Raw genomic sequence first — 57347 nt, 5'->3', positions numbered from 1 at the left:
CGCCAGGCGGAATCGGTCCGCACGTATATCGAAGGAAAAACGATTCGAGAGCTGATGCCTGAAAATTGGAAAGCGGAAGCCGATGTGAAAATTATCCACGGCGTCAAATACGGCATCGACCGGGCAACCGATTATTTTGTGTCGTTCCAAGGCCGTCAGACCATCAAAACGTTCTTTGAAGAATTTCTGGCATCCCGTGGGCGCTTTGGCAATATGCTGCAATCGCTGCTCGGTGAATCGAGGCCGATTGTCGATCGCATCCAGCCCGAGATCGTCAAATTCCTTAACTCTCCAAAAACCTTTGAACTGGTGACTTCGCTGGCTCACGGGGAATGGGAGAAGCTGCAGGATAAAAAAGCCGATGACCTGCTGAAAGAATTCGATTTCAACCCGACACTCGATTCGGTAAAGCAATATGTACGCGAAACAGCCAATATCAATGGGCGTCTAGATGCGACGCTTGCACAGACTTGGCCAACCGGGTTAGAATGGACAGGGAAACACCTCACACCGCTTGTTGCTGAATTTATTTTTCAGCAAGGGGAAGTGAGATTGGAAGAAGCCTTGCGCAAAATCAACATCGAAAGCATGGTGAAAGAGCAAGTCGATTCATTTGAACTCAGTCGGCTGGAAGAGCTTGTACTCGGCATTTCCCGGCGCGAGTTGAAAATGATAACGGTTCTGGGTGCATTCCTTGGTGGACTGATCGGTTTGGTCCAAGGGCTTGTGGCCATAGGGCTGAATATTTAAACAGAGGAGAATGATGATGACAGTCAACATCTATGACGATATCAACAAATTGGAAAGCACTTTCCGCAGCACAGAGGAATACGAAAAATTGAAACAAGCGGTTGAAGCCGTATCTTCAGACAGCGACTCCAACGAATTGTTCAAGAGCTTCCGCGACTTGCAGATCACGCTTCAGCAAAAGCAGGCTCAAGGCGAAGAAATTACAGAGCAGGAAATGATGGATGCACAAGCTACAGCAGTTGCGGCACAGGAAAACCCGAAAATCTTGGCAATGCTTGAAGCAGAAATGGGCCTTAGCCAGATCATCGACGAAGTTAACCGCGTTTTGATCAAACCAGTTCAATCTCTATACGAATCCATGTAATTCCTTCCAAGTGGCGGCAATTTCCATTAACTTCGCCCCCAAAAAAGGGATTTCACAAGAAGACACCGAATACGTAAAGATGAATCACAATTCATTTTTGCGAAAGGGTGTCTTTTTGTATGTTTGAAACAATAGAAATAACGAAACAAGGCCGTACCGGCTATTTAAAGCTGAACCGTCCACAAGCAATGAACGCGATGAACGGAACGATGATGAACGAACTTGCAGAATGCTTTGAATCCCTTCATCACGACTCTACGCTCCAAGTGTTGGTGATCCATGGCGAGGGCAAGGCATTTTCAGCCGGCGGAGATATCAAGGAAATGATGGATCCGGAAAATCCGATGGACATCGACTCAGTCATGGTGGACGTTAGCCGATTGGCGAAAGCGCTTTATACACTGCCGCAAATTACCGTTGCCGCTATCCATGGCGCTTCAGCCGGCCTTGCCTTTAGCATCGCCTTAGCATGCGATCACATCATCGCTGAAGAAAACAGCAAATTGGCAATGAACTTTATCGGCATTGGGCTGGTACCGGACGGCGGCGGGCATTTCTTCATGAAAGAGCGTGTCGGTTCACCAAAAGCTCAGCAAATGATTTGGGCTGGCCAAATCCTGAAAGCGCATGACGCGCTGGCAAAAGGCATCATCGATGAAGTGACGGCTGAAGGCCGCTCGATGGAAAACGCCAATGCTTATGTTGAGCAAACACTGGCTTCGCCCGTCAAAGCGAAACTGGCGACAAAGCATATCCTGCATCAATTGAAGGTCGAGGAACTGGAAAAAGTGCTCCAACTGGAAGCAGCTGCCCAGTCGGCGATGCGCAAGAGCACCGACCATCTCGAAGGCATCCAAGCATTTGTTGAAAAACGGAAACCTGAGTTCCAAGGGAAATAAGCGAAATGAAAAGAATATAGAAAACTTCTCAACAAAAGACAAAAGGTGCAACGGGGAAATCCCCGCTGCACCTTTTGGACTTAAGAATGGAACAATAATAATTTGCCGGCTGGAGAAGCAAGGCGATGCGTTTTTTCTAAAAGTGATTTTTCTTCCAGAAGCGCTTGGCCTTGTTCTTTTGCTTGGCTGTCATTTTCAGCAGTGAAAGTTTCTTCAGTGATCAATTCCCCGTTTTTTTCATAGGCAGTCAATTTATAAGTTCGCATGCATGGACAACTCCTTCTGAATGGTTGTTCATTTTTCAGTATATCGGTTTTGCCGGAAAATGTCCCTGATTTTGAAACATTTCAACGATAGCTTCGTATAGAAAAGAAAAGGGGGAATGGGCGATGGCGTTAAAAGTGGAAAATGCCACAAAGAAATTCGGGGATTTTACAGCAGTGGACAATTTATCGCTGCAAGTTGAAAGAGGCCAGATGTACGGATTTCTGGGCGCGAACGGCGCAGGGAAGACGACCACTTTCCGAATGATTTTAGGGCTACTTAACCAGACACACGGAACGGTGACTTGGAACGGCAAGCCGATTACATACGCGAACAGCCCGGAAATCGGCTATTTGCCGGAAGAACGGGGGCTGTATCCGAAAATGCGGGTGGAAGAACAGCTTGTTTATTTAGCCCAGCTTCGCAAGATGCCCGCCGCGGAAGCAAAACGCGAAGCGCATAAATGGCTTGAGCGCTTTGAAGTGCCGCATTACGCATCAAAAAAAGTGGAAGAGCTGTCAAAAGGGAATCAGCAAAAAATTCAATTGATTGCATCGTTGATACATAGACCATCGCTGCTGATACTGGATGAACCTTTTTCAGGTTTGGACCCGGTCAATGTCGGCATGTTGAAGTCGGCGATTCTGGATTTCCAAAAGCAAGGGGCGACAATCGTTTTTTCCAGCCACCGCATGGACCATGTAGAGGAATTATGCGATGACATGAGCATACTCGATCGCGGAAAAGTTGTTCTTAGCGGGTCGATCCGCGAGGCTAAACGCTCATACGGCAAGCATAATGTCCGCATCAAAATGGATTACGATTTAGCAAGCTTGAAGGACATTGCTGGGGTAGAGGCATTCACAAAGACGCACGACGGGGCAGTATTCAGTATCGGCGACGAAGCAATAGCGCAAACGCTGCTTGCCGCTTCAATGAAGCTTGGAGACTTGCGCCATTTTGCCATAGAGGAACCGACTTTGGAAGAAATTTTCGTTGCGAAAGTAGGGAAAGCAAATGCATAGTTTCTGGATTATCTTCAAGCAGGCTTTTCTGACAAAGGCGAGAACGAAATCGTTCATTGCCACGACAGTAATTGTCGCCGCTTCGTTTTTCCTGTTGGCGAATTTATCGAACATCATCGGCCTTTTGGATGGCAGCAGCGAAGAAGCAGATGTGCTCTATGTTTTAGATGAATCGGGGCAGTTAACGCCTCTGCTGCAGGAGCAATTGGCCGCTGTCAACAGTCCCGTCCAGGCAATGCCGACCGAGATGTCGGAGCCGGAATTGAGGGAAGGCATCTTGGAAGGAACAATTGAAGCGTATATCGAACTCTCGCAAGCGCAAGGGTTGACCGCTCGCTATGTGACCGAATCGGCTAACGGCATGGGCAGCAGTGCGGATGTGGAACAAGCTGTGCAATCGATGCAGATGGTATTGGCTGCTGACAAAATCGGCCTTAGCCAGAGTGAAGTCGGCCAATTATTTTCGCCGGCACCGTTTGAGCGTGAAGCAGTGGCCGTCTCTTCAAAGTCTGAAGAAGAGTTAAACCAAGCACGGGGGCTCGTGTATGTTCTGATTCTGCTCATTTATGTTGCCGTCATCTATTACCCGAACATGATAGCAATGGAAGTGGCGAATGAAAAATCGTCGCGTGTCATGGAAATCCTGATTTCGAGCGTCTCACCGGTAAAGCATATGTTTGCGAAAATCGCGGGGATTGGCATGCTCGGAATATTGCAGATGCTCATTTTCGGGACAGCCGGCTTTTTTGCCATCAAATCCGCCGGCACCGATCTAGCAGGCGGTATTTCCGGAGTATTCGGCTTTTCGGACCTTAAAGTCAGCACATTCTTGTTCGCATTCCTGTTTTTCCTGCTTGGATACTTTCTGTACGCAGTGCTTGCGGCATTGCTCGGATCGATGGTCAGCCGGACGGAAGATGTGCAGCAATTGATGCTGCCGATGATGTTTTTGGTCATTATCGCTTCTTTCATCGCCTTTTCAGGCATCGCGATGCCTGAAGCGACATATGTCACGGTGGCGTCTTATATCCCATTTTTTGCACCGCTTGTCATGTTCCTGCGGGTCGGCATGCTTGATATCCCGTTATGGGAGCCACTGTTGTCAATCGCCATAATGCTTGTGACAATTGGCATATTGGGCACAATCGGCGCGCGTGTCTACAGAGGCGGCGTTCTCATGTACGGCCCGTCGCAATCGTTGAAAGACATCCGCAAAGCGATTCGTTTAGGGGACAATAAATAACTTTGCGCAGTCCGTGCGCCGACCACCAGCCGATCTTTTCGGCTGGTGGTTTTTTTTTATTCGCCAACATGGTAAAATAAGAACAAATATTCGGTTTTCGAAGGAGCTTGATTTATGAAAGGGATTCGTTTCATCCACGCGGCAGATCTGCATCTTGGCAGCCCGTTCACCGGGTTAAAAGGGCTGCAGAAAGAACAATGGCAAAAGCTCAAAGACAGTACGCTAGAGGCGTTTGATCGGCTGATTTCTTATGCACTCGAGCAGCAGCCGGATTTCGTCCTGATTGCGGGTGATATCTATGACGGGGAAGACCGGAGCCTGCGGGCGCAGCACCGTTTCCAGCAAGGCATGGAAGGGCTTGGCAAAGCCGGAATTCCTGTCATCCTGTGCCATGGCAACCACGATCATTTGAGCGGCAGCTGGACGCGTTTCGAACTGCCGGATAATGTCCATTCGTTCGGTGCGGAAGTGTCGCAAATCAAATTGGATATCCGCGGCATTGAAGTCGCTGTTACAGGATTCAGCTATGGTGAACGCCACATTAGAGAGTCAATGGTAAAAGCGTATCCTGCTGCAAGTGGAGAGGATGGGTTTCATATCGGCATGCTTCATGGCAGCTTGGAAGGCGAGAAAGCACATGCCGTCTATGCCCCGTTTACGAAACAGCAGCTCCTTGAGAAAAATTACGATTACTGGGCGCTCGGCCATATCCATCTGCGCCAGCAGCTCCATGACGAACCCCCGATCGTCTATCCAGGAAACATTCAGGGACGGCACCGAGGAGAAGCTGGAGCAAAAGGCTTTTACGATGTCGAGCTGTCGAAAACTTCCGCACAGCTGACATTTGTCCAATCGTCGGTTCTGCAATTTGACGAACTCACAGTGGACTGCAGCGGTGTGATGCACATGAACGAGCTGTTGGATGTCTGTGCTAGCGGTGCCCAGGATTTCGCGGAACGCTTCGGGCCGAGTGCGGTGAAATTGAAATTCATCAACTTGGATGCGGAAGCGCGGGAGCTGGTTCTTGGCATTCCGGAAGAAGAGCTGCTCGAAGCCGTGCGGGAATCGCTGGAAACAATGGATGCATTTATGCTGGTGCAAGGGGTATGGGCTGAAAAAGAAAGTGGGGATGCAGAACTGTCGCCGCTTGCGGAAGAAATAATTTCCATGATGGATTCCTGGCAATTGCAGGACTGGAAGGAAGTACTGAAGGATTTATACCGCCATCCAAAAGGCAGCCGTTATTTGGAGCCGCTTGGAGAAGGGGCAGCCCTTGATATCAAGGCAGCCGCCGCCGAAAAAATTCGCCGCGGCATCGGAATCGGAGGGTGAAGGGATGAAAATCGAAAAATTGATCATCTACGGCTTCGGCAAACACCAGGACCGCGAAATCATCTTGGACCCCGAACTGTCAATCATATACGGCACGAACGAAGCGGGTAAAACCACCATCCAACAATTCATTATCCAGACCTTATTCGGCTATCCATCTAAAAATCAGAACCTGCGGCGCTATGAACCGAAAAATGGCGGGAAATATGGCGGACAATTGCATATAGCGGATCCAGATTTCGGGCGGGTGATTATTGAACGCGTGAAAGGGAAAGCAGCGGGGGACGTAACGCTCTATTTCGAAGATGGCAGCCGCGGTTCGGAAACTGAACTGAAAATGATTTTGCGGGATTACGACAGAACTTCGTTCGAGTCGGTATTCTCGTTTTCCATACATGAGTTGCAAGGGCTTGAAAATATGAACGAAGAAGAATTGAGCCGGACTTTGCTGGCATCCGGAACGACTGGCATGGACGCCATCGCTCGGATGGAGAGCCGCCTGGAAAAAGAAATGGCGGTTGTCTTCAAAAAAAGCGGTCGCAACCCTGAAATCAACTTGAAGGTCGATGAACTCAAAGCGCTTGATAATGAACTGAAAGAGTATCGCCGGCGGATCGAATTATATGAACCTTATGTTGCACGGGTTCGGGAAATCGATCGACAGCTAGATGAGATGAGTGATGAAGAAGCCCAACTTGATGGAGCTTTGAAATCCACTGAACGCTGGCTGCAGGCTATGCCGCTTCTGGAAAAGCGCCAAGCGCTGGAGCTGGAGGCAAGCACATTGTCGGCATCGGTTTTTCCGCCGGATGGCCGCCGTCGAATGGACAGGCTGTCAGACAGGCTGTCGGAAGCAGCAGCCAAAATCGGCTCATTGGAACAACAATACAACCGGACGGCTGATCAGCCCGAAACACCGAAACGAATAGAAGAATTGGAAGGCCTTTTGGCAAAGGAATCCGGATGGCATCGTCTGAGTTCGGAACTTGCCAACAAACAGCAGGAAATAGCCAAAATTGCAGATGAACAAAGCCGCTTGCTTTTACTGGCGGGCGTGGATTTGGAGCAGGCTTTGCAAGCGGATGTTTCGCTTAACAATGAAGAGCGGCTCTTGTTCTTTGTTGAACAAGCTGATCGGGAAGAAGAAGAACAGCGGTTCAACAGCCGGAAAGTAGCGGAAGAGAAAATGAAGCTGGAAGAAGCGGCGAAAGAATTAAAATTCTTTCTGTCCAGCGAACCTTCTGAAGAAGAGCGCAAGAAAGCGGAAGAGTGGCTGGCGGCTGGGCCGAAATTGGCAGAAGCAAAAGCGGTCCGGCAGCTTAAAGGATCCAGCAATCCACAGAATCTCATGTATGTAATAATTGGACTTGGGCTTTTAGGTGCATTGATCGGAATTTTTCAAGAGAATTATCCATTATCCGCTATTTCCATACTGGCGGCTGTTGCAGGGGCTTGGATGGCCTTTAAAGGCAGGAGGACCGAAACACTTCCAGCGGATTATCAACAGGTTCTAGCGGCTTATGGCGGCAAGGAGGCTGAGTTTAATTCGTTAATCGATAAATTAGCGCAATACGACAGGAAATTGGACAGATTACTGGATAATTTGGAGGCAGCGAAGCGCAAAATTGCCACTTTGGCCCAATCACCTCAAGGACAATCAGCAAAAGAGGGGTATCAGGAGTTTCTGCAGGAGATTGGCATCAATCCTGAGACTGGAAGAAAAACAGTCTTGGAATTGTTTGGCGCGTTGCGTGAAATACAAGCGCTGCAAACAGCTTCGGAACGGCTTAGCAGCGACATTGGAAAACATACGGCCGAAGCTGAAGATTGGCTTGCTGAAGCATCTGCTGCCTGCGGCAGAGTCTTAGCGCCGGATGGCCTGTATGAAGCAGTTCGCACGGAATTTTCCACACGCAAAGACCATAACGACAGCGTGGCGAAATCGCTGGCGCAAAATAGAGGGCTGCAGATAGAGCTGGAACAAGCCAAATCTCTCGCTTTACAAATTGAGCAGGAGCAAAGTCTCCTGCTGAGAGAGGCCGGCGCTTTAAACTTGGAGCAATTCTACGGCCTGTGCGACGATTGGGAACGCCTTCAGGAAATTGGCAAGCAACAGGCTTTTCTGGCAGCACAATTGGCAAGCCTTGGTGATTTCAGTGAGATGAATGGCAACAGCACAGCAGATGGCCGCATTGAAAGCTTAGAAGTTAGGCTTGCAGCACTGAAAAAAGAGCGCCATGCATTGCTGGCCGAAAAAGCAGATAAGCTGCAGTCGGCCAAAACGCTGTTGTCAGACGGTGAGTATGAGGACAAACTTCAGCAATTCGAAGAAAAGAAAGTGGAGCTGGCCGAGCTTGCGAAACGCTGGTCAGTAGACAAAGCGATAACCGCCGCAATCCGGCGGACAATGGACGAATTGAAGGATAAAAAACTGCCTGCGGTCATCGGAGCAGCACAAGCCTATTTCAGAAAACTGACTGGCAATGCCTACAGCAGCCTGGAAATGAATCCAGATGGTTTTTTTGAAGCGGTCAGGGAAGACGGTATGCGTTTTCATGTGGCTGAGCTAAGCCAGGCGACAAAAGAGCAGGCATATGTCTCTTTGCGCTTGTCGTTGGCCGTTTCTATGCGCGAAAGCCATGCCTTTCCTGTGATCATGGACGATCCGTTTGTTCATTTTGATCGCCGGCGGCTTCAGCACATGATAAACTTAATAACGGAGTTGCAGCTAAACCATCAATTCATTTATTTTACTTGCCACGAGACGATGAAAGAAAGTTGGCCGAATGCGTCGATCATTGAGGTGGCTGATATTGAAAGGAGTGTCCATTCATGACAAAAGGAATTACACAACGTGCTGTCGGAGAGACGATCGATGAATTTTTACTGATCAAACAATCGGTGAAAGGAGTCACCACTACCGGCAATCCGTTTATGTCGCTCGTCCTGCAGGATAAGAGCGGCGATATAGAAGCAAAGCTTTGGGACACAAAAGACGAACATGAGAAGGTGTTCGCTGCGGAGACGATTGTCCGTGTAGGTGGAGAAATCCATAATTACCGCGGCAAAAATCAATTGCGCATCAAGAGCATCCGGCCTGCAAAGCCTGAAGAGAACCAGTCGATTGCGGATCTTATGCCGTCATCGTCAAAAACAACTGAAGAGCTATTAGAGGAAGTGATGCAGTATCTTTTCAAAATGGAGAATCCGCATATTCAGCGGATCACCCGCCATATCTTGAAGAAATACCAGCAGCAATTCCTGACATTCCCGGCAGCAACTCGGAATCACCACGATTACGTGTCAGGGCTGGCGGATCATGTCGTTTCCATGCTGAAGCTGGGGGAGTCCCTTGTGGGAATCTATCCAAGCTTAAATAAGGATTTGCTGTATTCTGGCATCATCCTCCACGACATCGGAAAAGTCTTCGAATTGTCAGGACCGATTGCAACAACGTATACCCTAAAAGGCAATCTGCTTGGCCACATTTCGATCATGGTGACGGAAATCGAGAAAGCTGCTGAAGAGCTTGATATTGACAGCGAAGAAGTTTTGCTGCTGCAGCATATGGTATTGTCGCATCACGGCAAAGAAGAATGGGGAAGCCCCAAAAAACCGATGATCAAAGAAGCGGAAATGCTCCATTATATCGATAACATTGATGCGAAGATGATGATGCTTGACCGCGCCCTTGAAAAAACGAAGCAGGGTGAATTCACCGAGCGGCTGTTTCCACTGGATAATCGTTCTTTCTACAAGCCGACCATCGACTAGGAGAGAGCAATTCATTTAAATAATCGCATACAAAAAAGACGGCGCTTAAATTCAAAATGAATTTAAGCGCCGTCTTTTTTAATAGTTGTTTCAATTATTGAGCTGGTTGAGCTTCCGCATTGATGATTTCGTCCAAAGCGGATTTCAGGTCTTCATCTTTAATCTCAACTTTTGCGTCTTCAAGCATTTTGCCGATTTTTGGCACTAAAGCGGCTTGGTCGGCTTTTGCAGTTGCCAACTCAGTGCGGATTTGCTCTTTTTGGTCTTCCAGTGCTGGCTGGTCTTTGACTTCACGTTTTTCTGTCACTTGGATGATGTGGAAGCCGTGCTGTGATTGAACCGGTTCGCTGATTTCATCTACTTCCAATGCATAGGCAGCTTCTTCGAATTCTGGCACCATCGCGCCTGTGCCGAACCAATCCAATGATCCGCCATTTGCTGCAGAGCCAGTGTCCGTTGAATATTCTTCAGCAAGTGCAGCGAAATCTCCGCCGCCGTCCAATTCAGCTTTGACTTTACTTGCTGTTTCTTCATCAGCAACCAGGATGTGGCGTGCATTCAATTCTGTTGCTTGGCGGTCGTATTGCTGTTGAATTTCTTCATCAGTAACTTCAACGCCGTCAGTCAAAGCTTTTTCCTGAAGCAGGTTCAAGCGTAAAACTTTTTTATAGCTTTCTTCTGTCTGATTGTTTTGTGTCAGGAATTGCTCGAAGTTTTCGCCCATCTCTTCTTTAGACGATTCGAATTCTGCGTCAACTTCTTCGTCGGTCACTTCGTATTTTTCGGAGAGGACTTTTTCGATCATCAAGATCTGGATTGCCTGTTCGCCGACAGAAGTTTTCATCTCTTCATACAATTCTTCTTTTGAAATGTCACCAACTTCAGATTCAACGATTGTTTCACTGTCAGAACCGTCGCTGCAAGCTGTCAAAGCAAGCACTGATGCCGCTAGGGACAAGGTTAAAAAGGATTTTTTCATAATAGATTCGCTCCCAACTTTCTATCTAGATGCAGTAGTTACTATAACATAAACGTTTAAAAAATCAAAAAGTTTCCTAAAAAAAAGTCTATATGCCCGAGGGCATATAGACTCATGGAGTAAATTCTACGCCTACATACAAAGATACAAGCAAAATTGTAACCAATATATTAATGGTCCGGAAAATCTTCTGGTGATTTTCTTCCGGAATTTCTCTTGAAGTGACGAGTGCCAATGTCATTCGGTTGATCTGGAACAAATAAAGCACAGAGAACATAACTACAAAAGCGATAATCATGAATTTCCTCCCCTCGACTTAGCTTCTAGTATATCAAAGACGGGCGAAAAATACATGATTAGGCTACCGCTTCGGGTACAAGAATCTCAAAACCGTTATCAGTTTCTTCTATCAGTGCATCTTTTGGTGAGTGCGCTAAGTTGCGGATGTATATCAAATCAGTGAGGCATAAGCCGCAATGATAAGCCAAAAGCATCGCAAAATAATGGCTGTAAGCTGGCATCATAATACTTAATGCGATAATCGCTGTATTGATGGCAAGGAATGGTGCAAGCAAGGTCAAGATGAATCGGATCTTTGCAACCGGCTCGATGATATGGAGTGAAATCATCGGAACAACCTTAAGCTGTTTTTTGATGATGACACGGATGCTTCTCCGGCAGCCGATAAGCGGCAGAAAATGGAACAGCTTATGGAGCGGATAGATTGCAAGTATTGCGCCTATAAATAACAAAAAGTTTTTATCGGACAAAGGATTGGTATACAGGATATTCAGCACAATATAGAAAGTCATAAAGACACCAAGAGCGATAAGTGCTGACATCAGATAAAGCCGATCCAGGCCGTATTGTTTTTTAACGTTAATGGATTTCCAGCAATGCATGGATGCATCTCCTAAAATGTGTTTTGTCTTGTGAGTCGATACATACAATACAACGATTCTGGAGGAAATGCAATAGTATCGGACATTAAATTTTAGAGAGCGTTTTCAGTTTTTTCTTTCGACTCGATAACGTGATTTTCTTCACTGAATTTGCTTTCGATGTTCTTGAAAGACGCTTCGAAGATTTCCATAAAGTCGTTTCCGTAGATATTGCGGATAATGGCCATGACGTCCATGAATTCAGGGAATTTGCCGTATAATTCTCTAAGCGGCAGGGAGCCGTCAATTACGGTATGTGGAGTGTCATGGTATTTCTCGATCATTTCTTGCATCAAATCTGAGCCTTTGTCGGTTAATTCCACATATGTATTGCGCTTATCCGTATCTCGCTTTGAAAAAGACAGCAATCCGCGTTCTTCCAGCTTTTTTGAAAAATTGAAAGCGGTGGAGACATGCATAACGCCAAATTTGGCGACATCGGAAATAGATGCGCCTTTTAAGTGGTACGAAATCCAAAGAATATGGTTTTCGTTAATATTCAAATCATAAGGTTTGATCCACAGCTGCCAGTCTTTTTCGACAGCCTTCCACAAAGCTTTTGACAATTGGCCAATCCGCTGGCTGAACATCATGGCTTCTTTCAAAGTGTAATCTCTTTCACTCATTTAAGCACCAACCTTTCCTGTGAAAATGTTTTCTCTTATTATAGCAATAAAACAAACAGGAATGAAGTGTGAATAATAAAAAAATTCAGGAAAACGTAAAATAAATAAGAAAAAAGGACTGCCTATTGGCAGTCCTTTTATTTATTGTCCGAATCGTTATCCGAATCTGCATGACTATCCTTCTTATCTTTGCTGATGGAATTTTGCAATGCCTCTATAGCGTTTTGGATTGCCAATATTTCAAGCTGCAAATGCTCTTTGGCCGGGCCTGTGCTTTCTTTCCACGTTTCCAGTGAAGTCTTCAGGCCATCAGTCGCCTCCGGTACAGCGGTTTTGCTTTGTTCTTTCAAATGATTGACCGATTCTTTTAAGTTATTCACTTTTTCTTTTACATCTGTCAATTTTTCTTTCCAATCGGAAGAGCTTGTCTTCATGGAACTTCTAAGTTCTTGCCCCGATTGTGGTGTTGAAAATAATGTCGCTGCTGCTCCAGCAGCAAGGCCGGTTGCCAGCCCTAAAAAAAATGTCGATGCTTTCATAGATAAAGCGCCCCTTTCATCCTATAAAGTTCTTTTCCTTTATTTCACTTAATTAAAACATAATAATGAATAGCTATTCAACGAAAAAAAGCTTTTCGATGGTTTTGCCATCGAAAAGCTTTAAAATCATGCTGATTGCGTCACCGCTGTTTCAAACTTGGAACGTTTCACAAGTGTGATGATGATCGGGTAGATGAAAGCGAAAGCTATACCGTTCATCAACGCAGCAGGCAAAACAACAGTCAGGAACAACGGGCCGAATGGAATTTCCACGCCGATGATAAAAATCGCGGCGGATAGGAAGATTGCACCCGATAATATTGTGCCCATTGCCGATAGGGCAACAGCAGCAGGAAGTTTCACCATAAATTTCTTTAAAATCAGAACGGCTCCAAGAAACACAAATGCCGTTATGAACTTATCAATGATATTCGGGAAGAAGCCTCCCGGAAAAGTGGAAAACAGGCCAGATATAACGCCCGTAGTCACGGCCAATAAAAATACATTTTTAGACTGTGGGAACAATAGGATTCCGATAAACATCATCGTCAGCATAAAATCAGGCTTCATACCGCCGTTAAACCCTGGGATTATTAGATACAATGCTGCACCTACACTGACCAATAAGGCCATTAACACTAAATTCTTCGTATTCAATTCTCATCTCTCCTCAGCTCAAAGCTATTTTTGCTTTTCCCGGACATGCCCTCATGGCTGCCGGCGAAAAAACATATACTGATTCTATCCTGTCCAAATCATTAAATCAAGCATGCGGCATTTATTTTACCGTTACTTGTCCAGCTAGCTCCTGCAGGCGTTCTGTTGTAAACTCTTTTTCCTTGGTCATCCATTTCGCTCCGAAACCATCGCTGTTGCCGTATCTGGGGATGAAATGCAAATGGAAATGTCCAACGCTCTGGCCGGCTTTTGCGCCGTTATTGTTCAATAGATTCATGCCTTCAGGCTCAAATGCTTCATTGAGCGCAGCTGCGATTTTTGGAGCAGCGCTGAAGAGATTCGCCGCTTCATCGGCTGACAAGTCATAAACGAATTCCCTGTGTGTTTTCGGCACCAGCAGAGTATGGCCTTTCGACAGCGGCATTACATCCATGAAGGCATAGCAATGCTCATCTTCGTAAATCTTGATGCTGGGAATATCGCCAGCAATGATCTTGCAGAAAATACAATTTGTCATCGTCATCTTCCTTTCCATTTTTTCCAGTTTATCATATTTTGATTTTTGGAAAAGCTAGGATAAGAATCAAAAGTGGATTTCTTGAAGCACACCAAAAAAATACGCTGCTGCGGCTCGACCCGGGAAAAGAAATCCCGCCGCGGTTTTGATACAATGGATGGAGAGAAAGAGGTGTTGAAAGTGGCCATTTTAGAAGTACAGTCACTGACAGGGGGATATACGCGAAAACCTGTTTTGCAAGACGTGACATTTTCAATTGAAAAAGGGGAGCTGATCGGCTTAATCGGGCTGAATGGCGCCGGCAAGAGTACAACGATCAAGCACATTATCGGGCTCATGCAGCCGCAATCCGGTGAAATCCGGTTGAATGGCAAGACGTTCGAAGAAGATATGGATGCGTACCGCTCGGCATTTTCTTATATTCCGGAAACGCCTATATTATATGAAGAATTAACGCTGCGCGAACATCTGGAATTGACAGCAATGGCTTATAATATTGAACCATCCGCATTTGAAAAACGCTCGGCGGAATTATTGAAGGAATTTCGGATGGAGAAACGTCTGAAGTGGTTCCCTTCGCAATTCTCCAAAGGGATGCGCCAAAAAGTCATGATCATGAGCGCATTTTTGGTGAAGCCATCGCTTTACATCATCGATGAACCGTTCGTCGGGCTTGATCCGCTCGGCATCAAATCACTGCTGGAGCAGATGGAGTCGCAAAAGAAAAAAGGGGCATCGGTACTGATGTCGACCCATATCCTATCGACAGCGGAACGCTATTGCGACCGCATCATCCTGCTGCATAACGGCCGCGTCCGGGCGATGGGCACGATGGATGACTTGCGCCGAACGTTCGGTATGCCGGATGCTTCACTGGATGATTTATACATCGCGATGACTGAGGATGCTGCAAATGAAGAACTTGCATGAAGTGTGGTCGAAGCGCCTCCAGAAATATACAATAGAAGTCCAGAATTACATGAAATACATTGTTACAGGGCATATCGCGGTGGTGATGCTGTTCGCAATCGGTGCCGCCGGCTATGCTTATAGCGAATGGGTGCGTGCCATTCCGGAAGGATTTCCGGGGGCATGGCTGATGGCTTTCGTATTCGCCGTGCTGCTGGCTTACAGCCCGCCGTCGACGTTGCTGAAAGAAGCGGATATGGTGTATTTTCTGCCACTTGAAAGCAAATTGGACAGTTATTTGAAACCGGCTTTGAAATGGTCATTCCTGTCGCAGATTTATCTGCCCATCATAGCCTTTATCGTTTCGCTGCCGATGGTCAATGCGCTTTACGGTTTGCCGTCGGCGCTGCTCATCGGCTTGCCGATCATGCTTCTTCTATTGAAATGGTGGAGCATCAATACGGAGTTTTCGCTGCGCAAAGCAAATGCAGGCCGTAACGCCTGGCTGGACAGGCTGGTCCGTTTCGTCCTGGTCCTGTTTTTCGTCTATTTCTACGTTATCGGTCAAATGCTCATTGCCATCTTTTTGTTGTTCGGCATCATTATATACGGTCGCTGGGCAAAGCAACAGGCAAGTGGCAAGCCGTTTCCTTACGAGCATTTTATCGCGCTTGAAGAAAACCGGATGCTGCGCTTTTATCAGTTTGCCAACCTTTTCACTGATGTGCCGCATTTGAAAGGCAAGATCAAAGAGCGGCGCTGGCTGGACTGGCTTTACAGCTTCATCAAACCGGGACCGGAAAATGCCCATTATTATTTGGTGTGGCGGACGTTCATCCGCTCAGATGAATTGTTTTACCTGTGGGTCCGGCTGACCGCCATTTCAATGGCGGGGGCTTGGCTGATTCCATTTCCGGTTGCCGCTGGTATTTTTTCAGCCGCGCTGGCATTCGCTTCAGCCATCCAGATTTGGCAAGGCTTAAACCAAACCCATTATTTCCGGATGGATAACCTGTTCCCGCTAAGCAAGTTCAGCCGCGGACAGGCGGTCCGGAAACTTGTATTTAGAGTGCAGGCGCTGCAGGCGATTTTGGTCGCTGCCACAACAGCGGCGTCCGGTCAAACGCTCTTCGCTGCTATCATGCTGGCAATTGTCGCCGGAGTTTCTGCCGTGACTTTGCTGTCGATGAAAAATAAAAAAAGATAAAAGAATCCCCGCATCAGCTAGATGCGGGGATTTTATTATGGCTGATAGTTGATTGCTGCTGCGGCCAATGTTTTCGCCGCAATGAGCATCGCTTCTTCTTTAAAATCGAATTTCGGGTGGTGGTGAGGAAACGCTTCGCCATCAGGCATTGCACCAGTGAAGAAAAACGTGCCAGGCACTTTTTGCAGGTAATAGGCGAAATCTTCGCCGCCCATTTGCGCTGGGGCGTCATAAACTTCGGTGACACCAGGCACAGTGGCCGCCACATCTTTCAAGTACATCGTTTCTTCAAGGTGGTTGACGACAGCCGGATAGCCTCGCATGAAATTGAATTCAGCGGTGCTGTCTGTTGCGATGCTGGTGCCTTCAACCACGCGCTGCATTTCACGCTCCATCAGCAGGCGGTTTTCTTCAGTGAAAGTCCGCACCGTACCTGACAATTCCGCATGGTCGGCAATGATGTTATACGGGTTTTGCGCAACGAATGAAGTAACAGACAGAACAGCGGATTCGAGCGGATCAACGCGCCGCGCAACCAGTTGCTGCAAGTTCGTGACCAGCTGCGAGCCGATGACGACGGCGTCTTTCGTTTCATGGGGATTTGCGCCGTGTCCGCCGCTTCCTTGGATTTTGATCTTGAAAGCGTCCGCTGCTGCCATGAATGGCCCGACACGGTAATCGATTCTGCCGAACGGTGAAGTCGACCATAAATGTGTACCAAAAATGACGTCGACGCCGTCCAATACGCCGGCTTCAATCATCGCCTGGGCTCCGCCCGGGGCCAATTCCTCTGCGTGCTGATGAATCAGTACATAAGTACCGCTCAGTTCACGGCGCATCATATGGAGGATTTTTCCCAAAACAAGCAGGGTGGCGGTATGGCCATCATGGCCGCAAGCGTGCATGACGCCAGATACTGTCGATTTATAGGAAACATTTTTCTGGTCGTCGATTGGCAATGCGTCAAAATCTGCACGCAAAGCCACTACTTTTCCAGGGCGTTCACCGTGAATCGTTGCTACAACGCCGTTTCCGCCGACGCCGTGTTTTACATCAACACCAAGCTGTTCGTAATAATGGCGGATATAATGGGCTGTTTTCGTTTCTTTGAAAGAAGGTTCCGGATGCATGTGAAGATGCCTGCGGATGTCCACCATTTCCTCGTAGGCTGTGTCCAATTCTGCATAAATCTTTTCTAACATTCAATTAGCTCCCTTCATTTGTCAAAATAATGATAATTAAATGATAGCATAAAAAAAGAGCCGAATGGCTCTTTTGTCAATAAGTGAAGTTCAGGTAAGACGCGATGAAGTAAATGATGATGATTGCCAATGAAGGCAGGGCATAAACCAGTGACGATATCGTCTTCTTTTGGAGCAGTGAAATTAACACAAGGATGCTCATGAAAAAGACTCCGACAGCAATGATCATATGCGAGCCTGAAACAGCTGATATGATTGGGCCGGCGGCATAAACCGGATCTGACAATGCTAGAATGATCATGTTGAAGATATTGCTTCCCAAAATTGCACCGACCGCCATATTGACGTTGCCGAGCCGCAATGCCACGAAAACAGCAATGGCTTCAGGAAGGGACGTAGTGGCGGCAATCAGGAAACTGCCGATAAAACTTGAACCAATGCCCGTGATGATAGCAATTTGATCTCCGAGAATGGACAATGCCGTACCGGCGCCCAAAATGATGAGCGCAGCGACGATAAACCTGAAGATGGCCGCTTTTGCAGAAAGATCAGCAGTAGGATTCGCTGGCTGGGTACCCGGAAGCTCAATAATGGCTGATGGTTCAGCTTTTGGCAACTTGTTAATGATGACCATGCCCGCGATGTAGCTGATGCCGATAATCAAGGCGTCAATGCCGATTCCGAAAACGGAAGCGTCAATCCGCAGCCAAAGCGCTGCTATGACAAGTGTCGTCAGGAAGAGTCCTAAAATGGCGGTATAAAAATGCTCGCGTTCCGCTATCGCCAGCATGCGTCTGCGGCGCAGCAGAAAATCGAAAACTGCCAAGATGAACAAATTGAACAAATTCGAACCGATCATATTGCCGACTGCGATGTCAGCATTGCCGATGGCGGCTGCTGAAAAACTCGTGGAAACTTCAGGCAGCGATGTCGCCCCGGCAAGCAGCAGCGTGCCGACCATCATGCCGCCCATTGCGGTCTTGTCGCTGATGACGTCCGCGTATTGCGATAATTTAATCGCCGCAAACACAGTCACTGCAGCGGCCAAGATAAAGTAAATAAAAACCACTGTAATGCTCCTCCAATCGAAACGCTTAGCCTCTATATAAAAGGCTAAGCGTTTAACATCTAGTTATTCTTCTTCTGGTTTAGCTTTATAGGTAGTGACATAAGAGGCGCCGGAGAAAATATTCGGACGTTTTTCAGCCGGTGCGCCTTCCGGTTTCGCATGTGCTTTCGAGAAAGCCTGTGATTCTTTCCACTTTTCAAAGAAGGCAGGGGATTCCCATTCGGTCAATACGACGTACGTATCTGAATCGAGCGGGCGCAGTACGCGGAAAGCAACATAGCCTGGTTCGTTTTCAATTGCACCGGCGCGGTTTTTGAAACGGTGTTCAAAAATCGGCCGTCCTTCATCAGTCACCGGAATGTTATTGAAAACAAAAAAGCCTTTTTCCTGGAATGTTCCCGTGCCATCAACCACTTCATAGCGGCGCGGTGTTTGGAAAATCGACTTGCCTTCCGTCTCATGCAGAAGCAATGTCGTGTTTTCCCCTTGCATCAACACCATTGTTTCATCGGCATGCTTTTCACGCATCTTTTTCATAAAGTCATAAGTGCCTGTCGTCATGAATAAATTCATCTGAATTCCTCCTTTAACTTATCTCTATATTATACAGCGTTCCCTCAACAAAATGCTGTGAAACCAAAATGGCAATCCGGTGAAAGCATAAGCGTCTAATTTATGACATTTGCATAAGTAATCTATACAATAGGATACGGAGCGTCTATAGTATAAACGGATATAGGATACAAAGGACGAAAAGAACCGAAGGGATGAAAATTACATGACACAATTTAACGATACGTTTTTGAAGGCGGCGCGCGGCGAAAAAACCGATCATGTGCCAGTCTGGTACATGCGCCAAGCAGGGCGTTCGCAGCCGGAATACCGGAAAATCAAAGAAAAATACTCGTTGGAGCAGATCACGCAACAACCGGAATTATGCGCATATGTCACCAAACTTCCGGTTGATCAATACAATGTGGACGCGGCTGTTTTGTACAAAGATATCGTGACGCCGCTGCCGGCAATCGGCGTAGACGTTGAAATCAAATCGGGCATCGGCCCGGTGGTCGACAACCCGATTCGCACGATGGCGGACATCGAACGCTTGGGCGAAATCAATCCGGAGCAAGATGTGCCATATGTTCTTGAAACGATCCGCATTCTGACGCAAGAGCAATTGAATGTGCCGTTGATTGGATTTTCAGGCGCGCCTTTTACGCTTGCGAGCTATATGATCGAAGGCGGCCCGTCCCGCAGCTACAATAAGACGAAAGCGATGATGGTGTCCCAGCCGCAAATGTGGTTCGCGCTGATGGACAAACTGGCGGATACAATCATCCCTTATGTGAAAGCACAAATCAAAGCAGGCGCGAAAGCGATCCAGATTTTCGATTCATGGGTTGGCGCATTGAATGTGGAAGATTACCGGATTTTCATCAAACCGGTCATGGACCGTCTTTTTGCGGAGCTTCGTACAGAAGGGGTCCCGTTGATCATCTTCGGCGTCGGCGCGAGCCATCTCGCGAAAGAATGGCATGATCTGCCGGTCGATGTTGTTGGATTGGACTGGCGCCTGCCAATTACAGAAGCTCGGGAAATGGGTCTGACAAAAACCTTACAAGGCAACTTTGATCCATCTTATTTGCTGGCGGATTGGTCAGTTATCGAAAAACGCGTAAAAGCGATTTTGGATATGGGCATGCAGCAAGACGGCTATATTTTCAATTTAGGCCATGGCGTGTTTCCGGAAGTGCAGCCTGATACATTAAAAAGATTGACTTCACTGGTACACGAATACAGTGCTGCCCACAAAGCAGGAAAGTAAAGGATCACAAATTTCTTATGGGGTGATGACGATGAAAAAGACAATGGGATTATTGGTGATGGCGTATGGAACGCCATACGAAGAAAATGATATTGAACGCTATTACACGCATATCCGCCGCGGCCGTAAGCCGAGCGAAGAAAGTTTGGAAGATTTAAAAGACCGCTATAAAGCGATTGGCGGCCTCTCGCCTTTGGCGAAAATCACGCAGGACCAGGCGGATGCGCTTTGCGCACGGTTGAATGAAACTCAAGATGACATCGAATTTAAGATGTACCTCGGCTTGAAGCATATCGAACCGTTTGTCGAAGACGGCGTCGAAGCGATGCACCGTGATGGCATCAAAGAAGCAATTTCAATTGTTTTGGCTCCGCATTTCTCGACATTCTCCGTGAAGTCATACAATGGCCGCGCGGCAGAAGCCGCTGAAAAAGCCGGCATCCAATTGACGTCTGTTGAAAGTTGGTATAAAGAATCGAAATTCATCCAATACTGGAGCGAAAAAGTGAGCGCGGCGTTTGCAGAGATGTCCGAAGAAGAACGCGCTAAATCATGCCTGATCGTTTCTGCGCATTCATTGCCGGAGAAAATCATTGCGAATGGCGACCCTTACCCGGACCAGTTGAAAGAAACGGCCGATTTGATCGCCCAAGCTGCTGGCGTTGAACGTTACGAAATCGGCTGGCAAAGTGCCGGACAGACTCCGGAGCCATGGATTGGGCCAGACGTCCAGGATTTGACACGCGAATTATATGATGTCAAAGGATATCGCTCGTTCGTTTACACGCCGGTAGGTTTTGTTGCCGATCACTTGGAAGTGTTATTCGATAACGATTACGAATGTAAAGTCGTGTGCGACGAACTCGGAGCGGCATACAGACGCCCAGAAATGCCAAACGTACAACCATTGTTCATCGATGCAATGGCCGACACGGTTATGAAAAAATTGGCTGAGTAATCAGCACTGATAGAAATGATAGAAAGGGGGGGGAGAATGTTGGCCGAAGGAGCGCGTAAAGTAGCAGTTGTAGGCGGAGGGATTGCAGGTCTGTCGGCAGCGTACTATTTGCAAAAACAAGCAAGAGCTGAAGGGGTTTTACTGGATATTACTTTAATAGAAGCTGCGCACCGATTGGGCGGCAAAATCCAGACGCTTCGCAAAGATGGTTTTGTAATTGAGCGCGGACCGGACTCGTTCCTCTCCCGAAAAGAGAACATGATGGAGTTGGCTGAAGAATTGGGCATCAGCGGACAATTGATGGAAAGTTCATCCGGACGTGGATGCGTTATGGTGGAAGACCGCCTGCATCCGATTCCAGACGGCTCAGTGATGGGGGTGCCGACCGAAATCGGTCCTTTCCTTGTGTCTGACCTTTATTCTTGGAGCGGCAAAATCCGCGCGGCAGGTGATTTGCTGTTGCCCAAATCGGACACATCAAAAGACCAGCCGCTTGGCCGGTTTGTCCGCAGGCGCTTCGGCAACGAAGTGGTGGACAACTTGATCGAACCGCTGTTCACTGCCATTTATGGAGGTGATATCGATAAGCTGAGCCTGCACGCAACTTTTCCGGCTTTCAGTGATATCGATCAGCGATACGGCAGCGTCATCCGCGGCATGAAAAAAAGCGGAGATTTCAATGCGGACGAGTTCAGCGCAAATGGGATTGGCTCGTCGCAGAACTTCAAGCAAGGCATGGGCACGATCGTGGACGCGCTTGAAAGCCGTTTGGAAGATTGCACCGTTTTGAAAGGCGTTAAAGTGGAGAAACTTGAAAAGCAGAACGGGCAGACACTCTTGTCCTTGAATAACGATTCAGCCATTGGGGTGGACGAAGTGATTCTGGCGTTGCCGCACACGCGCATTTTTCCGCTGTTCGAGCAATATGGCTTGTTGAAGCCGCTGAAAGAAATGCCGGCGGCTTCAGTTGCCACGGTGTCAATGGCGTTTTCTGCCGAGACTCTAAACTGCCTTACTGAAAATGCCGCGGGCTTTGTGGTCGCGCGAAACAGCGATATAGCGATCACATCCTGCGCTGCGTCGCACTTGAAATGGCCCGGCCATGCGCCGGAAGGGAAAATGCTGTTCAAGGCCTTCATCGGTAAAGTCGGCGATGAAACAGTCGTCGATCTTTCAGACAGTGAAATCGAGAAAACGGTATTGGCCGATTTGCGGAAATCGCTGAATCTGAAAGGCGACCCTGAATTTACTGTGGTGTCGCGCTGGAAAGAAGCGCTTCCCCAATTTCTTGTTGGGCATCATGAACGCATTGAACAAGCGAAGCAAGAACTGAACACCGCTTTTCCGTCTATTCAGATGATCGGCAGTTCGTTTGAAGGCTTCAGGCTTCCCGGCTGCATTGAACAAGGCAAACTGGCGGCGCAGCAAGTAATCGCCCGCTGCCCGTCAAAGCATTTTAAAGCGGAGGAAGCAATATGAAAAAACTGATTATGATTATTTTGCTCTCGGCGCTGCTTGCAGCGTGCGGAGCGGGTGATGCCAATTCTGGCGACAATGATTTTGTTGTGGAAGAGCTGATGGTTGAAATTCAGACGCCTGAACAAGTGGAAGCTGGACAAAAAATTCCTTTGCTTGCGAAAGTGACTCAAGGCGATGAAGCCGTGGAAGATGCAGATGAAGTGATTTTCGAAGTGTGGCAATCCGGCAGCCGCGACGATAGCGAGATGCTCGAAGCCAAGCACATTGGCGATGGCATTTATGAAGCCGAAACCATGTTCCAAGAAGGTTTGTATTTCACGTATGCCCACACCACGGCACGTCAGCTTCATGCTATGCCGAAGCACCAAATCACAGCAGGCAATCCGGACCCTGCATCAATCGTTCCGGATGACAGCAGTGAATCGGACAGCATGGAAAATATGGAAAAACATTCAGGGCATTGACCCTTTCAACAGCCGCCGGCAATGTGCCGGCGGTTTTTATTTTGATAAGGGTTGAGATGTGGACTAGGGTTGAAATGCAGTATTTAGCTAGTGCCGGTTAAATTTCAAGCAACACATGCTAATAGCTGGATGGTACAGGTTAATTTATCCGCCATGCCGGTTAACGCCGTCTTAACACACGTGAATCGAGCACAAAGAAAAAAGAGCAATCGAGAATTTCTCGATTGCTCTTTTCAAATAGATTTATAAATTATTGCAGGAATCGCATTTGCTGCCGTAGCATTCATGCTGCTCATCAACTTTTTCTCCACAAGTTGTACATTGTTTAGGGGGCAGATTCTTGAAAAATTCGACTACGTTTTCAATCATTATCTCCAACTCCTTTGTTATAGTACTGTTATCTTTAAATAAATTGTATTATAACAGTTTACTTCCGTCAACCCTAAACAGTGAAATATTTTAAAAAATCCGTTAAAATAGAAATAGATTAGTAATTTAAAGGAGAGAAACCATGTATTTCGTAGACAATAAAGGTATTACAGATCCCCGCATCAACTTAGCGATTGAAGAATATTTATTGAAGACAATGGATGTTGAACAAGATCCGTTCTTGCTGTTCTATATTAACGAGCCATCGATCATCATCGGCAAAAACCAGAACACAGCAGAAGAAATCAATACCGATTATGTCGATTCCAATGGCATCCATGTCGTGCGCCGGCTTTCAGGCGGCGGGGCAGTTTACCATGACCATGGCAATTTGAATTATAGTTTCATCACAGTCGATGACGGCGAAAGTTTCCGCAATTTCCGCAAATTCACTGAACCGGTAGTACAGGCGCTGCAAGGATTGGGCGTCAATGCGGAATTATCCGGGCGCAACGATTTGATGGCGGAAGGCCGCAAGATTTCGGGCAATGCACAGTTTTCCACAAAAGGAAGAATGTACAGCCACGGCACGCTCCTATTCAATACAGAGGTGGAAGCAGTTGTTTCCGCATTGAAAGTCAGCAAAGAAAAAATCGAATCGAAAGGCATCAAATCGATCCGAAGCCGTGTAGCGAATATTTCCGAGTTTCTAGAAGCGCCGATGTCGGTAACGGAATTCCGCTCAGCGATTCTGCATTCGATTTTCGACGGCGAAGAAAATGTCCGCTACTACGAATTGACGGAGCAAGACTGGGTCGGCATCCATGAAATTTCGAAAGAACGCTATGGCAACTGGGATTGGAATTACGGCAAATCGCCGAAGTTTAACATCAAGCATTCCCATCGCTTCCCGGTCGGCGGCATTGACGTTCGACTGCAGGTCGAGAACGGAGTCGTCCAGGACGCCAGCATTTTCGGCGACTTTTTCGGTGTCGGCGATGTGTCTGAGATCGAAAACGCCATTACGGGTGTCAAATACGAGCGCGCTTCGCTTGACGAAGCCATTACTGGTTTTGATATTCCGAAGTACCTTGGGGGCATCACGAAAGAAGAATTCCTGAAATTAATTTATTAAGAATTGATGAAGAGCCTGCTATTGAGCAGGCTCTTTTGTTAAAATTGAAAGAAAACGAAAGGGGGAATCATTATGGCAGCACAACGGATTTTTATTGTGGAAGACGATTTGAAAATCGCTGCATTGCTGGCGGAAACGCTCCGCAAATACCATTATGAGGTGGCAACCGCACAGGATTTCGATCAGATCCTCGAAGAATTCGGAACTTTTGATCCCCATATGGTGTTGCTGGATATCAACTTGCCTTCATATGACGGCTATTATTGGTGCAGGCAGATGCGCCAGCGTTCGACTTGCCCAATCCTTTTCATTTCAGCGAGATCGGGGGAAATGGACCAGGTTTTTGCGCTTGAAAATGGCGGCGATGATTTCATCACGAAACCTTTCCATTACGAAATCGTCCTTGCAAAAATAAAGAGCCATTTGCGGAGAGCATATGGCGAATACGCTCCAAAACAGGAAGAGCGTTCGGTGAAAGCCGGCCGCATCGTTTTGTTTCTTGAGCGTATGGAGCTCCACGTTAAAAACGATGCTATTCCGCTGCAGAAAAAAGAATGCACAATTATGGAGCTATTACTCGCGCAGTACCCGAAAGTGGTGACGCGTGAACAGCTGCTGGAAGAGTTATGGGACGACCAGGCGTTTGTCGATGAAAATACTTTGAACGTCAATATGACACGCGTGCGAAAAAAACTGGCGGATTACGGCGTCAAGTCGATGATTGAAACGGTGCGCGGGTCGGGCTACCGCTTGCTGATCGACGAGGAGGAATTATAATGCTGCGGCTGTTTTTTAAAGAGCATGCGGCGTTTATCGTATTCCAGGCCGCTTTGGTCGCGTTCATCATGGCGCTTTATTGGCTCGACGGATTCCGCAACGTCGACACGGCGATTTACTCGTTTGTTATTAGCACGCTGCTCGTGGCCGTTTTCCTGGCGACCCGTTTTTCGAAACGCTACCGCTTTTACCAAAAGATTTTAGCGGTGCCGGACCGGATGGAACACGCGTTGCAGCGCGATGGGAAATCGCCGGAGCAGCTGCAGAGTGAGAAATACATGCAGGAAATCTACCGCCTTTACCAAAACGAGGCGCAGGCGCTTTATGCCTCGCAGAAACGCCATCTGCAATTTATGAATCAATGGGTGCATCAGATGAAGACGCCTTTGTCGGTGATGCAATTATTGCTGCAAGAGCCGGAGAAATTGGATAAAAACAGCGTCCGCGAAGAAGTGGACCGGCTGAAGGCCGGGCTCGATACTGTACTGATGAATGCACGCCTCGATACATTTGAGGAAGATATGCACATTGACCAAGTGCAACTGCGCAGCATCGTCTCAGAAATCGTCAATGAAAATAAGCGGCTGTTCATTTCGAAACGGGTCTACCCGGAAATTGATGTCGACGACAAATATATCGTAGCGACCGATCGAAAATGGATGAAGTTCATCTTGGGCCAGCTGTTGACGAACGCCTTGAAATACACGTTTGAACCGGACAAGAAAGTGTATATAAAAGCGGATTGCGTTGCCGAAACCACGTTGTTGACGATACGCGATGAAGGGATCGGAATTCCGGCGTCTGATTTGCCGCGCGTCACGAGAGCCTTTTTCACAGGCGAAAATGGCCGCAAGACCGGTGAATCGACGGGCATGGGCTTATATTTGGCAAACGAAGTATGCAAAAAACTCGGACATCAGCTGATGATCGATTCATCAATCGGTGAAGGAACGGCGGTGTCCGTGTTATTCCGCAACCAGGATTCTGCAACAGGGGGAAATGACAATGCCGTTATTGAAAATCGAAGAAGTGACGAAAGTGTACGAAGGGAAAGTGACGCACCGCGCGCTCAATCAGCTGAGCTTTGAAGTGGAAAAAGGCGAGTTTCTGGCCGTCATGGGACCTTCCGGCAGCGGCAAGACGACGCTGTTGAACCTGATTTCGACAATTGATACGCTGACCGCGGGGGAGATCCTTATCGACGGGGTCGATCCGCACGGTTTGGACAAAAACGAGTTGGCGCTTTTCAGACGCCATAAACTGGGCTTTATCTTCCAGGATTTCAATTTGCTGCAGATGTTGACCGTCGAAGAGAACATGGTGCTGCCGCTGACGCTGGACTATGTGCCGACTGATGAAATGGCTCGGCGTGTACTTGAGCTGGCGCGGAAACTCGGCCTTGAATCGATTCTCCATAAACGCCCCAACGAAATTTCCGGCGGTGAAGCGCAGCGGACAGCCATCGGCAGGGCGTTAATCCACAACCCTTCGCTCATTCTAGCCGATGAACCGACGGGCAACCTCGATTCCAAAGCTTCGCGCGACGTGCTTGAATTATTGAAAAGCGTCAGTGAAGAAAGCGCTACGACAATCGTGATGGTTACCCACGATCCGATTGCAGCGAGTTATTGCGACCGCGTGTTATTCATCAAAGACGGCGAGTTTTTCAATGAAATTTACAGCGACGAGCGCCGCCAAACATTCTATCAAAAAATCCTTAACGTCTTATCCTTGCTGGGAGGGAACGTGAATGACCTTTCGGCAGCTCGCTTACCGTAATGTGTTCAGGAACCGCCGAAGCTACGCGGCATTCTTTTTAGCGAGCGTCTTTTCGGTCATGGTGTTTTTCGTCTATTCCATGTTCATCTTCCATCCGCTGTTTGCGGAAGATGGCTTGCAGCAGCTCGCGGTGCGCGGCATGTTCATCGCGGAAGTGGTGCTTTACATCTTTACGCTGTTTTTCCTGTTTTATTCGATGAGCGCTTTTTTGCAGGCGCGTTCAAAAGAGTTCGGCATTCTCATGCATTTGGGAATGACGAAAAAGCAGCTCAATAAATTGGTCTTTTTCGAAACAATGATTCTTGGGACGGTGTCGACCGTTGCCGGAATCGCATTAGGCTTCGCATTTTCCAAGTTCTTCTTTATGATCGGCCGTGAAATCATGGAGCTTGAAGCGCTGCCTCTTTATGTGTCGTGGAAGCCGTTCGCTTTGACGATCGGTGCATTCGCCAGCCTGTTCATCATCATTTCTTTCGTCAGTGTCGCTTTTGTGCGGACAAAAGGAATATTGGATCTGCTGCAGGGTTATTGGAAAACGGATGAATTCACGCAAAGCTCCAAATGGCTCTCAGCGCTTGGCTTTGTTTTGCTGGCAATCGCCTATGCCCTTGCTGCGATGGTATCGGACAGCACAGTTTACACGATGGCATTCATCATCCCACCGATTGCAACGCTTGGAACCTATCTTTTCTTCACGCATTCCATCCATTCGCTGCTCCAATTCTATAAACGCAGCCGAGGCGTTTATTGGCACAAGACCCGGCTGGTGGCGATTGCCGAAGCTTCCGTTAAGCTGAAGGACAGCGCTCAGATGTTCTTTATCGTAACAATCGTTTCGACAGTCGCTTTCTTGACCGTCGGAACGCTTGCTTCGTTCATGTCCTACACGGGCGATTTTCGCGAATCAAATCCGCTCGGACTTATCTATATTTCATTTAATGGCAATAGCGAGGAGCAGGAGCACGTAGAACGGCTCATTTCCCAATTGGAAGGCAAAGAGCTGGAGTACGATATGGTACCGCTGATTGTGAAGCGCCAAACCTCGACGATGTCAGGCAACGATGTCGATATCGTGCGGACATCTGATTTTAACCGCTTAGCATTGACGCTCGGTTTTGATCCGGTTGACCCGGAGCGGGGGGAAGGGATTTTCATCCCTTACTCGCAAGAATCGCTGGAGGAATTGGGCGAAGTCAGCGTGGAAACAAGGCTGATGGAAAGTGACATCGATTTATCGCTTGGCGAAGTTTATCCCCATGTCATGTTTCCTGTCAACACTGTGAACTTTAACAGCATTGTCGTCAACGATTCCGATTATGCCGCGATTGATGAACCGCTGGCCGGATTCGGCGACGGGGAATCGACGTTCACGTATTATGCATTTGATATTCCGGACTGGGAAGAAACGGTCAGTGTTGGCAAAGAGTTGACCGGCATCATGCAGCAGGCTGTCGTGCAAGAGGATTTCCGCGATTTGAGCTTTTTCTTCGTCAATCCAGGGGAAGATTACCGCCTGTTTAAATCGTCTTTCGCTATTCTGCTGTTCATCGGCGTGATGGTGGCGGCCGTCTTCTTATTGGCTGCGGGCAGTTTCATCTATTTTAAATTGTATACAGGGCTGGAGCGGGATCGCAGGCAATACTCTTTGCTAGTGAGGCTCGGCATGACGGAAAAAGAACTTGGCAAAATCGTCAACCGGCAGCTCATGCCGCAATTTTTCCTGCCTTGGGGCGTTGCGCTGCTCCACAGTACATTTGCATTCATTTCGCTGCAAGTAGTATGGGATGAATTTGCGGAATTGTCGATTGTCGGTGAAATGGTGTTTGTACTGAGCGGCTTCACGATTGCGCAAATCCTCTATTTCTTCTTGATCCGTTGGCGTTATATAGAACATCTTCGAGCATCGTAAATTTTACGATGCTTGTTGTATTGTCTGAAGATTTCTTTTATAATGAAAACAGCGTCAATAATGAATGAGTACTCATTCAATATGAAAGAGGGATGGGAAATGAATTTAGTTAAGAGCGTCCATGAAATTTCACTGCAAAATCCGGGTAAAACCGCGTACAACTTTATGGGGAAAGATACATCGTACCAAGAATTTGACGGATCAGTCGCAAAATTCGCCGGTGCTCTGCAATCGCTTGGGATCAAAAAAGGGGACCATGTAGGATTCTTGCTGAGCAACACACCGCATTTCATGATTGCCTTATACGCAACGATGCGGGTTGGCGCTACAGCTGTGCCGATCAACCCTATCTACACACCAGATGAAATCGCTTACATCGTGAAAGATAGCGACGCCAAGGTGGTCATTGCACTTGATGCGCTGCTCCCGCTGGTTGAAAAAGCACATGGGGCACTGCCGTCGGTTGAAGCGTATATCATCTGCGAAACCGACCCTTCGGCGGCCGAGAAAATGGCTCAACTGCCAGAGGCGGTCAAACCGAAAGTGCATTCGTTCACCCAGCTATTGATGGCCTCCCCGGCATTCGAGGGTTCCGCCGAGTTGCAAGGCGATGATGTAGCCGTCATCCTTTATACATCCGGTACTACGGGCAAACCGAAAGGTGCAATGTTGACGCACGAAAATCTTTACTCGAATGCGCGCGATGTCGGTGTTTACCTGCAAATGAATGCTGAAGACCGCATTGTTGCGACATTGCCGGTATTCCATGTTTTCGCATTGACTGTCGTAGTCAACGCACCGCTAATGATCGGCGCTACAATTATCTTGGTGCCGCGCTTCAACCCGGTAGAAGTGTTCGAGACGATCAAGTCGCAGCGCGCGACTGTTTTCGCCGGAGTGCCGACAATGTATAATTTCATGTACCAGTTCCCGCATGCGAAAACCGAAGACTTCGCGACGGTGCGTTTGGCGATTTCCGGCGGGTCTGCCTTGCCGGTAGCGCTGCTGCATAATTTCGAAGACAAATTCCAAGTACGCGTGTCCGAAGGCTATGGCTTGTCGGAAGCTTCACCTGTAACTTGCTTCAACCCGATCGACCGCGAACGCAAAGCGGGCTCGATTGGAACGTCTATCGTCAACGTCGAGAACAAAGTTGTCAATGAACTTGGTGAAGAAGTCGCGGTTGGTGAAGTGGGCGAATTAATCGTTCGCGGTCCAAACGTCATGAAAGGCTATTACAAGCTGCCGGAAGAAACAGCAGCTGCCTTACGCGATGGCTGGCTTTACACGGGCGATTTGGCAAGAGTGGACGAAGAAGGCTATTTCTATATCGTTGACCGCAAAAAAGACATGATCATTGTTGGGGGCTTCAATGTCTACCCGCGCGAAGTCGAAGAAGTGTTGTTCGCGCATCCTGGCATTGTGGAAGCCGCAGTTGTCGGATTGCCGGATCCGAATTTCGGCGAAAGAGTCAACGCGTATGTCGTATTGAAAGACAATTCGGTGACGACGGCGGAGCTTGAAACTTATTGCGCCGAGCATTTGGCGAAATACAAAGTGCCGCGCCATTTTGAAATCCTTGAGGAATTGCCAAAAAACACGACCGGTAAAATTCTTCGCCGTTCATTGAAAGATCAGGCAATGAGCAAATAACCATTCAAGCGGCCCAGGCTATTCCAGCCTGGGCCGCTTTTTTCACTGTCCAGAAGGCAGCGGCATCTATTTGATTGAAAAGACAGACATTTTTACTTATAGTAGAAGAGCAACTATTACGTTTTTCGAAATAAATCGACAGGGGGATTTTACATATGAAAAAGGCAGTCGAAATAAAAGACTTAACCCGATTGGCATCAGTGACCGACCCGCATATTTCGCCGGACGGCACGCAGTTGTTATTTGTCCGTACGCAGATGGATGAGGAAAACAACACATACGTTGCGCATCTTTTCCATGGCGATCTACAAAGCGGGAAAATCACGCAGTGGACGCACGGCAAAGACCGCGTTTCGTCGCCCGCTTGGTCAGAAGACGGCGAAATGGCAGCGTTTTTATCGACAAGAGACGACAAGAACCAGCTGTATGTAATGCCAGCGACAGGCGGAGAGGCGCGTGCGCTCACCGATTTCGAAAAAGGCGTCAATTCGTTCCGCTGGTCGCCCTGCAATAAAAGGATCTGGTTTGATGCAATGGTGAAAGACGGCAAAACATTTACCGATAAAGAGGACAAAGAAGACCGCAAAGACAAGAAACATCCTCAACCGATATTTGTCAGCCAAATGAAATACAAGATGGATGGCATGGGTTTGGTGCCGCAGGACGAGCACCGACAAATCGGTTCGGCCGATATTGAATCGAAAGAGATTGAACAATTGACGTCAGGCAATTTCCATTATAATTTGGAAGCCGTTTCGCATGGCGGATCGAAATTGGCGTATGGAGTGGTGCGGGAAGAAAATCTCGATTTCGTTTTCCGCCAGCCCCTTTACTTGTATGACATCGAATCGAAAACGGAAACGGCAGTGGCGGATGGAGAGGGATCCTTCGATGGAGCCGCTTTCTCATTCGACGATGCGAAGCTTGCGTATATCAGCAGCACGCGCCAATTCGAAAACGCGACACACACCGAGGTGTCCGTCTACGACATCGCCTCAAAGACTAGCATGTGCCTGACTGAAGGCATCGACGCACCGGTCGGCGATTACGTAGTGGCCGACCATCAACAAGGAGCCGCAGCACCCGCAGTTGTTTGGACAAAAGATGATCATTTATACTTCCAGGTTTCGACGATGGGCGACGTCCGGCTGTATTTCGCTTCCCTTGACGGGGCGGTGTATCCAGCCTCACCCGAAATGGAGCATATCTACGGATTTGATATTGCCCGCAATGGCGAGTTCGCGGTCGCGGCAATCAGCGATCCGGTCAATCCGGGGGAATTATACAAACTCACCATCGCTACCGGTGAACGGGAAGCTTTGACCGTTTTCAATAACTCTTATTTGGAAAACACGGAATTGGTCATGCCCGAGGCAATCGTTGCCGAAGGGGCCGATGGATGGCCTGTTCATGGCTGGCTGATGAAACCGCAGAGCTTTGCAGAAGGTGAAAAATATCCGCTTGTCGTCAATATTCACGGCGGTCCGCATGCGATGTACGCCAATACGTTTGTCCACGAAATGCAGCTGCTCGCTGCCCGCGGGTTCGGCGTGTTGTACGTCAATCCGCGCGGCAGCCATGGCTATAGCCAGGAATTTGTCGACGCCGTGCGCGGCGACTACGGAGGCAACGACTACGAAGATATCATGAAATCGCTGGAAGCCGTGATTTCCGAAAACCCTTGGATCGACACCGAGCGTTTGGGCGTGACGGGCGGAAGCTACGGCGGATTTATGACGAATTGGATCGTCAGCCGAACAAACCGTTTTAAAGCGGCTGTTACGCAGCGTTCGATTTCCAACTGGGTATCGTTTTTCGGCGTTTCAGATATCGGTTATTATTTCAGCCCCTGGCAAATCGGTGCGGACATGGGCGATGTTGATAAATTATGGCATCATTCACCGTTGAAATACGCGGCGGATGTAGAGACGCCATTATTGATTTTGCATTCGGAAAATGATTATCGCTGCCCGATTGAACAATCAGAACAACTGTATGTGACGCTTAAGAGCCTGGGTAAAGAAACCGAATTCATCCGTTTCCCGGAAGCCGACCATAATTTGTCGCGTACCGGAAAACCGAATCTGCGCTTTGTGCGCCTCGAGCAGATTGCCGGCTGGATGGAAAAGCATTTGGCTTGATCAATCTCAACAGGAGAAAAACGAAAGCCGGAAAACACCCGAACTTCATCGGGGGTTTTCCGGCTTTTTGCGTTTTCCAATGAGCCTGAGTTTTATAAGGCAAGAAGGGTGAGCCAAAAAATATGAAGAAGCAAAATCAGCGAGTAGAGTGTATTTGCAGAAATGAAGAAGTAAAGCCAGAGGCGGGATTGGATGTCAACGAATGGCGTGAAAAGAAGCCCGGAAAGGCATAGCGAAAGCAGAACTTTGATTGCCAAAATAACACCTGGAGAGAATGAGCTCAATAATGGATTGGCTTCGGTGATAAAACCGGATGTGATTCCAAAGAACGTCAGTAATCCATCTGCTGCATTCAAAATGGCGAGTGCCCAGACCTGATTTTTTAAAGGCGTGCCGCGTTTAGCCACAATCATATTCACCTCCATTTTCTGCATGCATCATGGTGTCTGAGTGTTCTTTTATTAATAAGAAATACCCTTTTTTCTATCATTTACACATACATTTGAACTATTATTATTTAATATTTTTTAAAAAATATATTAAAAGTAGTTCGTTTTTCTCTATTTTGGCAATCTCGGCTTATGGCTAAGAGCTCTTTAAATGATAGGGGGAGAATGCTTATCCATTAACTGGCCTTAAATCGGCGTTGACATGAAGTGTGGAAGAATTAACAGGTACTAGTAAGAAATCAACATGCGTTGCTTGAACGTTAACCGGCACTAGCAAAAAGTAGAAGACGGCAATAAAAAAAGACTGCAGGCAAATTCGAGAAAATCGAATTTGCCTGCAGTCTGGACACGCCTAAGAGTGGAGCGTTTGGTTTTTTTGTGTGCAGTGCCATCTCGATGAAAAAGTTTGTTTTTCATCGAATTCTTGTATGTGCAGCCGGTCGGCTTTGAAGCCTGTTGCATACTTGATTTTATTGCGCTTTTCTTCGAGCAGCAGGTTGTTGATCCACTGCTCGGCTACAGCGGCCAGTTTTTCGCGCTGTCCCTTTGCCCCGCTGCATATTGTGATAAAGGAATAATCCGTTAAGTTCGCCTTTTCCCTTTTAAGGAAAGTCCGCATTGGCGCAGCAATCTTTCCCGCCCAGACCGGGGTAAGCAAAATGACCGGCCCGTAGTCTTTAACATCGAAATCGAAAGGGGCGAGCCGCGAATCACGTTTCACCAGAAAATCAATGAAAATGGAAAAGCTTTGCGTTTTCTCCGCTCTATGATTTCGTACATCGTGCATCCGATTCTGTCGCGCAATTCAACAGCCGGCTTTACATTATTTTCCTTTGAAAACGGGTTTGCGTTTTTCGCCGAATGCAATCAGTGCTTCTATGCGGTCTTCGGTTGGAATTGTCATTTCATACGCTTTGCGTTCAATGTGAAGTCCGGTCTGCAAGTCAGCGTTCATGCCGTTCTTGATGGCGAATTTCGCTTGCTGAAGGGCAATTGGGCCGTTCGCCAGCATCATGTCAGCGAATTGGCCGGTTACTTGGATCAACTCGCTGCGCGGAGCCACTTTCGTCGCAATTCCGTAAGCAAGGGCTTCATCAGCTTTTAGGCGGCGTGCCGTCAAAATCAATTCCAGTGCTTTCGCTTCGCCGATTAAACGAGGCAGGCGTTGTGTGCCGCCGGCTCCGGGGATAATGGCCAGGCTCGTTTCTGTTAGGCCGAGCAATGTATCATCCGCCACAATGCGGAAATCGCACGCCAACGCAAGTTCCATGCCGCCGCCGAACGCGAAGCCGTTGATCATGGCAATCGTCGGCTGAGGCAGATTCTCGATTGTCGAAAAGACTTCACCGATTTTATAAATGTTGCGTTTTACATGCTGTTCAGTCAGCGTCTTCCGTTCTTTTAAATCAGCGCCTACACTGAATGCTTTCTCTCCAGCGCCTGTGAATACAACAAGGCGGATGTCCGGATTGATGCGGATCGCTTCAACCACTTGGCCGAGCTCCGCAAGCATATCGTAATTGAAGGCGTTCATGGAATCAGGGCGGTTTAACGTGATGAACGCCAGGTTCCCTTGTTGTTCGTAATGAATTGTGTCCATTTTTCTCCCCCTTAAAGTGTTTCCTTCTTCTAAAAACATACCATTTTTTGGACTATTGTGCTATCCCGCTCTATAATTAAGCGCAGAGAGGGGGACACGCATTCATGAATCAGTTTTCATTCATTCGCATTTATCGCATTGTCTTCATGGCCGTTAAATTTTATACGCAAGCCACGTTGTTCCAACGGCGCCACCGTGGCGCCTGGAATCCTCTCGTCGAGGAGAAATGGAACACCCTGGTAACGAAACAAGCGAAACAATACAAGACATTGGCGCTGAAACTCGGCGGCCTGATGATCAAGATGGGGCAGTTCCTGTCAACACGGGCAGATATCATGCCAAAGTCCTTTCTCGAAGAGCTCGAGGGGCTGACGGACCGTGTGCCTTCAGTAGAACGTGAAAAAATCATATCTGTGTTGGAGACAGAATGGAATTCCCCTTATTCCAGCTATTTGGCGGGACTGTCTGAAGGAGCGGTTGCTTCCGCATCTATAGGAGAAGTCTATAAAGGGACGCTGAAAGACGGCACTGTTGTCGCCGTGAAAATCCAGCGCCCGGGAACTGAGAAATTGCTGCGGGCAGATTTTCAGGCGATGCGCATTGTCATCTGGTTTATGAAGACCTTTACGCCGCTTTCCAAACAAATCAATTTCACTCAGCTGTTCGGGGAAATGACCGAAACGATCGGTGCGGAATTGAACTTCCTTCAGGAGCTGCAAAGTGGACGCGCGTTCGCGGACCGTTTTTCCGAAATGGACGGCATTCGTTTTCCTGTCTATTTTGATGATTTGTCGACGCGCCGCGTCCTTGTCATGGAATGGATCGAGGGGGCACGCATCACCGACTTGGCCTTTATTGAAAAAAATGGAATCGACCGCCACGAAATCGCGGAGCGGCTGTTCATCCTGTTCCTCGAACAGATTTTATACGGCGGACAATTCCACGCTGACCCGCACGGCGGGAACATTCTACTGAAGCCTGATGGCACGATTGTGCTGATCGATTTCGGCATGACGGGCACAATCACGGCCGCGGATTCACAGGCTGTCCTGCGCATTGCGGAAGGCATTATCTTCAAAAATTACGAATTGGTTCTTGATGCGCTTGAAGAGCTCCGGTTCTTATTGCCGCAAGCTAACCGTGAGCTTTTGGCCGATACGATTTCCCGCTTGGTCGCTGCATACGAATCAGACGAGCTGATGCAGATGGACAGCTTTGTCGTGGAGCGGCTGTTCAAGGACATGCAAAACATCGTCCGGACACAACCGGTACAGCTGCCAGCTGAGTTCGCATTCTTCGGTCGTGCGGCTTCAATCTTTGTTGGCGTGCTGAACGTCCTGGATCCAGGCATTGACCTCTTGGCATTGGCGCGGCCGCGCGTTCTTGAATGGGCGTCGACCCAAAAAGAAGGCAAGCCTGTCTTCGGTAAAAGTGATGTGCTGCGCTGGGTGCTGAACGCCTCGGGCCCATTCCGGGTGTTGCCGCAGAAAGTCATCAGCTATTTGGAAGAGCCGGAGCGGATGCGCCATTACATCGAAAATCGCGACGGACGCAATCGCCAGCATGAGCGCGATCTGCAGAGCCGGATGTTTGCCGGCATGTTCACCATCCTGTCGTTCGCTGGCATCTCGGTTTCGGTGTGGTTCTGGCATGAGCCGTTCATGTGGGTGTCTTCCGGATTTTTCGTCGGATCATTATGGGTTTACCGTTCAATTAAATGAAAAGAGCTGTCCGGAATTCTGTTTTACAGACTTCCGGATAGCTCTTTTTTTCATGGCAAGGGTGTATTCATGCGAGTTGAATTATGATTCTTCTTATTAGTACTGCGCAAAACTGCCTCGCTTGCCGCGGGCAAGACATTGGCCGCAGCCTGCGAGACCAATGTCTTTGTCTCGAAGCTAGCGAAGCGATGCAACGTTTTTTCATGTCCCGAAGCTAGCGCAGCGTTGCAGGGACAGAGACAGGGACAGAGTCTTACTGAAGTTTCCGCAATTTTATTCCGTGTCTACAAAAATAGCAGAACCTACTAAGCTCTTTATTTTTCAAAGAGCTTACCAGCGAAGGTGCGGCCAAGGGCTAGGCAAGGAGATGGCCAAATGGAATTTGGTCCATTTCCTTTGCTTCGAAGCTAGCGCAGCGATGCAGAAGCAGAAGGTTTTTAGCAGAAAGACAGGCGTTCTTTGCCTGGCTTTTTGCGAGAGCCAAGGAGGTGCCAGTAAGTTTTGGCAACTCCTTTGCGACGAGCTTGCGCAGGAGCAATCATCCTAGCCTTACCCAAAGCGTCCGAAGCAGTTTTAAATGAGTTACTTCTTTAATTCAACTTATTAAATAAAACTCCAGAAAGGATTATTTGACGGAGGCTATTGCAATTTTAGGAAATGGCGCTAAAATTAAAAATAAGAACAAACGTTCCCTTTTTGAGGAGGTGCTAAGAATGCCGTTAATCTCACAAGAGGAAATCGTCTATTTTGAAAAAGCGATGTATTTGCCGATGGTGCTGATCATTCTGGAGCGCGACCGTGCATTATTCGAACAGGGTCCTTTTAAGTTGAAGAGGCCGTATGTTGAATTGGTGGATGGAGCGATTCGGAAAGTTCAGAGGGAGCTGAAGGAAACGAACATCCATATGCGCAAGCAGCATATGAAAATGCTGAAGGGGACAGGCGATGATACCTTTACTGAATATGTCTTTTACCATGGGGGCTATGAAGATCACAGGCGCTATTTGAATTTGCGCCTACGCAATCAAGTGGAGGAGCTGCTGCGAATTTATTTGGCGATGGCACACCGGGAGATTTGACCAGGTCCACCAGCCTCAATATGAACAGCGGCTGAAGTTTCGGCGGTCAATCCATCGGATGCTGAGCGCGGGGCGGATACCGCCGTTTCGTCAAATAGACCATCTGCTGCTTGTGGATTTGTTGGGAATTCCTGAAAAAGCGGCGCAGCGAACCGGCAAACGAATGCTGATTTCTGAGGGCGATGGGCGACACGTCGAGTGGTACGCTTATGCCGTTGCTTAAGTGTACAAGGCTTCCTTTAATGGTGTCTTCGCTGTCGATCAACTCGACTGCATCAAAATTGAACCAGACCGAATCACGGTTCTTCGGTGAATGGGTAGGAAAGAAAATGAGTGGGCTGCCGTAATATTCCCCAATGATGACAGGAGGTTTATGTTTGACCCGGATCGCTTTCTGGGAATAGAGGGTGGCGCTTTCGAGGGATCCCCTGTAAAATCTGCACGAAGAGCTGATGATTTTATAGACGGATTCCTCTACGATGAATTCGCTGCGGTCTTCAATGACCCGCGTCCAGTTTCTGTGGCCGTCAATATACGGCAGAAGTGCGTAGGTATTGCTGCACACCGTATATGATAAGAGCTGATGATTCTTTTTACTCATGAATTATACACCCCTCAAATTTACTATACATATAACATTATAAGGAAAAAATGCAAATTAGCAAAGGCTTTACTACGGAAAATAAAATATTTTCTATTTCATTAGAATTTTCAAAAAACGATTGTTCTTTCAGAATTTATATTGTATACTAATGAAAAGCATTCGGGGTGATGAAGAATGGAAAACTATTATTCTTATGCTGATTTCATGAAAGCGATGGCTCAAACAAAGAAAGCGACCGAAGCGGAAAAACTTCTGAACGATATCTATTTGGATCTGTTCCTGAAGCATGTTCACCGCTCTCAGCAAGAAGAGCAGCTGATGAGCCTCATCGACGAAGCCCTGGACAATAACGACCGTAAAGCATTCAACACGTATAGCGAGCAATTGAAGACCCTAAAACACGAAGAAGAATGAGTAAGCAGCTTTTTATAGAATGTTATCAAAAATGCATCGGACCTAGTCCGATGCATTTTTTTGCACGTTTACGCAGTGCAGGCGCCCCTTGAAGCAGGATTGGTTCTTCCCTGCCAACCTGTAGATCCAAAAGAAATAGTGAAAAAACATACGTTCGCTTTTTGTTAGGGTATTTTTAGGGCATATGATAAAATAGAGACAATGAACGAACGGAGGGCATTAACCATGAAACAGGAATTCAATCTTCAGGCACCCTATGAGCCTGCGGGCGATCAGCCGGCTGCAATTACCGAACTGACACAAGGAATCATCAACGGCAAGAAATGCCAGACGCTGCTCGGAGCGACAGGGACAGGGAAGACGTATACAATGTCAAACGTCATCCAGCAAGTGAAAAAGCCGACGCTCGTGATGGCGCACAACAAGACCTTGGCTGGTCAGCTGTACAGTGAATTCAAGGAATTCTTTCCGGACAATGCAGTTGAGTATTTTGTCAGTTATTATGATTATTACCAACCGGAAGCTTATGTGCCGCAATCCGATACGTTCATCGAGAAAGATGCCAGTATCAACGATGAAATCGATAAACTTCGGCACTCGGCGACGAGTTCATTGTTCGAACGCGATGACGTCATCGTCATTGCTTCAGTATCTTGCATTTATGGCCTGGGTTCTCCGAAAGAATACCGGGAGCTCGTGGTTTCACTGCGCAAAGGGATGGAAATCGAGCGTAACCAGCTGCTGCGAAAACTGGTCGATGTGCAATACGAGCGCAATGACATCAACTTTATCCGCGGCACATTCCGTGTACGGGGCGATGTAGTAGAAATCTTCCCGGCATCGCGCGATGAACGCTGCCTGCGCGTGGAGTTTTTCGGCGACGAAATCGACCGCATCCGCGAAGTCGATGCGCTGACCGGTGAAATCATCGGCGAACGTGAACACGTCGCGATTTTTCCAGCGTCCCACTTTGTTACCCGCGAAGACAAAATGGTCAAAGCGATCGCCAACATTGAAGAAGAGCTGGAAGAGCGCTTGAAAGAAATGCGCGCTGAAGACAAGCTGCTTGAAGCACAGCGGCTGGAACAGCGAACGCGCTACGATTTGGAAATGATGCGCGAAATGGGCTTCTGCTCAGGCATCGAAAACTATTCAAGGCATCTGACGCTGCGCCCGGCTGGCGCGCAGCCTTATACGCTCATCGATTATTTCCCGGAAGATTTCCTGTTGGTGGTCGATGAAAGCCACGTCACGCTGCCGCAGGTGCGCGGCATGTTCAATGGCGACCAAGCGCGCAAAAAAGTGCTCGTCGACCATGGTTTCCGCCTGCCTTCGGCGATGGACAACCGCCCGTTGACCTTCACGGAATTCGAGGAGCATATCCATCAGGCGGTGTTCGTGTCAGCGACGCCGGGGCAATATGAACTTGATCACACGCCGGAAATGGTCGAGCAGATCATCCGGCCGACAGGGCTCCTGGATCCGACCATCGAAGTGCGCCCAATCGAAGGGCAGATCGATGATTTAATGGATGAAATCCGCCAGCGTACAGACCGCAACGAGCGGGTCTTGGTGACGACGTTGACCAAGAAAATGTCGGAAGACCTCACCGCTTATCTGAAAGAAGCGGGGATCAAAGTCAATTACCTCCATTCCGAGATCAAAACACTTGAACGCATCGAAATCATCCGTGAACTGCGTATGGGCGTCTACGACGTTCTAGTCGGCATCAACTTGCTGCGTGAAGGGCTGGATATTCCGGAAGTGTCGCTCGTGACGATCCTGGATGCGGACAAAGAAGGCTTCCTGCGCTCTGAGCGTTCATTGATTCAGACGATGGGCCGCGCCGCACGTAATTCGAATGGCCATGTCATCATGTATGCCGATAGAATGACGGATTCGATGACGAAAGCGATTGATGAAACGGCGCGCCGGCGCACAATCCAGGCTGATTATAATGAAGAACACGGCATCACGCCGATTACAATACAAAAGAAAATCCGCGACGTCATCCGCGCCACAGAGGCTGCAGAAGAAGGCGAAGAATATGTGTCAAAAGCGGTTTCGGGCAAAAAGCTCAAGAAAGAAGAGCGCGTAAAACTCATTTCCCTGCTCGAAAAAGAGATGAAAGAAGCGGCCAAAGCGCTTGATTTTGAACGCGCGGCTGAATTGCGCGATACAGTGCTTGAATTGAAAGCGGAAGGATGATTAGACTTGAAAAACCAAGAGATACGCATACAAGGCGCACGCGCACATAATTTAAAGAATATAGATGTTGTTATCCCGCGCGACCAACTCGTTGTCATGACGGGATTATCAGGTTCCGGAAAATCTTCATTGGCGTTCGACACGATTTATGCGGAAGGGCAGCGCAGGTACGTTGAATCGCTGTCTTCTTATGCGCGCCAATTTCTAGGGCAAATGGATAAGCCTGATGTGGATTTGATTGAAGGGCTGTCCCCGGCTATTTCAATAGACCAAAAAACAACGAGCAAGAATCCGCGTTCCACAGTCGCGACAGTGACAGAAATCTACGATTATATGCGTTTGATGTATGCGCGGGTCGGGAAACCGATCTGCCCGAACCACGGCATTGAAATTTCATCACAGACCATCGAACAGATGGTTGACCGGATCGTGGATTATCCGGAACGCACAAAAATGCAGATTCTTGCTCCAATCGTCTCCGGGCGTAAAGGAACACACGTGAAACTTTTGGAAGACATTAAAAAACAGGGTTATGTCAGAGTACGCATCAACGGCGAATTGATTGACCTGGATGACGACATCAACTTGGATAAGAACAAAAAGCACAATATTGAAGTGGTCATCGACCGGATCGTCATGAAAGACAATATCGCTCCGCGCCTCAGTGATTCACTTGAATCCGCATTGCGGCTGGCTGAAGGACGCGTATTGGTTGATGTCATGGAAAAAGAAGAATTGCTGTTCAGTGAACACCATGCTTGCCCGATTTGTGGATTTTCAATCGGCGAATTGGAGCCGCGCATGTTTTCGTTCAACTCACCGTTTGGCGCATGTCCGGAATGCGACGGTTTAGGCCATAAACTGGAAGTGGACCCTGAACTCGTGATACCGGACTGGAACTTGTCTTTAAAGCAAGGGGCCATCGTTCCTTGGCAGCCGACAAGCTCCCAATATTATCCGCAGCTCCTGCAGGCAGTTTGCAAACATTATAAAATCGACATGGATATTGCAGTAAGCGATCTGCCGGAAGAACACATCAATATTTTGATGCGGGGTTCTGGCTCAGACAAAATCCGTTTCCGCTACGAGAACGATTACGGGCAAATCCGCGATAACCACATCAATTTTGAAGGCGTGCTGTCGAACGTTGACCGCCGCTACCGTGAAACATCGTCGGATTATATCCGGGAACAAATGGAGAAATTCATGGGGCAACAGCCATGCCCGACTTGCGAAGGCTACCGCTTGAAACCCGAATCGTTATCCGTAAAAGTGAATGGCTTGCATATCGGAACCGTATCCGAATTCTCCATCATTGAAGCGGACGAGTTCTTTAAGAATCTGAAACTATCCGAAAAAGATATGGCGATCGCCAAGCTTATTTTGCGGGAAATTCGCGAACGGGTCGGCTTTTTGATCAATGTCGGCTTGGATTATTTGACGTTGAACCGCGCTTCCGGCACATTGTCCGGCGGTGAAGCGCAGCGGATTCGCCTAGCAACGCAAATCGGCTCACGGCTCACCGGCGTACTTTACATTTTGGATGAGCCTTCAATCGGCCTGCACCAGCGTGACAATGACCGACTCATCAGTACTTTGAAAAATATGCGCGATATCGGAAATACGCTGATTGTTGTCGAACACGATGAAGATACGATGCTTGCAGCGGATTATTTGATCGATGTCGGACCGGGCGCAGGCGTCCACGGCGGCGAAATCATTGCAGCGGGTACGCCGCAAAAAGTCATGAAGAACCGGAAGTCATTGACTGGCCAGTACTTGAGCGGCAAGAAATTCATCCCGTTGCCATCTGAGCGCCGCATCCCTGATGGGCGCAAGATTTCAATCCGCGGAGCGAGCCAGAACAATTTGAAGAATGTCGATATCGACATACCGCTTGGGCTGTTTACTGCGGTGACGGGCGTTTCAGGTTCGGGTAAAAGTACGTTGATCAACGAAATTCTGTATAAATCATTGGCCCATAAATTGAACCGGGCAAAAGCGAAGCCTGGGCATCATGTATCGGTGGAGGGCATCGACGAGCTCGAAAAAGTCATCGACATTGACCAGTCACCGATCGGACGGACCCCTAGATCGAATCCGGCGACTTACACCGGTGTGTTCGATGATATCCGTGACGTTTTCGCAATGACGAACGAAGCGAAAGTGCGTGGCTATAAAAAAGGCCGTTTCAGCTTCAATGTCAAGGGCGGACGCTGTGAAGCGTGCCGGGGAGATGGTATCATTAAAATAGAAATGCATTTCCTGCCGGATGTCTACGTGCCATGCGAAGTCTGCCATGGCAAACGGTACAACCGGGAAACGCTGGAAGTGAAATACAAAGACACGAACATTGCGGATGTTTTGGCAATGACCGTGGAAGACGCGTACGCATTCTTTGAGAACGTCCCGAAAATCAACCGCAAACTGAAGACCATCGTCGATGTAGGCTTGGGCTATATCACGCTGGGCCAACCGGCGACGACCTTGTCCGGCGGCGAGGCACAACGAGTGAAGCTGGCTTCAGAGCTGCACAAACGTTCAAACGGAAAATCATTCTATATCCTGGATGAACCGACGACCGGCCTTCACGCGGACGACATTTCACGCTTGCTGAAAGTTCTTCAGCGCCTTGTCGACAACGGCGATACTGTGTTGACGATCGAGCATAATTTGGATGTCATCAAGACGGCCGACCATATCATCGACTTGGGTCCTGAAGGTGGAGACAAAGGCGGAACCATTCTGGCAGCAGGAACGCCGGAACAAATAGCCGAAGTGAAAAATTCCTATACCGGCAAGTATTTGAAACCGATCCTTGAACGCGATCGCGCACGGATGGAAACACTGGTGTCAAAAGCCACGCGCAAGAAAAAAGCAGCGAAATGAAACTTTTTAGCGTGCTGGACGTATCAATTAAAAGAATACTAATTTCGGTTTGGGTTTAGCTCGCGCTTTTCACGAAACCGATCATGAGGAGGCCGCAACACATGCAAAGCGAAAAAGAACGCATTTTGGACATGGTGGAAAATGGCACAATTTCGGCGAGGGAAGCAGTTGAGCTATTAAAAGCGATTGATGGCGGCGGAAGCCAGTCTTCACGCAATGACTCTTACGGCCGTGATGATTACCGGGAAAAACGCGGCAGACGTGGCTTCTTCAGACCAGAAGACATGGTCAAAAAAATCTCGAAAGATTTCTCTCGTGATTTCACGAAAGATTTTTCGAAAAACGTTTCAAAAGACTTGAACCAATTGAGCGACCGTATGATGGAATTCATGCAAAGTTCAGTCGGCAAATTGAAAACGATGGAATTCGATTCGCCATTCGGCGAAGCGCTGCAATTCCACCATACATTCCGCTTGGAAAACATGGACATCACGAACATCATTGCTGATATTGCGAACGGCCAATTGGAAATTTTCCCTTCACAGGACGATTCCATCCGCGCGGAATGCAGTGTGAAAGCGTACCGTGCAGAATCGGAAACGCAGGCGAAAGAGGATTTTCTTGATAAATTCGTCTTTATTGGCGATGGCCAGAAATTGCGCATCATCAGCGATATGAAAACGACTCAAGTGAACGTTGTATTGTATGTTCCGGAGAAATCCTACGAACACATCACTGCACGCTTGTTCAACGGCGGTTTCGCCATCAAGCGCATCGATACGGCCATTTTGAAGGTCAAAACGGCAAATGGAAAAATCGACATGAAAAATGTTGTATTCGACTCCGCTGAATTGGAAACGGCAAATGGCGCAATCCAAGTGCAAGAAGTGACAGGCAAGGATCTGGAAACAGAAACGTTGAATGGCCGCATTTACGTCGACGGCGATATCCAAAAAGCCGAAGCGAAATCGCTTAACGGCAATATTGTGGTCACTTCCCGCTGCAAAGACGCACGCAAAGTGGAAGCGAAGACGTTGGCAGGCAATGTGGAAATCTACATTCCTTCCCACTTGCCATTGAGCGGTGAAGTTTCGTCGAACCTCGGCAAAATGGATCTTTTGCTGCCGGATGTTGAATACACACATGAACAAGGGCAATTTATGCAAAAAACGATCCGTTTCAGCAAAGAAAGCGGAGAGCCGGTAGCAGCACCACTTTTGGTTTACGGCGAAACGAAAACAGGATCCGTCCTCGTTCGCTATTTCACAATTGATTAACAAGAATGGGCCGGCATGTGCAAGCATGCCGGTTTTTCCTATGGAGGAATACCACGGAAATCGGGCTGCGGCTTGCAGAGAGTAGCTGTCGGACCAATATATGATGGAGGGGAAGCGCAATGGAAAAACTAATGATCACACCGGAAGTGACAAAAGCATTCGAGCAACTCACAAAATTAGAGGCAGTGGAAAAAGGCTTGGCGTTCATCGAGCGAGATCATGGGCGTACAGTGAAAGAACAGATTGAACTGACCGAAATCCCGGCTCCGCCGTTCAAAGAGCAACAGCGGGCGGAAGAATTTATGCGACGCTTGCAAGGTCTGCAGCTGGAAGATGTAGGGATGGACGAAGAAGGGAACGTATTCGGTGTGCGCCGCGGATTGGAAAAAGGGCCGAAGATTTTCGTTTCAGCGCATTTGGATACCGTATTTCCAGAAGGCACTGACACAACCGTGCACCAAAAGGACGGCGTTCTCCACGCACCGGGAATCGGCGACGATACCCGAGGGCTTGCAGAATTACTGGCAGTGGTCCGGGCAATGAATGAAGTGGACATCCGCACAAGCGGCGATATCATATTTGGCGGCACTGTGGGAGAAGAAGGAGCTGGCGATCTGCGGGGGGTCAAAGCGTTTTTTGCCGAGCACGACGATATCGACGGTTTTGTTTCGCTCGATGGCGAAGGCGACAATCATATCATCTACAAGGCGACAGGCAGTTTCCGCTATACGATTACATATAAGGGCCCGGGCGGCCATAGCTTTGCGGCGTTTGGCACACCAAGCGCAACCCATGCTTTAGGCCGTGCCATTGCAGCCATTGCAGATCTTGAAACACCGTCGGAACCCAAAACCACATTTTCTGTCGGCGAGGTAACCGGCGGAACGTCCGTCAACGCGATTGCCCAGGAAGCGAGCATGTCCGTCGATTTGCGCTCTAATGACAAAGGCGAACTGGAAAAACTGGAACAGCAATTTTTGGCTGTTGTTAAAAAAGCGGCAGCGGATGAAAATGCGCGTTGGAAAGACGGCCGGCTGACGGTGGACATTCATCGTTTCGGGCACCGGTCACCGGCAAGCCAAGCGGCTGATGTTCCGATTGTGCAGATTGCAGCAGCGGCGGTCAGAGCGATCGGCAAAGAGCCGGATCTCGGCGTGCCAAGCAGCACTGATTCGAATCACCCGATGAGCCTGAACATCCCATCTGTCACGATGGGGCTCGGCGGAAAATTCGGCGGCGCACATACGCTTGAAGAATGGCATGATCCAGAAAACGGCCATTTGGCGATTCAAAAGAGCTTTTTGGCAATCCTTGGAATGGCAGGCGTTCCCGAAGTAATCGAACCGTTGTTGAAAAAATGAAAACAACCCAGCAAAAGCGATTAAGCTCTTGCTGGGTTGTTTTATTTATTGGGCGGATACAAATGCTGCAAAAAAACGATGGACTGGACAATCAATTCTTTTAAGACGTCCAAATCGACATCTTCTGTTTTGTTGATGTAGACACACGATTTGCCGCTGGTATGCTTGCCGAAGCGCTCAAGCAAAGCGGTCCGGTCCGGGTCGTCTGTAGTGATGTACAAGCTGATTTTTGCCTTGCGTGGCGAAAAGCCGACTAGCGGGGCATCCCCGGAATGGCCAGTCGAGTAGACATAATGATAGGAACCGAAACCGATAATGCTTGGCCCCCACATTTTTGCTTTAAAGCCGCTGGTCTCCTCGAAAATCTGCAGGAGTTTATAAGCGTCTTCGCGTTTCTTTGGATTCTCGACGCTTTCGATGAATTCAATGACGTCGGCGTCCGTTTCCTTCGTTTTCTGCTCGTACATTAGCCATCCCTCATTCCATCCGATTTTTACAAGCAATGCATTGCGGCTTCCGCTCGGTCCCATGGCACTTTATAGCCTTGCCCTTTGGTGCAAAAAATGGAAGTGGAAGTGTATTCCGGATCGGCGTCTTTGTTATAGCCGATTCTTTCGATGATTTCTTCTTCATTATGGCAGAAATCATAGCCGCCCGACAGGAGGCTGAGCATTCCTTTGCCATGGGTGAAAGAAGCGAATTCAGTGGCGTAATTCATGAACGAATCGACGGGTGCCGAACCTTCGATGACCGTTTTCCCATCAGCCATTGACGGCGCATCGAAGGAACCGTGCGCTTGCTGGATATCCGAAAGGACTTTACCCATATGGTCGGTGTCGACTTTGATTTTGAACCGGTAAATAGGCTCCAGAAGACGGTTTTCCGCTTTTTCGAGTCCTTGGCGCAAGGCGCGGTAAGCCGCTTCGCGGAAATCTCCGCCCGATGTGTGCTCGTTGTGGCCGCGCCCAGTCATTAAGGTGATGTGGATATCGGTCAGCGTCGAACCTGTTAAAAGGCCATGATGGCCGCGCTCCCGCAAATGATGGAGAATCAGGTTCTGGTGCCCGGTGGACAAATTGTCCGCGTGGCATTCGTTAGCCAAGGTGATACCAGAGCCGCGCGGCGCTGGTTCGATTTTCAGATGCACTTCCGCGTAATGGCGCAGCGGCTCGAAATGGCCGTAGCCCATGACTGGCTTCGCAATCGTCTCTTTATAGAGGATTTTCGGCTGTGCAAATGAAACCGTATAGCCAAAGCGCTCTTGTACAATTTGGACCAACACTTCAAGTTGGATGACGCCCATGACCAGGATGTGGATTTCCTGGAAATGTTCATCCCACTCGACGTGCAGTGAAGGATCTTCGGCGTCGAGAAGCTGGAAAGCTTTGAGCATCTCTTTAGGGTGAACCGAAGAAGAAAATTTCACTTTTGATTGCAATGCAGGAGCAGTAAGATAAGAAGGATGTGAGCTTAGCGTGCCAAGGCCGTCGCCAATTGCAGCTTCTGACAGGCCGGTCACAGCAATCAGCTCGCCGGCGCTCGCCGACTCTGCCGCTGTAAACTTTTCGCCGGTATAACGCCGAAGCTGTGTCACTTTTTCACTCTTTTTGCGGCCATCCGCACCATAAGCGATTTCATCGCGGACTTGCAGGCGGCCGCTGAGAATCTTCAAAAACGTGACGCGCTGGCCAGTAGGCTCGTGGCGGATTTTATAAACTAGTGCAGAAAAAGCTTGTTTTTCTTCATATGCCGTAGCGGTCAATCCGTCAAGCAGCTCGAAAAACTCCATGACCCCTTGATCTTTTAATGCGGATCCGTGGCAACCAGGCATCACTTGCCGGGCGCTGATCAAAATTTTCAAAGCTTCCATCCATACGGCCGGTTCGTATCCGCTGTCCATATAGCGTTCGAGCAATTCCTCGTCGCGCTCAGCAATAAATTCAATCAATTCTTCAGACATCACATCGCTTGGGAAAGCTTCGGTAAGATCGATTGCGTCAGGGCTCAGCGACTTTTGGATTTCCTCCAGCACCCGCAGGGGGTCGGCATTATCGCGATCTGTTTTATTGATGAAAAAGAACGTTGGCACTTTGTGCTTCTGCAACAGCTGCCACACGGTTTCAGTATGCCCTTCGACGCCATCGATTGCGCTGACGATAAGGATCGCGTAATCCATCACTTGGATGGCGCGTTCCATTTCAGGAGAGAAATCGACGTGTCCGGGGGTGTCGATCAAATAATAGGTGGAGCCGTTGAAGAGAATCTCCGCTTGGTCCGCAAAGATTGTGATACCACGGCGTTTTTCGATTTCGTGGCTGTCGAGAAAAGCGTCTTGGTGGTCGACGCGCCCACGCTGGCGGATGCTTTTTGTATTGAACAGCAATTGTTCAGAGAAAGTGGTTTTTCCGGCGTCGACATGTGCCAGGATTCCGATGGTTTTTTTCATAATGCACCTCTTTAAAGTTGGCTCGTTTACACAAGTGTAGCAGAATCGGGAAATGCTGGCGTACCGAAGGGTGCAGATAAAATAGCCACACAAAAAAAACTTCCGGCAAATTTCCCGGAAGGCTGGCAGCGTGCTTAATTGGATTCATAGCAATTGACGGCGAAGGCGATGGCGCAAGCACAGCGCCTTCGGTATACGGCCGATTGCAATAACGCCAGTTCTTCGCGGTTTGTCATAAAACCGCATTCTACAAGGATAGCTGGCATATGCGTGTCGCGCAGCACAGCAAAATCAGCTTTTTTCAGGCCGCGGTCGGGTCGTTTAACAGACAAGCACAATGCCAGCTGGACCCTTTCCGCAAGCCCTTTAGAAGCGGTTTGTGGATGGCTGTAGATAAACGTTTCGATGCCGCTCACGCCATTGAAACTGGAACCGGCAGCATTGGCGTGGATAGAAATGAACAGATCGGCTTTCAGCCGGTTCGCCAACTGGGTCCGTTCATGGAGAGGCACGTCTACTTCAGGATGGTGGCTGAAAATGACCGTATGGCCATCGAGCAAGAGTCTCTTTTTCACTTCATCAGCGACCGCCGAGTTAAAATAGAATTCGCGAAGGCGGCCATCGGGGGAACGCTTGCCTACGGTATTGGGTCCATGCCCAGCATCAATGATAATTTTCAAACTAAAACCTCCTTTTACCCGCTATATAGTGAGGCGAGGACAGAAAGGGGACAGGAAAACAGTCAAATTGGAAAGTTACGTGTTAAAATAGGAGCAAACCGCCAGAATGATGAAAGAATTTTCAAAAGGCTTTTGGATTTACTGGCGCAAAGGAATGAGGGAGAACATGGGACAAGTTACAGCGAAGCAAGTGATGGACACGTTCGAGTTAAAGCTGATCAGCGGCCAGGAAGGGCTGGGGCGCCATATTCCAATCAGCGACATCTCACGGCCAGGACTGGAGATGGCGGGCTATTTCACGCATTATCCGGCTAACCGGGTCCAGCTTTTGGGGAAAACGGAGCTGTCGTTCTTCGCGCTTTTAGAAGCGCATGAACGCATCGAACGTATGATGAAATTGTGCACGGACGACACGCCGGCGATTATCGTCGCGCATGATATGGAAGTACCAGAGGAGCTAGTTGACGCTTCAAGCAAACGGCATGTGCCGGTTTTCTCGGCGAAAATGTCAACGACGCGCTTTTCGAGCATTTTGACGAATTACCTGGAGAGCCAACTTGCTCCAACAACAGCGATGCACGGTGTGCTGGTTGATATCTACGGCGTCGGGGTATTGATCACTGGAAAAAGCGGCGTCGGGAAAAGTGAAACTGCGCTGGAGCTCGTTAAAAAAGGCCATCGCCTCGTCGCGGACGATTGCGTGGAGATTCACCAAGAAGGCGAGAACACCTTGATCGGCCATCCGCCGAAGCTGATTGAACACCTGCTTGAAATCCGCGGAGTCGGCATCATCGATATCATGACGCTGTTCGGCGCGAGCGCTGTGCGCACATTCAAGCGCATCTCGCTGGTCATCGACCTCGAAATATGGGATGCCGAAAAAACTTACGACCGGCTAGGGCTGGAAGAAGAAAAGATGCGCATCATTGATACCGATTTGACCAAGCTGACGATTCCTGTCCGCCCTGGACGCAACTTGTCGGTCATTATTGAAGTGGCGACGATGAACCATCGCCTGAAACGCATGGGCGTCAATGCGGCGGAAGAGTTTTCGAAGCGCTTGGATGACGTGCTTGCAGCAGATAAAAATTAACGGAATGGGTAGGTGCAAGGGATGTTTTCAATTTTAGCTTCAATAGATCCGATCGCGTTCACGCTGGGTCCGATCGAAGTCCGCTGGTACGGCGTCATCATCGCGGCGGGCATTGTCATCGCATTTTTGGTCGGCCAGCGTGAAATGGTCAAGCGGGGGCTTCACCCGGATTTTCTGACGGATTTATTGATATGGGCAGTGCCGCTCGCGATCGTAGGCGCCCGCATTTACTATGTCATGTTCGAATGGGAAAATTACAAAGATAATCCCGCTGAAGTCTTCGCCATTTGGAATGGCGGAATCGCTATCCACGGAGCGCTTATCGCTTCGGTAATCGTTGCTTATATTTTCACGAAGCGCCGCAATACACCTTTTTTAAAGGTAGCGGATATTTTGGCTCCGAGCATTTTGATCGGCCAGGCAGTAGGGCGTTGGGGAAATTTCATCAACCAGGAAGCGCATGGCGGCGAAGTGCCCCGCAGTTTCTTGGAGAATTTAGCCCTACCTGATTGGATTATCAATCAAATGTACATAGATGGGGTTTACTACCATCCGACTTTCTTATATGAATCCCTATGGAGTTTGGTGGGAATCATCATCCTGTTATTGCTGCGCCGGGTCAATCTGGTGCGCGGCGAAATGTTTTTCTTCTATATGATATGGTATTCCGTTGGCCGCTTCTTTATCGAAGGCATGCGGACAGACAGTTTATACGTCATCGGCGAGCTGCGCGCTGCCCAATTGGTGTCAGTCGCCGCGATTGTTATTGGCGTCGCTTTTATCGTTTACCGCAGAGTGAAATTAAAAAATCCTCCACATTATTTGGATAAATAGAAAGAAGAGATGGAATGCAGACAATGAAAAAAGGCTTTCTTGCCGGCCTGAAAACCACTTGGTCTTTAGGGAAGATCATTTTCCCAATCACACTCTTAGTGACGATGCTGCAATTCACGCCGGTGCTGCCGTTCATCATTGATTTGGTTGCACCGCTGATGGGCATTTTCGGGCTCAGCGGCGATGCGGCGATTCCGCTTGTGCTTGGGAATGCGTTGAATCTGTACGCGGGGATTGCCGGTATTTTGTCATTAGAGCTGACTGTCAAAGAAGTTTTCATCCTGGCGGTTATGCTGTCATTTTCACATAATATTTTTATCGAAACCGGTGTAGCGTTGAAAGTCGGCGTTAAATTATGGGTTGTGCTGACAGTGCGCTTCGGCTTAGCTGCTTTGTCGGGGATCGTCATCAACCTTTTCTGGAAGGGCGGCGGGGAAACCGCGCAATACGGCTTTGCGCCTCCAGCAGCGGCAACGCCGGAAGGCTGGGGAGGCATTTTCCTCTTAGGCCTTGAAAAAGCATCATTTGGTGTACTGCAGCTAGCGCTGATCGTCATTCCGTTAATGATCATGATCCAGGTATTAAAAGACAAGCATTATTTGCAGCGTATTTCGGAAGGCATGGGGCCGTTGACACGGCTATTGGGTGTCCAGAAGAACGCTTCAGTCACTTTGGCATCAGGCCTCATTTTCGGGCTAGCGATGGGTGCAGGCGTCATGATCCAAGCTGTACAGGAAGATGGCGTCAGCCGCAAAGACGCGACACTTGTGTTCATCTTCCTCATTGCTTGCCACGCCGTTGTGGAAGATACGCTGATTTTCATTCCGCTAGGCATTCCAATTTGGCCGTTATTGGCAATTCGTGTGGCGACTGCGCTGATTTTGACCATATTCATCTCTTATTTATGGAAAAGGGCGGAACAAAACCAAAAAGGGGCGGTATCGACATGACCAATTTAGTTGACGATTCCTGTGGGCTCCCGAAAAAGGCAATCCGATGAGAAAGACGGAGCGCCATTTTGTTGACGGACCCAATTCGCTTTGGCATATCTACAAGACCGTGCCGTTCTGGAAAGTCGCGAAGAATTTCCTTGTAATCCAAACGGCACGCTACACGCCGTTTTTGCCGATGAAAAACTGGCTTTATAAAAATTTTCTCGGCATGGAGATCGGTGAACATACCTCTTTTGCGTTGATGGTAATGCCGGATGTGATGTTTCCGGAAAAAATCAAAATCGGAAGAAATTCAGTGATCGGCTACAATACCACGATCTTAGCGCATGAATACTTGATTAAAGAATATCGTTTGGGGGAAGTAATAATAGGAGACGAAGTGCTCATCGGAGCCAATAGTACGATTTTGCCGGGTGTAGAAATCGGCGACGGCGCTATTGTTTCCGCTGCAACATTGGTCCATAAAGATGTGCCTGCCGGAGCTTTTGCTGGCGGCAACCCCATGAAAATCATTTTTACAGCTGAACAGATGGCCATGCGCCAACAAGCAGAATCCTGATAGCCAGTGTGCTTTCAGGATTTTTTTCTAAATCCTTGACGGCTGAAAGCGAAATAAGATAAAATAACACTACTTCACCTCTCTACCTCATTAGCGAACTAAAGCGTTATATCCAAAAATAGGAAGTGATTAAATGGCAATCCAGATGTTCGAAAAACCGTTAGGCATGCGGGACGACTTCCCGTTTATTGCAAAAAAGAAATCGGCATTGCGATCCAAAGGCACGGCTATCATGGAACAAGCAGGCTACGATATGCTCCAGACACCGACCTTGGAATACTACGAAACCATCGGCAAAATTTCGGCCATTCCCGACAACGCGCTTTTCAAGCTGCTCGACAGCCAAGGTGAAACCTTGGTGCTGCGTCCGGACATGACTTCACCGATTGCACGGGTGGCGGCTTCGAAATTATTGAAAGAAAAAATGCCGGTCCGGCTCGGCTATTATTCAAATGTATTCCGCGCTCAGAAACGCGAAGGCGGCCGGCCAGCGGAGTTTGAACAGATGGGCGTCGAGCTGATCGGTGACGATTCCCTTTACGCGGATGCGGAGGTCATCATTCTGGCCTCTACGATTCTGAAGGAATTGAATGTCGAATCTGGCCGGGTCGTCATCGGCAACACGCAATTATTGCATTTGATTTTACAGGACTTTGGGCTCGACAGCGGCCAGATCGAAGCTGTCCGGGAAGCGCTTGTATCCAAAAACAACGTCGGTTTTGATGAACTGGCGGATTACATGGATATGGATCCAGCGAAAACCGGGGCATTCAAAAAATTGATGGCAACATCCTCTTTGGAAGATTGGAAGCCGTATATCGATTATGCAAACACCCAGCAAAGGGCTTTATACGAAGACATGCTCAAGCTGGAACAAATTATCGCACGCAACGGCTTATCAGAAGCCATCACATACGATTTGGCATTTATCAGCCATATGACGTATTACACAGGACTGGTCTTTGAATTCTACGGAGCCGGAAGCGGGTTTCCGCTTGGCAATGGCGGCCGCTACGATGGGTTGATGCAACAATTCGGCATGCAGGTCGGCGCAACAGGATTCGGTCTTCGGATTGACCGGCTATTGGAAGCAGCAGCAGGAAGCACTGAAGAAGAGCGGCATACGCTGATTTTATTCGACGAACAATCAGAAGAACAGGCGCATCAGGAAGCCCAGGAGCTTCGCGCAAACGGGGCTCGGGCAACGCTGCAATATGCTCCGGCTGTGCGGGATACTGAAAGTTTCAATGCGCTGTTCAGTGAAGTCAGAAATTTAGGAGGCGCTTTTAATGGATGAATTGACGATTGCCATGCCAAAAGGCCGCATATTCGAAGAAGCTTATGAATTGCTGCTCAAAGCAGGGTACGATTTGCCGAAAGAGATTGATGATTCGCGCAAGCTTATCGTAGAAGCGCCGAACGAACGAATCCGTTTTATCCTGGCGAAGCCGATGGACGTGCCCGTCTATGTCGAACACGGCGTAGCCGATGTCGGCATTGCTGGAAAAGACGTCTTGCTTGAACTCGACCGCTCGGTGCATGAACTGCTCGACCTCGGCATCAGCCGCTGCTATATTGCGACTGCAGGGCTGCCGAATACGGAAATGAATGCAGTGACGCCGCGAATCGCAACGAAATATCCGAAAATCGCGTCCCGTTTTTACCGGGGCAAAGGCGAACAAGTGGAAATTATCGAATTGAACGGTTCGATTGAACTGGCTCCGATGATCGGCCTTGCAGACCGCATTGTCGATATCGTTTCAACAGGAAAAACCTTAAAGGAAAACGGCTTGGTGGAATATGAAGAAATCGTTGACATCACATCGCGTTTAATCGCTAATCCTGTTAGCTATCGGTTGAAGCAAGACCGCATCCGCGAACTTGTCGGCAAGTTGAGGGAGCAGGTGCGCAAATGAAGAAAGAACAGCTGAAATCCGGCATTTCCATCAGGCGGACGCTTGCTGAAGCCAGTGCGGAGCAGCTTACTGCGGTAAAAAGCATCATCTCGTCCGTACAGCAGGAAGGTGACGCAGCTTTATACCGCTTCACAGAAAAATGGGACGGCGTCAAAGTCGAAAATCTGCGCGTCAGCGCGGAAGAAATTGAAGAAGCGGTCAGCCGTTTTGAACCGCAGCTGCTGGAAGATTTGACGGAGGCGGCGGACAATATCCGTGTCTATCATGAATACCAGCGCCAGCAAGGCTATACGCATACCAACGGCGACGGATCTTATGTAGCGCAGCGTGTAACGGCCATTCCATCCGCGGGGCTCTACGTTCCGGGCGGCACTGCCGCTTATCCATCTTCGGTGCTGATGAATGTCATTCCGGCACAAGTTGCAGGTGTTAAGCGCATCGTTCTGGTGTCACCGCCTGGCAAAGACGGCAAGCTGTCGGACGGCGTGCTCGCCGCGGCGCATATTTTGGGGATCGATGAAATCTACAAAGTTGGAGGTGCCCAAGCGGTTGCCGCGCTGGCTTACGGTACCGAGTCGATCCGGCCGGTCGATAAGATTACGGGACCCGGGAACGTATTCGTCGCTTTGGCGAAGCGGGAAGTGTTCGGCGAGGTTGCTATCGACATGATTGCAGGACCTAGCGAAATCACCGTCATAGCGGATGATACAGCTTTTGCCGATGAAATCGCGGCGGATCTTCTGTCACAAGCGGAGCATGATCCAATGGCGACGGCGGTGCTTTTGACCACCAGCGAAAGGTTGGCTGATGCCGTTTCCGCAGAAGTTGAGAAGCAGCTCCGAACTTTGCCGCGGCAAGCGATTGCGGCGAAGGCGATTGCAGACCATGGCATCATCTACATCGGCGAAACGATGGAACGCCTGATCGAAGCCGCCAATGAACTGGCACCAGAGCATCTTGAAATCATGGCGGATGATGCGGAGGAGATCGCAGAGCGCATTGATAATGCAGGTGCGATTTTCATCGGACGTTTTTCATCCGAACCGATCGGCGATTATTTTGCCGGCGCCAACCATGTCTTGCCGACCAATAGCACAGCCCGTTTTTCGAGCGCGCTGTCAGTCTACGATTTTATGAAACGCACAAGCATCATTTATTATAGCGAACAGGCTTGGCAAAAGAACGAAGCGAAAATTGCACGGCTGGCCCGTCTCGAAGGATTGGAAGGGCACGCTCGGGCAGTTGAATCGCGTTCATGGAAAAAGGAGAATCGATGATGAGAAAAGCAGAAATCAACCGCAATACAAATGAAACGAAAATAGCTGTCACGTTTTCATTGGACGGCGAAGGCCAGGCAGACATCGCCACAGGCGTTCCGTTCATGGACCATATGCTGGACCTTTTTATCAAGCATGGCCAATTTGACGGCAGCATCAAAGCTGACGGCGATACGCACATCGACGACCACCACACAACTGAAGATATCGGCATTGTGCTGGGGCAGGCGGTCAAGGAAGCGCTTGGCGATAAAAAAGGCATCCGCCGCTACGGCAATGCCTTTATCCCGATGGACGACGCATTGGCTCAAGTTGTCATCGATTGCTCCAACCGACCTCATCTCGAAATGAGAGGGGATATCCCGAATGCCAAAGTGGGTACGTTCGATACAGAGTTGGTACGTGAATTCCTATGGAAATTCGCACTTGAATCGCGTATGAACGTCCATGTCATCATCCATTATGGGCAAAATACGCATCACATCATCGAGGCAGTATTCAAGGCATTGGCGCGTGCACTCGACGAAGCGACGAGCATCGATCCGCGGGTGAAAGGCGTGCCATCGACAAAGGGGCTGTTGACATGATTATCGGAATCATCGATTACGGCATGGGCAATCTTTTTAGTGTCGAGCAAGCATTGAAAAAACTCGATTGCACAGTCATATTGTCGGATGACCCGGCAATTCTGCTGGAAGCGGAGGCAATCATCCTGCCGGGCGTCGGGGCATTCCCGGACGCTATGGACTTGCTGGAGCAAAAAGGGATAGCTGGCTTTATCCGATCCTTGCCAGACAGAGGAATTCCGCTTCTGGGCATCTGCTTGGGCATGCAGCTCTTGTATGAAGACAGTTCAGAAGTGCGCCAAACGAAAGGCTTAGGACTTTTAAAAGGCGATATTCGCCGTTTCGATTTTGAAAAAGGCACGCAGCGGATTCCACATATGGGCTGGAACCGCCTGGAGTTTTCGCGGCTGCCGTATTGGTTGGATGAGCTGCAAGTGGATACGCATGTTTATTTTGTGCATTCATTTCTCGCTATCAACACGGACCCTAAAGAATTATTTGCTACGGCAAGTTATGGCAATGTAGATGTACCGGGAGTGGTTGGCACAGGATTGATCACGGGCATGCAGTTCCATCCCGAAAAATCCGGCGATTTTGGCCATCATTTATTAGAG

The 57347-nt window shown here is 48.5% G+C and carries 56 protein-coding genes (2 of these 56 cut by a window edge); 37 read left to right on the top strand and 19 right to left on the bottom strand.

The genetic code is table 11. The features are described from left to right. From AC4EHB_RS15535 to AC4EHB_RS15525, 3 genes are all read left to right on the top strand, one after another. Positions 1–750 carry the 3' portion of a DUF445 domain-containing protein gene (locus tag AC4EHB_RS15535; protein ID WP_490982030.1) on the top strand. It extends 405 nt beyond the left edge of the window, so 750 of the gene's 1155 nt are visible here — the last part of the coding sequence; its start codon lies beyond the left edge, outside the window; the stop codon is at positions 748–750. 16 nt (positions 751–766) lie between these two features. Then, entirely contained in the window at positions 767–1114 is a 348-nt protein-coding gene (locus tag AC4EHB_RS15530; RefSeq protein WP_490976396.1) for a YlbF family regulator, read from the top strand. Between the two features lie 119 nt (positions 1115–1233). Beyond that, on the top strand, positions 1234–2013 hold the full coding sequence (locus tag AC4EHB_RS15525) for an enoyl-CoA hydratase (protein ID WP_490981988.1): 780 nt from the start codon (positions 1234–1236) through the stop codon (positions 2011–2013). Positions 2014–2093: 80 nt separating this feature from the next. Here the strand turns inward: AC4EHB_RS15525 and AC4EHB_RS15520 are convergent, their stop codons facing one another. Then, on the bottom strand, positions 2094–2279 hold the full coding sequence (locus tag AC4EHB_RS15520) for a YhzD family protein (RefSeq protein WP_135500964.1): 186 nt from the start codon (positions 2277–2279) through the stop codon (positions 2094–2096). Between the two features lie 123 nt (positions 2280–2402). Between AC4EHB_RS15520 and AC4EHB_RS15515 the strand changes: the two genes are divergently transcribed. From AC4EHB_RS15515 to yhaM, 5 genes are all read left to right on the top strand, one after another. Continuing rightward, positions 2403–3302 carry an ABC transporter ATP-binding protein gene (locus AC4EHB_RS15515; RefSeq protein WP_490981987.1) on the top strand — a complete coding sequence of 300 codons (900 nt, stop codon included), beginning with the start codon at positions 2403–2405 and terminating at the stop codon, positions 3300–3302. After that, entirely contained in the window at positions 3295–4545 is a 1251-nt protein-coding gene (locus tag AC4EHB_RS15510; RefSeq protein WP_490976400.1) for an ABC transporter permease, read from the top strand. Before AC4EHB_RS15515 ends, AC4EHB_RS15510 begins: the two co-directional genes overlap by 8 nt. A 114-nt stretch (positions 4546–4659) precedes the next feature. Beyond that, entirely contained in the window at positions 4660–5877 is a 1218-nt protein-coding gene (locus AC4EHB_RS15505) for a metallophosphoesterase family protein (protein ID WP_490981986.1), read from the top strand. Between the two features lie 4 nt (positions 5878–5881). Further along, on the top strand, positions 5882–8713 hold the full coding sequence (locus AC4EHB_RS15500) for an ATP-binding protein (protein WP_490981985.1): 2832 nt from the start codon (positions 5882–5884) through the stop codon (positions 8711–8713). Beyond that, positions 8710–9651: a 3'-5' exoribonuclease YhaM gene (gene yhaM / locus AC4EHB_RS15495; RefSeq protein WP_490976403.1), complete on the top strand. Its 942-nt coding sequence runs from the start codon at positions 8710–8712 to the stop codon at positions 9649–9651. The genes AC4EHB_RS15500 and yhaM overlap by 4 nt, the downstream gene beginning before the upstream one ends. Before the next feature lie 94 nt (positions 9652–9745). On the opposite strand, the gene AC4EHB_RS15490 is transcribed toward yhaM, so the two are convergent. The 7 genes from AC4EHB_RS15490 to AC4EHB_RS15460 form a co-directional block, all read right to left on the bottom strand. Further along, positions 9746–10630 (bottom strand): peptidylprolyl isomerase, encoded by an 885-nt coding sequence (locus AC4EHB_RS15490; protein ID WP_490981984.1) that lies wholly within the window; start codon positions 10628–10630, stop codon positions 9746–9748. Positions 10631–10742: 112 nt separating this feature from the next. Beyond that, a complete protein-coding gene (locus AC4EHB_RS15485; RefSeq protein ID WP_135500978.1) occupies positions 10743–10928 on the bottom strand; it encodes a hypothetical protein in 186 nt (61 codons plus the stop codon). A gap of 58 nt (positions 10929–10986) precedes the next feature. Next, positions 10987–11532, bottom strand: a complete 546-nt coding sequence (locus AC4EHB_RS15480; protein ID WP_490976405.1) for a DUF3267 domain-containing protein — start codon at positions 11530–11532, stop codon at positions 10987–10989. A 92-nt stretch (positions 11533–11624) separates the two neighbouring features. Next, positions 11625–12197 (bottom strand): HTH-type transcriptional regulator Hpr, encoded by a 573-nt coding sequence (locus AC4EHB_RS15475; protein ID WP_490976406.1) that lies wholly within the window; start codon positions 12195–12197, stop codon positions 11625–11627. Between the two features lie 137 nt (positions 12198–12334). Continuing rightward, a complete protein-coding gene (locus AC4EHB_RS15470) occupies positions 12335–12736 on the bottom strand; it encodes a YtxH domain-containing protein (RefSeq protein WP_490981983.1) in 402 nt (133 codons plus the stop codon). Between the two features lie 126 nt (positions 12737–12862). After that, positions 12863–13393, bottom strand: coding sequence for a tryptophan transporter (locus tag AC4EHB_RS15465; protein WP_490981982.1), 531 nt, complete (start codon positions 13391–13393; stop codon positions 12863–12865). A gap of 121 nt (positions 13394–13514) precedes the next feature. Then, complete coding sequence (locus AC4EHB_RS15460) at positions 13515–13931, bottom strand: HIT family protein (RefSeq protein ID WP_490976409.1); 417 nt, start codon at positions 13929–13931, stop codon at positions 13515–13517. A 180-nt stretch (positions 13932–14111) separates the two neighbouring features. Between AC4EHB_RS15460 and AC4EHB_RS15455 the strand changes: the two genes are divergently transcribed. Both AC4EHB_RS15455 and AC4EHB_RS15450 read left to right on the top strand, forming a co-directional pair. Further along, positions 14112–14861, top strand: a complete 750-nt coding sequence (locus AC4EHB_RS15455; RefSeq protein WP_490976566.1) for an ABC transporter ATP-binding protein — start codon at positions 14112–14114, stop codon at positions 14859–14861. Further along, positions 14845–16047, top strand: a complete 1203-nt coding sequence (locus AC4EHB_RS15450) for an ABC transporter permease (protein ID WP_490981981.1) — start codon at positions 14845–14847, stop codon at positions 16045–16047. Before AC4EHB_RS15455 ends, AC4EHB_RS15450 begins: the two co-directional genes overlap by 17 nt. A 35-nt stretch (positions 16048–16082) precedes the next feature. Here AC4EHB_RS15450 and AC4EHB_RS15445 read toward each other — a convergent pair whose 3' ends face one another. The 3 genes from AC4EHB_RS15445 to AC4EHB_RS15435 all read right to left on the bottom strand — a co-directional run bounded on the left by AC4EHB_RS15445 (position 16083) and on the right by AC4EHB_RS15435 (position 18891). Then, positions 16083–17249, bottom strand: coding sequence for a M20 metallopeptidase family protein (locus AC4EHB_RS15445; protein ID WP_490981980.1), 1167 nt, complete (start codon positions 17247–17249; stop codon positions 16083–16085). 76 nt (positions 17250–17325) lie between these two features. Next, on the bottom strand, positions 17326–18318 hold the full coding sequence (locus AC4EHB_RS15440; RefSeq protein WP_490976412.1) for a sodium:calcium antiporter: 993 nt from the start codon (positions 18316–18318) through the stop codon (positions 17326–17328). 63 nt (positions 18319–18381) lie between these two features. Continuing rightward, positions 18382–18891 (bottom strand): antibiotic biosynthesis monooxygenase family protein, encoded by a 510-nt coding sequence (locus tag AC4EHB_RS15435; protein ID WP_490976413.1) that lies wholly within the window; start codon positions 18889–18891, stop codon positions 18382–18384. A gap of 205 nt (positions 18892–19096) precedes the next feature. Here AC4EHB_RS15435 and hemE point away from each other — a divergent pair, with 205 nt between their 5' ends. Genes hemE through AC4EHB_RS15415 form a run of 4 tightly spaced genes read left to right on the top strand, consistent with a single transcriptional unit; the run spans position 19097 to position 23044 of the window. Further along, entirely contained in the window at positions 19097–20143 is a 1047-nt protein-coding gene (gene hemE, locus AC4EHB_RS15430) for a uroporphyrinogen decarboxylase (RefSeq protein ID WP_490976414.1), read from the top strand. A gap of 31 nt (positions 20144–20174) precedes the next feature. Further along, positions 20175–21101, top strand: coding sequence for a ferrochelatase (gene hemH / locus AC4EHB_RS15425; RefSeq protein WP_490981979.1), 927 nt, complete (start codon positions 20175–20177; stop codon positions 21099–21101). Between the two features lie 36 nt (positions 21102–21137). Next, positions 21138–22580 carry a protoporphyrinogen oxidase gene (gene hemY / locus AC4EHB_RS15420; RefSeq protein WP_490981978.1) on the top strand — a complete coding sequence of 481 codons (1443 nt, stop codon included), beginning with the start codon at positions 21138–21140 and terminating at the stop codon, positions 22578–22580. Next, positions 22577–23044: a FixH family protein gene (locus tag AC4EHB_RS15415; protein WP_490981977.1), complete on the top strand. Its 468-nt coding sequence runs from the start codon at positions 22577–22579 to the stop codon at positions 23042–23044. Before hemY ends, AC4EHB_RS15415 begins: the two co-directional genes overlap by 4 nt. Positions 23045–23287: 243 nt before the next feature. Here the strand turns inward: AC4EHB_RS15415 and yhfH are convergent, their stop codons facing one another. Next, positions 23288–23413 carry a protein YhfH gene (gene yhfH, locus AC4EHB_RS15410; protein WP_490976418.1) on the bottom strand — a complete coding sequence of 42 codons (126 nt, stop codon included), beginning with the start codon at positions 23411–23413 and terminating at the stop codon, positions 23288–23290. A gap of 142 nt (positions 23414–23555) precedes the next feature. Between yhfH and lplA the strand changes: the two genes are divergently transcribed. From lplA to AC4EHB_RS15375, 7 genes are all read left to right on the top strand, one after another. Continuing rightward, complete coding sequence (lplA, locus tag AC4EHB_RS15405) at positions 23556–24548, top strand: lipoate--protein ligase (protein WP_490976419.1); 993 nt, start codon at positions 23556–23558, stop codon at positions 24546–24548. Between the two features lie 72 nt (positions 24549–24620). Further along, positions 24621–25325 (top strand): response regulator, encoded by a 705-nt coding sequence (locus AC4EHB_RS15400; RefSeq protein ID WP_490981976.1) that lies wholly within the window; start codon positions 24621–24623, stop codon positions 25323–25325. Next, positions 25325–26413: a sensor histidine kinase gene (locus tag AC4EHB_RS15395; RefSeq protein WP_490976421.1), complete on the top strand. Its 1089-nt coding sequence runs from the start codon at positions 25325–25327 to the stop codon at positions 26411–26413. The genes AC4EHB_RS15400 and AC4EHB_RS15395 overlap by 1 nt, the downstream gene beginning before the upstream one ends. Continuing rightward, entirely contained in the window at positions 26331–27104 is a 774-nt protein-coding gene (locus tag AC4EHB_RS15390; RefSeq protein WP_490981975.1) for an ABC transporter ATP-binding protein, read from the top strand. The genes AC4EHB_RS15395 and AC4EHB_RS15390 overlap by 83 nt, the downstream gene beginning before the upstream one ends. Continuing rightward, positions 27076–29013, top strand: coding sequence for an FtsX-like permease family protein (locus AC4EHB_RS15385; protein ID WP_490976423.1), 1938 nt, complete (start codon positions 27076–27078; stop codon positions 29011–29013). Before AC4EHB_RS15390 ends, AC4EHB_RS15385 begins: the two co-directional genes overlap by 29 nt. 99 nt (positions 29014–29112) lie before the next feature. Further along, the gene (locus AC4EHB_RS15380; RefSeq protein ID WP_490976424.1) at positions 29113–30666 is read left to right on the top strand and encodes a fatty acid--CoA ligase family protein; all 1554 of its coding nucleotides are present in this window, start codon (positions 29113–29115) and stop codon (positions 30664–30666) included. A gap of 155 nt (positions 30667–30821) precedes the next feature. After that, positions 30822–32807, top strand: coding sequence for a S9 family peptidase (locus AC4EHB_RS15375; protein ID WP_490981974.1), 1986 nt, complete (start codon positions 30822–30824; stop codon positions 32805–32807). Positions 32808–32899: 92 nt separating this feature from the next. Here AC4EHB_RS15375 and AC4EHB_RS15370 read toward each other — a convergent pair whose 3' ends face one another. The 3 genes from AC4EHB_RS15370 to AC4EHB_RS15360 all read right to left on the bottom strand — a co-directional run bounded on the left by AC4EHB_RS15370 (position 32900) and on the right by AC4EHB_RS15360 (position 34856). Further along, a complete protein-coding gene (locus AC4EHB_RS15370; protein WP_490976426.1) occupies positions 32900–33220 on the bottom strand; it encodes a DUF5658 family protein in 321 nt (106 codons plus the stop codon). Between the two features lie 388 nt (positions 33221–33608). Beyond that, a complete protein-coding gene (locus AC4EHB_RS15365) occupies positions 33609–34043 on the bottom strand; it encodes a hypothetical protein (protein ID WP_490976427.1) in 435 nt (144 codons plus the stop codon). Between the two features lie 36 nt (positions 34044–34079). After that, positions 34080–34856, bottom strand: a complete 777-nt coding sequence (locus AC4EHB_RS15360) for an enoyl-CoA hydratase-related protein (RefSeq protein ID WP_490981973.1) — start codon at positions 34854–34856, stop codon at positions 34080–34082. Between the two features lie 104 nt (positions 34857–34960). Between AC4EHB_RS15360 and AC4EHB_RS15355 the strand changes: the two genes are divergently transcribed. Further along, positions 34961–36577 (top strand): ABC1 kinase family protein, encoded by a 1617-nt coding sequence (locus AC4EHB_RS15355; RefSeq protein ID WP_490981972.1) that lies wholly within the window; start codon positions 34961–34963, stop codon positions 36575–36577. A gap of 713 nt (positions 36578–37290) precedes the next feature. Continuing rightward, positions 37291–37656 (top strand): YhjD family protein, encoded by a 366-nt coding sequence (locus AC4EHB_RS15350; RefSeq protein WP_490976430.1) that lies wholly within the window; start codon positions 37291–37293, stop codon positions 37654–37656. Between the two features lie 46 nt (positions 37657–37702). On the opposite strand, the gene AC4EHB_RS15345 is transcribed toward AC4EHB_RS15350, so the two are convergent. Then, entirely contained in the window at positions 37703–38257 is a 555-nt protein-coding gene (locus AC4EHB_RS15345) for a competence protein ComK (protein WP_135501031.1), read from the bottom strand. A gap of 177 nt (positions 38258–38434) precedes the next feature. Between AC4EHB_RS15345 and AC4EHB_RS15340 the strand changes: the two genes are divergently transcribed. The 5 genes from AC4EHB_RS15340 to AC4EHB_RS15320 all read left to right on the top strand — a co-directional run bounded on the left by AC4EHB_RS15340 (position 38435) and on the right by AC4EHB_RS15320 (position 46409). Next, on the top strand, positions 38435–38674 hold the full coding sequence (locus AC4EHB_RS15340) for an IDEAL domain-containing protein (protein ID WP_490976432.1): 240 nt from the start codon (positions 38435–38437) through the stop codon (positions 38672–38674). A 225-nt stretch (positions 38675–38899) separates the two neighbouring features. Next, on the top strand, positions 38900–40882 hold the full coding sequence (uvrB, locus tag AC4EHB_RS15335) for an excinuclease ABC subunit UvrB (RefSeq protein ID WP_490976433.1): 1983 nt from the start codon (positions 38900–38902) through the stop codon (positions 40880–40882). Positions 40883–40888: 6 nt separating this feature from the next. Beyond that, positions 40889–43771, top strand: coding sequence for an excinuclease ABC subunit UvrA (gene uvrA / locus AC4EHB_RS15330; RefSeq protein ID WP_490976434.1), 2883 nt, complete (start codon positions 40889–40891; stop codon positions 43769–43771). 101 nt (positions 43772–43872) lie between these two features. Further along, positions 43873–45048 carry a DUF4097 family beta strand repeat-containing protein gene (locus tag AC4EHB_RS15325; protein WP_490976435.1) on the top strand — a complete coding sequence of 392 codons (1176 nt, stop codon included), beginning with the start codon at positions 43873–43875 and terminating at the stop codon, positions 45046–45048. Positions 45049–45167: 119 nt separating this feature from the next. After that, complete coding sequence (locus tag AC4EHB_RS15320; protein WP_490981971.1) at positions 45168–46409, top strand: M20/M25/M40 family metallo-hydrolase; 1242 nt, start codon at positions 45168–45170, stop codon at positions 46407–46409. Between the two features lie 41 nt (positions 46410–46450). On the opposite strand, the gene AC4EHB_RS15315 is transcribed toward AC4EHB_RS15320, so the two are convergent. The 3 genes from AC4EHB_RS15315 to AC4EHB_RS15305 form a co-directional block, all read right to left on the bottom strand. Then, complete coding sequence (locus tag AC4EHB_RS15315; protein WP_490981970.1) at positions 46451–46876, bottom strand: DUF1801 domain-containing protein; 426 nt, start codon at positions 46874–46876, stop codon at positions 46451–46453. A gap of 26 nt (positions 46877–46902) precedes the next feature. Beyond that, the gene (locus AC4EHB_RS15310; protein ID WP_490981969.1) at positions 46903–48855 is read right to left on the bottom strand and encodes a GTP-binding protein; all 1953 of its coding nucleotides are present in this window, start codon (positions 48853–48855) and stop codon (positions 46903–46905) included. Between the two features lie 134 nt (positions 48856–48989). Then, positions 48990–49535, bottom strand: coding sequence for an N-acetylmuramoyl-L-alanine amidase family protein (locus AC4EHB_RS15305; protein ID WP_490981968.1), 546 nt, complete (start codon positions 49533–49535; stop codon positions 48990–48992). A 166-nt stretch (positions 49536–49701) separates the two neighbouring features. Here AC4EHB_RS15305 and hprK point away from each other — a divergent pair, with 166 nt between their 5' ends. From hprK to hisH, 9 genes are all read left to right on the top strand, one after another. Beyond that, positions 49702–50628: an HPr(Ser) kinase/phosphatase gene (gene hprK / locus AC4EHB_RS15300; protein WP_490976440.1), complete on the top strand. Its 927-nt coding sequence runs from the start codon at positions 49702–49704 to the stop codon at positions 50626–50628. Positions 50629–50649: 21 nt separating this feature from the next. Then, the gene (gene lgt, locus AC4EHB_RS15295; protein ID WP_490981967.1) at positions 50650–51462 is read left to right on the top strand and encodes a prolipoprotein diacylglyceryl transferase; all 813 of its coding nucleotides are present in this window, start codon (positions 50650–50652) and stop codon (positions 51460–51462) included. A 14-nt stretch (positions 51463–51476) separates the two neighbouring features. Continuing rightward, positions 51477–52412, top strand: a complete 936-nt coding sequence (locus AC4EHB_RS15290; RefSeq protein ID WP_490976442.1) for a nucleoside recognition domain-containing protein — start codon at positions 51477–51479, stop codon at positions 52410–52412. Positions 52413–52458: 46 nt separating this feature from the next. Continuing rightward, the gene (locus AC4EHB_RS15285) at positions 52459–52974 is read left to right on the top strand and encodes an acyltransferase (RefSeq protein ID WP_490976443.1); all 516 of its coding nucleotides are present in this window, start codon (positions 52459–52461) and stop codon (positions 52972–52974) included. 133 nt (positions 52975–53107) lie between these two features. Further along, positions 53108–54271 carry an ATP phosphoribosyltransferase regulatory subunit gene (locus AC4EHB_RS15280; protein WP_490981966.1) on the top strand — a complete coding sequence of 388 codons (1164 nt, stop codon included), beginning with the start codon at positions 53108–53110 and terminating at the stop codon, positions 54269–54271. Continuing rightward, positions 54264–54890, top strand: a complete 627-nt coding sequence (gene hisG / locus AC4EHB_RS15275) for an ATP phosphoribosyltransferase (RefSeq protein WP_490976445.1) — start codon at positions 54264–54266, stop codon at positions 54888–54890. Before AC4EHB_RS15280 ends, hisG begins: the two co-directional genes overlap by 8 nt. Beyond that, on the top strand, positions 54887–56167 hold the full coding sequence (hisD, locus tag AC4EHB_RS15270) for a histidinol dehydrogenase (RefSeq protein WP_490981965.1): 1281 nt from the start codon (positions 54887–54889) through the stop codon (positions 56165–56167). Before hisG ends, hisD begins: the two co-directional genes overlap by 4 nt. Further along, on the top strand, positions 56164–56754 hold the full coding sequence (hisB, locus tag AC4EHB_RS15265; RefSeq protein WP_490976447.1) for an imidazoleglycerol-phosphate dehydratase HisB: 591 nt from the start codon (positions 56164–56166) through the stop codon (positions 56752–56754). Before hisD ends, hisB begins: the two co-directional genes overlap by 4 nt. Further along, positions 56751–57347: the 5' portion of an imidazole glycerol phosphate synthase subunit HisH gene (gene hisH / locus AC4EHB_RS15260; protein WP_490976448.1), read on the top strand. Its footprint extends 63 nt past the window's final position; only the first 597 of its 660 coding nucleotides appear in the window; its start codon is at positions 56751–56753; its stop codon lies off the right edge, out of view. The genes hisB and hisH overlap by 4 nt, the downstream gene beginning before the upstream one ends.

Source organism: Planococcus sp. TJ-302 (assembly GCF_058268455.1).
Note: the sequence above shows the minus strand (reverse complement) of the source record. Positions and strands in the feature narration are given on the sequence as shown.

Coding starts and splice junctions, on each gene's coding strand:
- hisB (WP_490976447.1), top strand. CDS start 56,164: ATGATGAGAAAAGCAGAAATCAACCGCAATACAAATGAAACGAAAATA.
- lgt (WP_490981967.1), top strand. CDS start 50,650: ATGTTTTCAATTTTAGCTTCAATAGATCCGATCGCGTTCACGCTGGGT.
- AC4EHB_RS15480 (WP_490976405.1), bottom strand. CDS start 11,532: ATGCATTGCTGGAAATCCATTAACGTTAAAAAACAATACGGCCTGGAT.
- AC4EHB_RS15365 (WP_490976427.1), bottom strand. CDS start 34,043: ATGCACGATGTACGAAATCATAGAGCGGAGAAAACGCAAAGCTTTTCC.
- AC4EHB_RS15470 (WP_490981983.1), bottom strand. CDS start 12,736: ATGAAAGCATCGACATTTTTTTTAGGGCTGGCAACCGGCCTTGCTGCT.
- AC4EHB_RS15475 (WP_490976406.1), bottom strand. CDS start 12,197: ATGAGTGAAAGAGATTACACTTTGAAAGAAGCCATGATGTTCAGCCAG.
- AC4EHB_RS15520 (WP_135500964.1), bottom strand. CDS start 2,279: ATGCGAACTTATAAATTGACTGCCTATGAAAAAAACGGGGAATTGATC.
- AC4EHB_RS15360 (WP_490981973.1), bottom strand. CDS start 34,856: ATGGACACAATTCATTACGAACAACAAGGGAACCTGGCGTTCATCACG.
- AC4EHB_RS15355 (WP_490981972.1), top strand. CDS start 34,961: ATGAATCAGTTTTCATTCATTCGCATTTATCGCATTGTCTTCATGGCC.
- hprK (WP_490976440.1), top strand. CDS start 49,702: ATGGGACAAGTTACAGCGAAGCAAGTGATGGACACGTTCGAGTTAAAG.
- AC4EHB_RS15485 (WP_135500978.1), bottom strand. CDS start 10,928: ATGATTATCGCTTTTGTAGTTATGTTCTCTGTGCTTTATTTGTTCCAG.
- AC4EHB_RS15375 (WP_490981974.1), top strand. CDS start 30,822: ATGAAAAAGGCAGTCGAAATAAAAGACTTAACCCGATTGGCATCAGTG.
- AC4EHB_RS15530 (WP_490976396.1), top strand. CDS start 767: ATGACAGTCAACATCTATGACGATATCAACAAATTGGAAAGCACTTTC.
- AC4EHB_RS15345 (WP_135501031.1), bottom strand. CDS start 38,257: ATGAGTAAAAAGAATCATCAGCTCTTATCATATACGGTGTGCAGCAAT.
- AC4EHB_RS15460 (WP_490976409.1), bottom strand. CDS start 13,931: ATGACAAATTGTATTTTCTGCAAGATCATTGCTGGCGATATTCCCAGC.
- AC4EHB_RS15510 (WP_490976400.1), top strand. CDS start 3,295: ATGCATAGTTTCTGGATTATCTTCAAGCAGGCTTTTCTGACAAAGGCG.
- hemY (WP_490981978.1), top strand. CDS start 21,138: ATGTTGGCCGAAGGAGCGCGTAAAGTAGCAGTTGTAGGCGGAGGGATT.
- AC4EHB_RS15285 (WP_490976443.1), top strand. CDS start 52,459: ATGAGAAAGACGGAGCGCCATTTTGTTGACGGACCCAATTCGCTTTGG.
- hisG (WP_490976445.1), top strand. CDS start 54,264: ATGGATGAATTGACGATTGCCATGCCAAAAGGCCGCATATTCGAAGAA.
- AC4EHB_RS15315 (WP_490981970.1), bottom strand. CDS start 46,876: ATGTACGAGCAGAAAACGAAGGAAACGGACGCCGACGTCATTGAATTC.
- AC4EHB_RS15395 (WP_490976421.1), top strand. CDS start 25,325: ATGCTGCGGCTGTTTTTTAAAGAGCATGCGGCGTTTATCGTATTCCAG.
- AC4EHB_RS15435 (WP_490976413.1), bottom strand. CDS start 18,891: ATGAATTTATTCATGACGACAGGCACTTATGACTTTATGAAAAAGATG.
- AC4EHB_RS15450 (WP_490981981.1), top strand. CDS start 14,845: ATGAAGAACTTGCATGAAGTGTGGTCGAAGCGCCTCCAGAAATATACA.
- hemE (WP_490976414.1), top strand. CDS start 19,097: ATGACACAATTTAACGATACGTTTTTGAAGGCGGCGCGCGGCGAAAAA.
- AC4EHB_RS15390 (WP_490981975.1), top strand. CDS start 26,331: ATGCCGTTATTGAAAATCGAAGAAGTGACGAAAGTGTACGAAGGGAAA.
- AC4EHB_RS15350 (WP_490976430.1), top strand. CDS start 37,291: ATGCCGTTAATCTCACAAGAGGAAATCGTCTATTTTGAAAAAGCGATG.
- AC4EHB_RS15505 (WP_490981986.1), top strand. CDS start 4,660: ATGAAAGGGATTCGTTTCATCCACGCGGCAGATCTGCATCTTGGCAGC.
- AC4EHB_RS15525 (WP_490981988.1), top strand. CDS start 1,234: ATGTTTGAAACAATAGAAATAACGAAACAAGGCCGTACCGGCTATTTA.
- AC4EHB_RS15340 (WP_490976432.1), top strand. CDS start 38,435: ATGGAAAACTATTATTCTTATGCTGATTTCATGAAAGCGATGGCTCAA.
- AC4EHB_RS15500 (WP_490981985.1), top strand. CDS start 5,882: ATGAAAATCGAAAAATTGATCATCTACGGCTTCGGCAAACACCAGGAC.
- AC4EHB_RS15290 (WP_490976442.1), top strand. CDS start 51,477: ATGCAGACAATGAAAAAAGGCTTTCTTGCCGGCCTGAAAACCACTTGG.
- AC4EHB_RS15400 (WP_490981976.1), top strand. CDS start 24,621: ATGGCAGCACAACGGATTTTTATTGTGGAAGACGATTTGAAAATCGCT.
- AC4EHB_RS15385 (WP_490976423.1), top strand. CDS start 27,076: ATGACCTTTCGGCAGCTCGCTTACCGTAATGTGTTCAGGAACCGCCGA.
- AC4EHB_RS15320 (WP_490981971.1), top strand. CDS start 45,168: ATGGAAAAACTAATGATCACACCGGAAGTGACAAAAGCATTCGAGCAA.
- AC4EHB_RS15415 (WP_490981977.1), top strand. CDS start 22,577: ATGAAAAAACTGATTATGATTATTTTGCTCTCGGCGCTGCTTGCAGCG.
- yhfH (WP_490976418.1), bottom strand. CDS start 23,413: ATGATTGAAAACGTAGTCGAATTTTTCAAGAATCTGCCCCCTAAACAA.
- hemH (WP_490981979.1), top strand. CDS start 20,175: ATGAAAAAGACAATGGGATTATTGGTGATGGCGTATGGAACGCCATAC.
- hisD (WP_490981965.1), top strand. CDS start 54,887: ATGAAGAAAGAACAGCTGAAATCCGGCATTTCCATCAGGCGGACGCTT.
- lplA (WP_490976419.1), top strand. CDS start 23,556: ATGTATTTCGTAGACAATAAAGGTATTACAGATCCCCGCATCAACTTA.
- AC4EHB_RS15515 (WP_490981987.1), top strand. CDS start 2,403: ATGGCGTTAAAAGTGGAAAATGCCACAAAGAAATTCGGGGATTTTACA.
- AC4EHB_RS15380 (WP_490976424.1), top strand. CDS start 29,113: ATGAATTTAGTTAAGAGCGTCCATGAAATTTCACTGCAAAATCCGGGT.
- AC4EHB_RS15325 (WP_490976435.1), top strand. CDS start 43,873: ATGCAAAGCGAAAAAGAACGCATTTTGGACATGGTGGAAAATGGCACA.
- yhaM (WP_490976403.1), top strand. CDS start 8,710: ATGACAAAAGGAATTACACAACGTGCTGTCGGAGAGACGATCGATGAA.
- AC4EHB_RS15490 (WP_490981984.1), bottom strand. CDS start 10,630: ATGAAAAAATCCTTTTTAACCTTGTCCCTAGCGGCATCAGTGCTTGCT.
- AC4EHB_RS15370 (WP_490976426.1), bottom strand. CDS start 33,220: ATGATTGTGGCTAAACGCGGCACGCCTTTAAAAAATCAGGTCTGGGCA.
- AC4EHB_RS15445 (WP_490981980.1), bottom strand. CDS start 17,249: ATGTTAGAAAAGATTTATGCAGAATTGGACACAGCCTACGAGGAAATG.
- uvrB (WP_490976433.1), top strand. CDS start 38,900: ATGAAACAGGAATTCAATCTTCAGGCACCCTATGAGCCTGCGGGCGAT.
- AC4EHB_RS15310 (WP_490981969.1), bottom strand. CDS start 48,855: ATGAAAAAAACCATCGGAATCCTGGCACATGTCGACGCCGGAAAAACC.
- AC4EHB_RS15280 (WP_490981966.1), top strand. CDS start 53,108: ATGGCAATCCAGATGTTCGAAAAACCGTTAGGCATGCGGGACGACTTC.